Genomic DNA, 54,676 nt, shown 5'->3' on the forward strand with positions numbered 1-54,676 from the left:
TCCGCTTCAAAAACAGTTCCGCACATGAGCCCAAAACAGCAAAGGAGAAACGCAAGAGCTTGACCATCAAGACCGACACGAACGATACCTAAAAGGCGGGTCACTTCTCAGTGCAAATCCCGGGTCAACTCTCAGCGCAAATCAACAGATCGTCATCGAAGGGCGGCTCGCCGTTTCTACCGGGGCCGGCACAGTCACGGCCGGTCCAGGTGAGATTGTCTACATGCCCAAGGGAGAGGCCGTTACGATCACGACGGAAGGCGAGGGGGCTCTCACGGCGTATGTAACCTATCCGCATTGGGCCGAACATCACGAATAGAGCCGGCCAACATGAGGGCTTAATAATGAAACGGGTTCTTTTGATCGGCATCCATCCTGACGCGGTCGACACATCCGATCCATCCCTGCCGGCTGGGCTTACCAATGAGAAAATTGCCGCGGGCATCAGGCTGACCCTCTCCGACATGCAGGGTAGGGGCTGGGACGCCGGCTTCTGCGCTCTACGGCCTGCGACGGCTCAGGCAGATGTCGAAGCCTCACTCGCCCAGCACTGGGATTGCGTGGTGATTGGCGGGGGTATCCGCATTCCACCGAGCAATCTTAAGTTATTTGAACTCGTCGTCAACACAGTCATCCGGGTTGCGCCGGGCACCGCCATCGCATTCAATACGTCGCCTGAAAACAGCGCCGACGCGGCCGAGCGATGGCTGAGGTGACTGGGACCAGTCGATGGCAGTCTGAAAAGCAAAAAAACGACTGTCGCCGACTAAAACCATTCGCTTCGTCAACGCCCATTGATACAGATGGCGCTTGTCAATCAGGGAGGATAGCGACATTACCAGCGTCAACAATGCAGATCATAATCCACGCCGCGTGACCGACATGGATGTCCTCATCGGAATGCGTTTTCGTGTCGCCCGAGTTTCCGCTGGATTGAGTCAAACGGTCGTCGCCGACCATCTGGGGATTACATTCCAACAGGTACAGAAATATGAACGTGGTGCAAACCGCATTGCGGCCACGACGCTCAACAAAGTCGCTGCCCTCTTCGGGGTTTCGATCCTTTATTTCTTGGAAGAAGAATCGGGGGAAGTTGCGTCCGCGGAGGTGCCGCTGCGGCCAAAGTCGACAGACTTGGCCATGACCAAACGGGGCCAACGGCTACTGAGATTTTTCGCGGCGTCGCCGGACAAGGTTCAGACCGCGGTCTTCAAGTTGCTTCAAGCCACTGGAGGCGACGAAGGAGAAAGCGACGACTGACTGGTGGATGGATTGATTTGTTACCGGAGAGGTCGAAGTTGGCCTCGCCGGGCGAAGTCGCCCAGATTGACAACATCCACCATCCTGTCGGCCTCCTCGGCTTCCAGCGTGTCCAATAAGACACCGTGAAAATCGACCGGCCAGCCTGTGAATATGTCGATGATTGACCAGTACTGGTCGTCAGCGTTCTTGGAGACCTGGTATCGAAGATGGGGCATAGCTTGATGGTAGCGCGCGGACGGATGTAGGCAAGCCCCGGAGGCCACATCCATGGGATGCCGTCACTGCAAAGTCTGATGGACCGCGGGGTCTCTCATGGCTACGTGTTTGGTAGACAGCGGGGCTTCTTCGCTTGCCCACACCAACATCGCCAGCGCGGCGACCCCGAGATAGCCAAGTTTGCTAGTTATGGCGCTCCGCGCAGCCTGAGCACGGATGCAGCCGGTCCTAGTTATCGAGTTCATGTAATCGCGCTCGCTCCAGGTTCGTCCGGGGAAGCTACGCCTTTCTTCGAGTCGGTCCAATCCCCAGATCTGGGCTGGAGGGATATGGTCACCTGTGCGCGGTGTCTAGGAAATACGTGCGCGGTCTCGGTCGGTTTGCACTCCCAGATTCCAGAATTTCGAACATCTGGTAAGCTCCTGATTCTGCAGGAAAAACCAAAGTGCAGAGCCGTCAACGTTACCAAGTTTGAGACGATACTCCCTAAGGATCGGGCGCAAATTCCTTCGAAGTTCGAATGATTGCTTGTTCGGGCAGCCGAACAGTTTTTCGCCGCCGCGCGACATATCGGACAACAAAGATGGTAGTTTCAGCGTGACCCAATGCTCGCTGTCGTCTGTGGGTCGGCGAGATCGTGGCCAAAAGGGTTTGCAGCCACTTGAAGGGTCAGGATCGCAGCGGACAAAGAAACCAAACGGGATGCCATGCTGAACCTTGGATAGAGAAACGCGAACGCACTACCTATCGCGCCAGCGGACGATATCTTCCAAGTGTCAATCATTCGTAAAAAGATGAGACAAGGTCGGCGGACGTTCAGTCGCTGCTTGACGCAAAAAGGGGTTGGCATCCTACTCGCCTGATTTCAGCCCCTGAGGTAACATCAGTCGACCCGCGGGAGGCGAGATGACCTTTAGACAGAAGCTGATGACGTTGGCCGTTGCCCCGCTGATAGTCGTGACGATAGCCGTTACGATGTTCCTGACTTGGCAGTCCACACGCCTTGCAAAATCGAATATCGAAGCGTTTCAACAAAGCATGCTGAGCTCAAAGCAAGCTGAGATCGCAAACCTGACAAACGTTGCCCTGTCCTCGATCAACTCGATCTACTCCACTGCGGCACCGGATGACGTGGAAGCCAAGGCACGCGTATCGGAAATACTCATGTCTCTCGACTACGGCAAGGACGGCTATTTCTTTGTGTATGACTTCGATGGCAACAGCGTCGTCCATCCCCGGCAGCTCTTCAGAAACGGCAAGAACTGGATGAGCCTCGTCGATCCCGATGGGGATCGGGTCATCAGCGAACTGATTAAGACAGCGCGGGGCGGTGGCGGTTATCATCGATACAAATGGCAACAACCATCGACGGGCGCGCTGTCCGACAAGATTTCGTATGTGGTCGCGTTGCCCAAATGGAATTGGATACTCGGAACGGGAGCTTACCTGGACGACGTGGCAGCACAGGCCAGAGCTGCCAACTTGGCGATCCAGGATCGAACCCGGCAAAGTTTCGTCCTTGTTGCATTGTTCGCGTTGCCTGCTGTGTTCATCGTGTTCGCCACCTGCATTTTCGTGACTTTCGACCAGCGAAAGCTTGCAAACGCGGTGCAAAAGCAGCTGACGCAACGGGTGATCGAGACCCAGGAAAGGGAGAGGTCGAGGCTCGCCCGCGAGCTGCATGATGGCATTTCTCAGGAATTGCTGGGCGTCCGTTACGCGATGGAACTGGCAGGCAGGCGGGCTGTCGAGGTTTCGCCCGAGCTGAACCGCGCGATCGAGGAAACGATCTCGACGCTTAATACCACGATCCGTGAGATCAGAAACATATCCCACGACCTTCGGCCTCGCGCCCTTGATGACATCGGCCTCGTTGCCGCGATCAAGAACCTTTCCGAGAAGTTTTCTGCTCGTTCGGGAGTCGCGATCTCGCTGGATGCGGACGGCTTTGTCGATGATCTTGTTCCCGATGCGCGCACGGCACTGTTCAGGGTGACCCAGGAAGCGTTGAGCAACGTCGAGCGACACGCCGGCGCAAGCCGTGTGTCGCTCCGCTTGTGGAACGAGCGTGGACGGACCCGCATGCATATTTCCGACGATGGACGCGGCGTCGATTTCAGTCGAGCCCGACAGGCAAGGGGGCTTGGGATGGAAAACATGCGCGAGCGGATAGGGCACTTCGGCGGCGTTCTGTTGATCGACGGAGATGAAAATGGGACGCGCCTGCTTCTTATGTTGCCTAGATCCGCCAGCCAGCCGGTCGCTGACAGCGGGGCAGCAGCGTGACTGGGCCAATATCGGTTATCCTGATCGACAACCACCCCGTCGTCGCCGAGGGTCTTCGCGGAGTGCTGAACACTTACTCCGGGATCGAGGTGGTTGGCGTGGCGTTCGACGTTGAGACGGCCTTGCCCCTGGTTGCCGAGAAACGGCCGACCGTTGTTCTGCTGGACATCAACATGCCCACGATTAGCGGGATTGACGCCATCTCAATGGTGAAGGCTCGCCACCATGCTGCCCATGTCGTGATGCTGTCGATGCACGACACCCGCGAGTACATCTCGTCGTCGATCCTCCGCGGAGCCTCCGGTTACATCCTCAAGGACGTCCCAACGGCAGAGATCGTAGAGGCGATCGAAGCAGTCGCCCGCGGCGAGACTTACTTCTCGCCTGCTATTCGCGAAACCTTGCTTACTCAGGGGAGAGAGCCGCAGCCGGAAAAGATTACGCAACGCGAACATGAGGTCGCCACTCTCATCGCAAGCGGCAAAAGCAACCGGGACATTTCAGGCGTGCTCGGGATTTCCGAGGCCACCGTCGAGACCCACCGAAAAAACCTCAAGCGTAAACTCGGAGTTTCGTCCACGGCAGAATTGGTTCGTTTCGTCCTAGAACATCCCGAGCGCCTGGTTACGCTACCCAGTAGTGGGTAGACGCCGACCAGAATGGCAGATCGGCCTCTTGCGATCTGACCGCTCCAAGGGCTAGCCCATGACATGCGCATGGGGGAGGACCTGTGCCTGGGGAGGAAATCGCGTTGCGTGCGGCCTTATGCCGATACGCTGACAATCGGTGCCTCTCCGGCCAAAGCTGATTTGGGCCGGTTTCCGAGAGGATCGATGACGTGGACACGAAACCCACCAGTAAAGCAGCGCTCTGGCTGCTGGTAATTCCGTATATTGGGCTCCTATGGGTGCCCTTCTACAATTTCAGTGAGCCGTCGCTTTTCGGCTTTCCGTTTTTTTACTGGTACCAGCTCGCGTGGGTGCCGATCACCGCTTTCCTCATCTGGATCGCCTATCGGAGCGTGCGCCATGACGACTGAGATCGACACCACGGCGCTGGCCGTCTTCATCTTCTTCTTCATCCTGGTCACTGTCATGGGCTTCGTCGCAGCCCGTTGGCGCAAGCCCGAAACACTTGCCCATATCGACGAATGGGGTCTTGGCGGCCGCTCGTTCGGCACCTGGATCACCTGGTTCCTGGTCGGCGGCGACTTCTACACGGCCTACACCGTGATCGCGGTGCCGGCGCTCGTTTACACGGTCGGTGCTTATGGCTTCTTCGCATTGCCTTACACGATCATCGTCTACCCCTTCGTCTTCATGGTCATGCCGGTTCTCTGGAAACGTGCCAAGGACTTCGGCTATGTGACCGCAGGTGACGTCGTGCACGGCCAGTATGGCTCGCGAGGCCTTGAGCTTGCGGTCGCAGCCACTGGCGTTATTGCGACGATGCCTTACATCGCTCTTCAGCTGGTTGGCATGACCGCTGTCCTCAAGGGGCTTGGCCTTCACGGCGAGCTTCCGCTGGCGATCGCCTTCATTGTGCTGGCGCTCTACACATATTCTGCAGGCCTGCGCGCTCCGGCGTTGATCGCTTTCGTCAAGGACATCATGATTTACATCGTGGTGATCGCGGCCGTGGCGCTCATCCCCTCGAAGCTCGGAGGCTATGGCAATGTTTTCGCTTCGGCGGACGCCGCCTTCCAGGCAAAGGGCTCCGGCACCCTGCTGCTCGGTGGCAACCAATATGTCGCCTACGCGACGCTGGCGCTCGGTTCCGCGCTCGCCGCCTTCATGTATCCCCACACGCTGACCGGCATCTTCGCCTCCAACAGTGGCAATACGATCCGAAAGAACGCCGTGCTGCTGCCCGCCTATACCCTGCTGCTCGGACTGTTGGCCCTGCTCGGCTATATGGGACACGCAGCCGGTCTCAAGCTTGACAGCGCCAATGACGTCGTCCCGGCTCTGTTCAAAACCCTCTTTACGGGATGGTTCTCCGGTTTCGCCTTTGCGGCGATCGCCATCGGCGCGCTCGTACCGGCGGCTGTCATGAGTATCGGGGCGGCCAACCTCTTCACGCGCAATTTCTGGAAGGCCTACGTCAACCCCCATGTCAGCGATGCGGGTGAGGCGAAGGTCGCTAAGATCACCTCGCTGGTCGTCAAGATCGGTGCTCTGCTTGTAATTTTGTTCCTGCCAACGCAGTTTGCTCTCGACCTGCAACTGCTCGGCGGCATCTGGATATTGCAGACCCTCCCGGCGCTGGTCTTCGGCCTTTACACGAACTGGTTCCGTGCCCCGGCCTTGCTTGCAGGTTGGTTTGTCGGGTTCTTCGGGGGGACTTATCTGGTTTGGGACGCGGGGTGGAAGCCTCTCCACTTGGTCGCGATCGGGGACGTCAGCTTTACGATGTACACGGGCCTGCTCGCTCTTGCCGCCAATATCCTGATCGCCGTCGTTCTGAACCTTTTGACTGCCAAGCGTTCAGTCTCGACCGCGCACTGAAGTTTGGCGATTTCTGACAATGGTGAAGGCGCGCTGGTAAACGGCGTGCCTTCATCGCCACCGCTTCGCCCAGCATGCGCGGGTGTCTGCTAGCCCAGCATTCTGGATAGGGCCTTCGCTGCTATCTTGAACACTGTTCCGAGATGGTCGGCAACCGTGGCCCGGCGGCCTAAGGTCGGCAGAGGTTCGGTCTCCTCGTAAAACCGAACCTCCCCGTGGTCGCCTTCTCAGCGAAGCGCAACGCCGGCCTTTTAGGCACGCGAGATTCAGTCGTCAACGGCCGTCAGGGCGATTTTCGGGATACGCAATTCGGTGATGGAGGAACCTATCAGTGCCTAGACGATTAAAGTCCAAACAGGAAAGCCAATGCCCCGCGAACAACTCGACGCCGATCTATTCCGAGCAGCTTGGGTTGCCGGTATCAACGCTGTAACAGACGATGCAGTCGAGAGCCTGCAGTATTTGGCTATGATGGCCAGGCCGTCGATAGCGCGCTACCAAGCGTCTAACGGCGATCTCAGGCGCGATATGGACGCCCTCCTCGAAATCGGATTAGCGAAAGTCCAGCGGAGCGGGGAACTCCCGGGCTGACCGTACAGACCCTGCAGCAACCCTATTGGCAACGCCGGGGAATTCTTGGGAAATTGACGGTACATGAGGGAAACGCCCACAACTAGAACCTATCTCGGGTTGATGCGTTTCGTGGCCAAATCACTAAAAGCGAAAAATATGATTCAGCGCGATATCACCGCACGCCCGAGTTTCGATCTCCATACCGGCGACGAACACTTCATCGACGGCCTTACTCGTTTTACGGACCCGAAACTTCAGATCACAATCCCTTCGCCGATCTCATATCACAAATCGATCACGTCGAGCAGGATCAGGGCAGAAAAACTGATTTAGGATCAATACGGCGGGACTTGCCCAAGTCCTAGACTCTGGCCCCGCCTCACAGTTGCTATCCGGTCAGACGCCGGGGAAGTCCATGTGAGGCGCGTGGCCGATCAAAAACGGACGCTCGACGCTGGCTATTCCACAACAAAATCCAATAGCCAAAAGTTCACCTGACACCGTGCTTATCTCGAAACTTCGTTTTAGCCACTCCATCATGTATGCGTTGAAGAGGTTCATTATGACCACACAGTGAGTGGTGCAGTTCCCGGAACGCTTGGCGGGGGGCGCACTGATCGCTTATGACGATGCCAACGCCCTTGAACTCTCTCAAGATTGCAGCGCCACTGTCCGAAAGACCAAATTACCTTTTGGCAGATTTCCGAGATTTATCTGTCCTTCTCCGCAGGAGAAGAATCGTCTCACGGCTGGATGCCAGCTGCCGACGGCGTCGTGACCGATGATGGGAAGTACCGACTTCAACGAGAGCAGAAGTGAGGGGCGGACTAATTTGTCGCCGGGTGGCCAGTATCAATCGAAAGCTGCTCGCGGCAGTCTCAGACATCAGCAAAAATCTTTCACGGTCTGGCCACATCAGGTCTCACTCCTGGCGACGCGCCCGGAAGACCTCTTGGATGCTACGTAGGAGCTTTCATCCCAGCGAACGAACCCTTCGTAGCGTTCTCCCGCCGTGCCGCATCCGGTCGAGCAACCGCGTGGTGTTACCATCCGGATGGCAAAGGCAACGAAGCGATGATCGGCGAGATCATAGCAATTCTGGCCCGGCCTGAAACCTGAACGCGTCGCACGCTAACTCCGTACTTGATGAAATCGGCTAGCCGCTAACGACCGATAACCTTGCGCACGATCTTGATCAGGGTTTCGGGATCGAAAGGCTTTGTCAACCACCCGTCGCTCCGGCCGCCTTGGCCTGTGTCTTCACATCGCCATCGGATTCCGTCGACAGGAAGATTATCGGGACGCCCGCTCCGATTGGCTGTTTCCGGATTGCTTCGATCATCTGCAAGCCGTCCATGCCGGGCATGTTTAGATCGGTGATGATCAGGTCGAAGGCGTCCTGTTGCGCTGCGGCTAGACCTTCAGCGCCGTCGCTGGCCTCGACGACGGAGTAGCCTGCGTTGGAAAGTGTGACATTGATCGTAAGGCGAATGCTAGCAGAGTCGTCAACTGTTAAAATGCGTGCGAGGGTCATTCAGTCTCCAGGGTGCGTGAAGGTGAGGGTGGCAAAATCGGGGAAAACCTCTAACTATTTGTTGTACCCCGATCCTGATATCAGGGATCGACCCAGAAATGGCGTAGAGCCCGAAGCTTAATCCTTCTCAGCCCGAAAACGGGCATCGGTACCGTAAAAGCCGCGCATCGCAAGCGCTCACATCGGAGACATGCCAGTGTCCTCTATGCTGCCATCTACTCAGTCCGCGACGTAGATCAGGACAGGCAGCCTTTAGAATGGCAAAAAACAGGGGCTAGAGCCTTTAAGGTAGCGCGCCGCTTACAAAGGTCCGCAGAGGCGTTTGCGCGATTGCTCAAATTGGTTCCTTACTTCGAAACTCGACGCCCAACGTGGCATCTACCCGTTTTCGCACGTCGAATGTTGACATGCCTGAGGCCATCAGCTTGCTGAACTCGTCTCTCATCCGGATATGGGCCTCAGGATATTTCCGAAGGGCCGTAGGAAGCGGGTTGTCGCTCCGAAACGCCTCCTTGGCGGCCGCGCCGCCGAAGCGGTCGGCTGCCAGTTTCCCCATTCACCTGCGCTACCTCGGTGACGACCACTTTCACGATCTATCTCAGCGGCGGTTCGGGGCTGCAGTTGTGCATGAAGCCGACACCTCCGGAAACTTTGGTAAAGCGGCGCTGTCGATAGGAGTAGTCGCGGATCATGCATCGAACACGAGCTGGCAACCCGACAGCTTGCCTTCCTTCATGTATAGCATGCTCGACACGTCCAGAGTTCCCGCGATCCTATCCAGCATGGTATGGAGTTGAGACGATTGCGCTTGTGCGGGAAGTCCCGCCAGCGTTGTGATCGCGATCGGCAATGCAGGAATGGGAAAAGCCCCTTACCGTCAAGGCCGCTCAGGCGTCTTGAGGTCCAGCATCGCGGTATCACGAACAAGCCGCGCCAACTCCCGCTCATCGTGGATGCCGAATTCGAACCAGTCGACCAGCATCTTCGCTGTGACCTGACCTTCGTCGCTGCCCTTGTCACAAGAACGCTCCGCGCACCAATCGGACAGGATGCGATCCAGTACCAGCATCGTTTCTGCAGTCAACGGCTCTCTCGGCCAATCGGTCGTCGCCATGTCATTCCCCCAGCTTTCCGTAACCGTATCGACTATAGCGCAGTGGCAACACTCGCTGTCAAATGGGGAGGATTTCGGGGGCCGGTTGCGATGGCTCGAACTGCGGCGGGAGCCAATGACCACCGTTTCGCCGCCGGGACAAAACCGATCTCGTCCAGCGTCGATCCAAACGGGAACGGTTCTTGCACCGTTTCCATTCGGTAAAGGTGATGGAGCGCAGGTGTCATGAATCGGTACAGCTCGCAAGAGTTTTCGACGCTGATGTTGGTGCTGGAGGATCGCGAGGCGTACAAGATCAGGACGCTCGACGACGTGGCCACAGTGCTGCTTAACCTATGGCCTGACGAGGACGGTGAAGACTACGTCATCGCGATCAAGGCGTGTCTAGACGCTAAGCTCGGTGAGGTTGCCCCTGAACTCGCGAGGCGGGCGCTCATCAAAGCCGCGGAAGAGGTCGGCGTGGGAGTAATCACGATCGTGCATTGATGGGCGAAGGAGCAGTTCGACGTTAACTTGTTCGGGGTCATGGACGTTGTTCGCGAAACCCTTCCACATTTTCGCGAAAACCGTTCAAGCCTCTCCATCAACGTAAGCTCGGGCGCTGGCGTCGTCGGCCTTCCTATGATTTCTTATAAAACGCTTCAAAGTTTGCCTTGGAGGGATTCTCAAAATCGCTATTTCTACGAACTCGCGGCTCTCCTCATCGGGGTCAAGATCGTTGAGCCGGGTGGGGTGCTAGTTCGGCCAGCGCAGCGGCAAAGAGTTCTCTTCAACGCTGGCGCCTTCGCTCGATGCGGTAGCGTCTGGCCGGTGGAAGATCGGCGCTTTGGTGAGCTTCGCCGGACTCTTGCCACTCGCGCCATCTGGGTCGTTCCGAACACGGAACCTCAGTGCTCTTACTGGCTCAGCGGACCGAACAATTCCACCCACCGCCTCGACATCGGCCGCGCGCCAGCTGGAAGCGGCCGGGTTTGATCTGACCTTGAAGGTGGTGAAGGGCGTCGGACACATGATTTTGGTGGAAGAGGCGGAAACGGCGTTGCGGTTCCTTGGCCAGCTCGCGATAGCGCTCCTCGGTGTCTGCCGCCTGAAAGGCCGTCAGATACCTTTCGTTCGCCTTTCATCACGGCGAGAATTGTCCGCCTTGCCTATCCTACCTCAGGATGCCTCCAGCTAACCGGCGAACGTCTCCTCTTCGCACCCCTCCGATTTCTGATTAGCTGTTCGTCGTCAGGCAGGACTTTGAGGTGTGCATCGCGAGCGGCAGCGACGAAGGCCTTCCGGGCCTGCGCCGGCTCAAGCTCGCCTTGTAGCGATCGCAAGCCGGCGGCGAATGCGTGCCGCCATGACATGTCGTTGACTCGACGCGGCCATTTCTCAGAAGTCAGAATGCCCAAAAGTCCTGAAATCGTGGATGCGGTCGTAAAATGCTGGTTGCCGGGCAGGGCAACGGCGATCTCCTTGATCGACGTCACAAGGATGCCGTCCATCGCTCACCTTGCCTTTCCTGACTTCAATTCTGCCGCAACTGATTTGCGAAGTGCATCCATGATGTTGACGACGTTGGACTTGGCCGAAGCATCCGGCTCGCCCCTTGCCGTCTTGTTGGAGGGCTTCATCGCTTTCTTCTTCTTGGAAATAAGCTTGAGAAGGCTATCCTGTATGGGGTCGCTGGCCATGTCAGGTGACCAATGCGCGGATTTCTTCTTGATGAGTTGCTGCACGAGTGGAATCAAATCGGGATCGGCCTCGTTGTCGATGTCCTCGAAGTAGGATTCTTCCGGGCGAACTTCATCGCCGAACCGCAACGACCAAAGGACGATGCCTTCTTCCCGGGGCTCGAGGATCACGGCCCGCTCACGTCGCCCGATAACAAGCTTCGATATTCCGACGACCTTGTCGGCTTTCATTGCGTCGCGGATGACGGCAAAAGCCTCGTTGCCCACCGAATTGTCCGGCATAAGGTCGTGCGGCTCCTCGAGATAGACGGAAGCAATGCTCTCCGCGGGAACGAACTTTTCTACGTCGATCGTCTTGACGGTCTCGAGTGCCACCGCGTCAAGGTCTTCGTCGGTGAGTATGACGTAATCATTTTCACCCCGAGCGTATCCTTTGGCATCGTTCCCGTCCTTGACCGGCTTGCCAGTGACGGAGTCGATATATTGCGAGACTACCCTGTTTCCGGTGAGCCTGTTTAGCGTGTGGAATCGCACCTTCTCCGACTCCGAGGTCGCCGGGGTCATGTTCACCGGGCAGGTGACCAGCGAGAGCTTCAAATACCCTTTCCAGTAGGAGCGAAGTGCCATTTTCTAGCTCCTAACTTGCTTTGCGCTGCGGAACAGCCTTGGAGGAGGCGGCCTTTTCGGCTGCTCCGCGCGCGGCGCGCTGCCTGCCAGTGCCAGCATTGGCATTGGCCGCAGTGCGTTTCGGTTTATGAGAGGCGGTCTTCATTAGCCCCGCACTCTCGCGTAGGGCGGCAAGCAGGACGCTCGGCTTGGAAACCTCGACGCTCTTGCGCTTCGGCAGCGCCTTACCTTCGATCTTTGCCTTCACCAGCTCGGCAAGCGCCGCCTCGTAGCGGTCTTCGAATGACGCCGGATCGAACTCGCCCCGCTTTGTGCCAATAATGTGCTTGGCGAGCGCTAGCATCTCGCCCTCGATGTTCAGCTTCGGCATTTCCTCGAATGCCTTCCTGGAAGATCGGACCTCGTAGTCGTAGTTCAGCGTGGTTGCCACTAGACCGTTGCCTTGCGGCCGGATGAGGACGGTTCGCATCCGCCGAAACAGCACGGCCCTCGCGATAGCGGCGACCTTCGACTTCCTCATCCCGTCTCTGAGGGCCGCGAAGGCCTCAGCGCCCATCTCCGGCGTCAGATAATAGGGCTTGTCGAAATAAATATCGTCGACTTCCGAGCTCGGGATGAAGGCTTGAACATCCAGCGTCTTATTGCTCTCGAGGATGGTTGCGGCCACTTCCTCCGGGTCTATGATGATGAACTGGCCGTTCTCAATCTCGAACCCCTTAGTCTGGTCTTCGCGCTCGACACGTTCTTCGGTCTCGCTGTCGATGAAGACGCGGTTGACCCGGTTGCCCGTAACCTTGTTGATGGAATTGAAGGTGACGCGCTCTGACGTGCTGGCCGCGGTATAGAGGGCGACGCCACAGCTCACTTCGCCGAACTTGAGAAATCCCTTCCACTGCGCTCTATGTCCCGATGCCATACGCCATACTCCGAATCACTAATACGTGACTCAAAGACGTGCGAGCGTGATTCGTTCCGACTCAAAACGAATCATTTTTCAATGGCTTATGGAATCTTCTTAGGAAATTGATTCACGCCGAAATGCTGGGGCGTCGGTCTCGTGTAACGACGGCAAGAGCAGCTGCTGGCCCGTACGCAAGGTACGGCCGCTCCACCGGTAAGCGAGGGAGCCGGTACCGCTGCCGGCGCCCAGGAGCCGAGACCAACCTATTGGTTTTTGACGCAGGTCCGTCTTCGTCCTCCTGTCCACTCCTATGCTCAATTCCGAGCATTAGCGCCTCCTCCACCGGCGCTATTTTCCTGGATTTATTGACGCGCGGCAGCATGAGATCCACGCGTCAGTTGAAATCGGCGCTTCTTCGCTCGTGTCGCCGACAAACGAACAATGCAGCGCCCCCATCCTCGATCCGGTATCGAACTTAGCAGCTGCGCGCTGCCGATCGAAAGTCGTGCGCCAACGCTGGTATGCAAAGGATCGGAAGCAAAACGCCCGGCATAATTTTCTTTCCCCGATCAAGTGACGCGCCTAGAATGTGGTCTTAGGAGAATTTCGGTGTACAATATTTCGCATTTCCCACCAGGCACGACCGACGGAAAATGGCCCTTAGAGCGTCGTGCTGTTCTCGACTGGCTCGTAAACGAGACCTATTCCCAGCGATTTCTTGACAATCTTCTCGTCGATTTGTGCGAGCGTCTGGTTGCTGGCGGTGTTCCGGTCGCTAGGTCTTCGCTTCACCTCAGGATCCAGCACCCGCAGTGGCAAGGTGCGAGGATCCTGTGGCTGCCGGGTGTACAAAACGCCCATATCGACACGTTCGACTACGACGTTGATACTACCGAGATGTTCCTTCGTAGACCGGCCACGGAAATTTACAATGGAGCATCTGAAGTTCGGCAACGCCTCGACCGGCATGACGATGGCATGGGCCAGTTTCAACTCTTCGATGAGCTTCGTCGAGAAGGGTTCACCGACTATGTCGCTTGGCCGATCGATCACACATTGGGCAAACGCCATGTCATAACTTTCGCGACCAGGCAAGTTGGCGGGTTCTCTGAACACGAGGTGAACTACCTGCGGGATCTGTTACCCGCGCTCGCCTTGGTCAGCGAAATCCGGATGAAAAACGCTATGGCTCGCACCTTGTTGGAGACTTACGTGGGCCCACATGCGAGCGCCGAAATTCTTGCGGGTGCCACGACGCGCGGCAGCGGCAAGACCGTGAGCGCCGCGATCATGATTTGCGACCTCCGCGATTTCACGGCGCTATCCGATCTTTGGCCGCGCGATGAAGTTATCGAAATTCTCAATGGCTATTTCGATGCCTTATGCGAACCCATAGAAGCCAGAGGCGGCGAAATCTTGAAATTCATGGGCGACGGACTCCTTGCTATCTTTCCACTGGATAATCCGAACGCCTGCGCAGACCTCCTGCAATCCATCGAAGACGGTCGCAGGCGCATGGACGACTTAAACCTCAAGCTAGCAGGTAGGGGGAAAACGCCACTAAGGTATGGAATCGGCGTTCACGTTGGCGATGTCATGTATGGGAACATCGGTTCTCGAAAGCGGCTGGATTTCACAGCGATTGGTCCTGCAGTCAATGTCGCCTCCCGGTTAGAGGAGCTTACGAAATTGCTCGAGCGGCCCGTCCTTCTATCTTCCGATTTCGTGCATTCAGCTAGCCTGAACGAAACATTTGTGGAGCTCGGGTCGCATTCCCTTAGGGGCCTCGCGTCGCCGGTAAGGGTGTATGGAATTGCCGATCCATCAACCGCCTGACATTTTGCTCAGGACAGGCGCTCGCACCTCCTGATTAGCGCTTAGCTGCCGACTATGTCCCAAGGTTCCTAAAAGCCGGCATTATATAGGTTGCTTCCGCGCGAACCGAATTGAACAAATGCGCCAGTTGCTCGTCAGTGTTCTCCGCGAGTATTCCGGTACGGACAAGCGCGGAATCAAAGCCGGACGTTTTCGCGCCGAGGATGTCGTGCTCGATGCTGTCACCAATGCAGACAACGCGGCGTCGATCGTTAATGCCGGCGATGCGTACAGCATGCTCGTAGATCTCGGGATGTGGCTTGCCAAGCCACGTCACCGTTCCGCCCAATGCCTCGTAAAGCCGGGCTATGCTCCCTGCTCCTGCGAGGGTAGCTCCATTGTGGAGCTTGTGGATGTCGGGATTGGTACAAACGCAGGGAATGTGTTTCTCGGCAGCGGGACGCAGCATTTCGCGGTAATCATCCATCGCGATGCGCTCAGACTCGCTGCCCGAAATTATGATGAGCTGAGCATCCAATGCGTGTTCGGTGGAGACGAGGCCAAGACGGTCGGCAAGATTTCGATCTCCACCGCTTGAAATCGTGAGGCAGGTCGAACCGCGAACAATCGTCGATCCGGGGGAGGAAAGCACCTCGTAAGCGACATCGCCCGAGGTTACAAAAAAGTCGAAGCTGTCCGCCGCAAAACCTAGCTTGACCAGGCGTTCGGAGTTGTATTCGCCGTTTCTTCCCGAATTAGAAAGGATGACTATCATCTTGCCTGCGGTAGCCAATCGAGACAACGCCTCGATAGCTCCTTCGTAGGGACCGGTGTCGTCTCTTAGTACTCCGAACTGGTCGACAAAAAAGACATCGTATCGGTCCGATAGCTGTTCCAGGGTGATCGGTAGCGGTTCACGCATTTTCGTCGTCCAGGTGGGATAGAACCATCGCGGCGGTACCTGTCGCGGCTTCGACTGACTTGGCTGGCAATATATCGATGCCCAGCGCTTTTTCCCTCATTCTTGTCCAAGCCGGATTTTTCGCCCCGCCGCCAACGGTTCTGAGGCTTGCCAAAATAGGAGAACCGAGTTCGCGCAGCCGTTCGTAACCGAGCCGTTCGATCTCCGTCATCCCCTCCAGGAGAGCCTGAAAGAACATGCCTTCGTCAGCGGGTCGAGGAGTGAGGCGCGGCAAGTAGTGCGGGTCGTTGAAAGGAAATCGCTCACCGGGGCGCAGAAGCGGATAGAAATCCAGACCCAACCATCGTTCAGGATCGATCGTGCGTGTCAGCTCGTCCAGGCGCTCGTCTCCAATCATAGCGCGCAAGACATTGCCACCGCTATTCGACGCGCCGCCAACCAGCCAGAAGTCACCAACACGATGGGAATAGATGCCGTATTGCGGGGCGTTGATCGGTTTGTCAGACGCAAGTTTGAGTACAATCGTAGAGCCAAGGGCAGTCACGGCGTCGCCAATACTTGACGCGCCTGTCGCTAGATATGACGCGCACCCGTCCGTCGTTCCCGCGTGAAACTTGGCCGATTCCCGTACTCCAAGCTGGCGCAGATAGCCTTCGACCGATGCGATTGGCCTGCCTGCACGATGAACGGCGGGGAGTTTACAAATATCCATATCGGCGGCCTCAAGCCAAGCCGGCCAAGATTCTCGGTCCAGGTCGTATCCCGTCTTGAGCGCGTTGTTTTCGTCGCTGATCCGACCGGGGCACCCGAGCTTCATCAAAATCCAGTCGGCTTGGTGCACCACGGTTGCGACAGCCGGAGCTTTCGAAAGGTGGACGGCGCGTGCAAGACCGGAATTCGCACCGGTCGCGGTTGCGCCTGGTGGTGCGTTTGCAGCGATCCGCTCAACCACCGCAATGTCGGGGCAGGGCTCATTGTACATGAGCACCGATCCGTTGGGCTCGTTCGAAGCGTCGAGTGCCAGCACGGTCCCGGAGGTGCCATCGACGGCCACACCTTTTAGAGAGGTGAAATCCACCTTCTGGGCTAAGGCTTGTAACGCCTCCTGCACCCGGATCCACCATGCCTGTGGTTGGCGAAGTTCGTCTGGCGATCTGAAGGGTGATGAAGCGAAGGCTACTTGATTGCCGTCTCCGTCGATGGCAGAGGCGCGAGCGCCCGAAGTGCCGATGTCGATGCCGAGTGCAACGGCCTGGCTCGAGTTTTTGGTCACGCAGGCTGCCTCACGGAGCCGCGGTCGAGTGCTTGGCGATACTGCTCGGCCTCCCAATGAGTGAGCTCATGCTCGTCACTCTTGGAAAGATAGGCCACGGCTTTGCCCTCCGGAATTCGGCTGACGACTTCGGCGAGGCACCGGGCCATGACTTCACCACCGGCGGTAAGGGCGCTGGAGAGCAGGACGCCCTTACCGGGAACCAGGATCATTTTGGGAATATTGCGTCCTTCTCGTGTCAACGCGGCCTCATAGTCCGTCGCGCTTTTCCCGTCTTCAAGCACACCAATTTCGGTGCCGAGAAATATCACGTGATCAGGATAGAGGGAGCCGCCAAGCGCGGCCGATCGGTTGGTCTCCGACAGAGCGATCGAGTGACTTCTAATGTCTTGAGCAGGGTGAAAGTTCGATCCTTGCGCCATCGTCGTCAGCGCTTCGATATCCAACCCACCAGATTGACGTGGCTCAGACGTCAGAGCATCCGTCACCCTTTTTATTCTCGCCGCCACGTCTTCGACCGAGTCGCCGCAGACGATTATGCCATGATTGAAAAGAATGAGAACATCGGGCTTCGACGCTGCGGCTTTCTCGATTTCGCGTGCGAGCGGCGTCCCCGGACGCCGGTAGGGTATCATGCCCCACTTGAGGTCCGTGAGAAGGCTCATTCGTGCACTGAGTTCTTCTTCGCGATCCTCTAGAACAGAAAGTGCTATCGCGTTCACGCAGTGATAGTGCGCGACCACCCGACTGCCGAGTGCAGCGTGGAAACTCGTTTCAATCGATGGTCGTAAACCGGTGGAGTTCAGCTCGGAAACGATGAAATCGGTGGATTTCTCCGCGCGCGGATCGCTATCGCGCAAGGCTCTCACCAGCGGATCGACGACGACGGGAACCATTATGTCTTGATCTTCGGCTTTGGAGAGCCACGTGCCGGAGGCCTTCACCCACATAACGCCGTCCTGCTTGATGGACGTGTTCCCGCCCGCGCCTTGGGTTTTGAGGATGTCATTTCCAATCTCGCGCGACAAGCGAAGGAAGGATTTGAAAGGCGCTGTACCCCTCAAGTCGGTTTTTGACACGTCTCTTTCCTCCCAAGTTGAAACATGCTCGCTCCGGCATCTGCTTTTTTGAGCAAACTTTTTCGTGATCCTATTTATATGATTGAACGTCGTCAACCGTGAAGAAATGTAAGCTTCGGTATTGCGATGTAAGCGACGCTGTGATTATTGTTCCTCATTGACGCTGAGGGAGAAGCGTCACGGAGGATTGAATTGAACGATTCCGATCGACATCGTCTTATCACGGAGCTACTTCGCGAGAGGCCGTTTGCGTCTGTCCGAGATTTGCAGGAGCGCCTTGGCGTTTCTCCGGCGACGATCCGCCGTGACATCGACAAGCTGGATGAGACCGGCGTCGCTCGAAAAGTTTATGGTGGGATATCGGCGAATGAATCGTCAGCTTCGGCACGGTTGTCGGCGCGGCCCTACGATGAGAACCGGGACATCGCAGTCGATGCCAAGCGGGCGATTGCGGAGAAGGCTGCGAGCCTCGTTCGTGACGGCGACTCGATCATCGTCCATGCGGGATCGACTTGCTATCAACTCGGCTTGCAGTTGGCGCGCCGAAATGTCCGGCTCTATACCAATTCAATGCCGCTCGCGGCCTACCTTGGCGAGCACGGCACCTGCAATCTGACACTGGCGGGCGGAGTTCTGTACCGCGAACCTGGCATTGTCCATGACGCGTCGGCTGGAGCGCCTGACTTCTTTGCCTCCCGGTTCTTTCTCGGTACGCAAGGCATTGGCAGCGAAGGTCTTCTGGAATCGCATCCCCTCCTGACCAAGGCCATCGGCGAGCTCAGCAGCTGCGCCGACGAGATCGTGCTTCTGGCCGACAGTAGGAAGCTTTCGATCCAGCCACGCAACATCGTCCTCCCCCTTTCAAGGATTGGTACGATCGTTATCGATGATGGACTTTCCGACGCCGGAGCGAAGATGCTTGAAGATGCCGGCGTCACGATCATGATCGCCACTCTCGGAGGACAGTGATGACGGCTTCGAGATCAGTTGCGGTATTCGATCTTGGCAAAACGAACTCCAAGCTCTTTATTTTCGGGGAGGATGGGTCAGTGCTGTCGGAAGATCGCACAAAACCCCTTTGGATCGAGCATGCAGGCCTTCGCGTGCTCGATGACGATGCTCTTTTCAGCTGGATGAAGATAACGCTATCGAAGGCGATTGAAGACCATGGCGTCGGGCACGTCATGTTCTCGGGCCACGGGTGCACATTTGCACTCGTGGAACAGGGTCGTCTCGTTCACCCGATCCTCGACTATGAGCAAGAACCTCCACAGCCGCTTGCAGGTCGCATTGACATGCTAGTCCCACCATTTAACGAAACCTACTCTCCTCGGTTGCCCCTTGGGTTCAATTACGGACGACACATGCTTTGGTTGGAGGCTAGGAACCCGGACGACTTCCGGCGCGTTGAAGCCATCCTGCCTTATCCGCAATTCTGGTCCTGGAAGTTTTCCAGCAAAATGGTCTCCGAAGTTTCCTACGTCGGATGCCATTCCCACCTGTGGGCACCGCTGAAGGACGACTTCAGCAGTCTGGTCGATAGTCGAGGCTGGCGAGAAAAAATGCCGAGTTTCGAGCGGGCAGGGACGGCGCTCGGCGAATGGGACGCTCTTGAAAGAGGCGACTCTGCCGGCTCAATAGTGGTCCACAATGGCGTCCACGACAGCAACTCCGCTCTTTATTACTACCGCTCTATCGGCTTTGATGATTTCACGCTGGTATCGACCGGCACTTGGGTGGTCATATTCAATTCCGCTTGTCCTCTAGAAGCGCTTGATGAACATCGAGACATGCTCGCCAACGTCACTGTAGACGGCAAGCCTACCCCAACGATCAGGTTCATGGGCGGCAGGGAGTATGATCTTGCCAGCGGAGGTTGGAACAGGAGCGTGAGTATCGATGCGCTCTCCCGGGTTATCGCCAAGGGAGTATTTGCACTGCCATCGTTTGCACCTGGCGGCCCGATGCAAGGTTGCGAGGGACGATTTGTCGGCCCTGAGATCGACGGTGAAGAACGTGCAGCCGCCGCGCTACTCTACGTCGCACTAATGACCAATTTCTCACTCGATCTGATCCGGTCGACTAACCCGATCGTTATCGACGGCGGCCTTGTAAAAACAGGTCTGTATGCCGGGCTTCTCGCGCAACTGCGGCCTTCCCAAGCCATTTTCACCAGCGCGACTGCCGAAGGCAGCGCGTTCGGTGCGGCTGCACTGGTCTTCGAAACGATGAGTAAAAAGCCGTTCGCAAACAAGACGAAGATGGCTGAACCGCTGCAACTTTTCGGGCTTGAGGCTTATGCCGACACGTGGCGCGCTTTGGTGGAAATCGAAGGACCCGATATGGCGACGCCCAAGAAGGAGCTTCACGCATGAGCGCAACCGACACCAAAACTCTTGGGCCTGTGCTGGAGATGAGGAACATCAGCAAGACCTTCGCAAGCACGAAGGCGCTGACGAATGTTTCGCTCACCGTATATCCAGGTGAGGTTCACGCTCTCATGGGGGAAAACGGCGCCGGCAAGTCGACGTTGATGAAAGTGCTTTCCGGCGCGTATACGGCTGACCCCGGCGGCGCGGTTCTGGTGGACGGTAAGCCCATCGTTGCTGGAGATCCGATCAAGGCCAAGGCCAACGGTATCTCTGTCATTTACCAGGAGCTTTCGCTCGCACCCAATCTTACGGTTGCCCAAAATATGTTTCTTGGGGCCGAGCCCTCTCGCTACGGCGTTGTCGACAAGGCCGCCGCCCGCGCAAAGGTTGCGCCGATCCTCAAGCAGTTGGGTATTTCCTTTGGTCCGTCTCAACTCGTCGCGACGCTATCTCTTGGCGAGCGGCAGATGGTGGAAATTGCCCGTGCTTTGACGACGAATGCCAAAATCATTGTCATGGACGAGCCGACGACTTCCCTAACCTCGAGGGAAACGGAGCGGCTATTCCAAGTCATCGGCGGGCTGAAGGCACGCGGCATCGCCATCATTTATATCAGCCATCGAATGGAAGAAATCTACGCACTCGCCGATCGCGTCAGCGTCCTGCGGGACAGCGCGTATGTCGGAACGCTAGAGCGCGAGAATCTCTCGGCTGAAAAGCTCGTTTCCATGATGGTGGGCCGGGACCTATCCTCGTTTTACAAGAAGGAGCACGGCGCTCCACAGCAAGCCGCCAAGACCATTCTGTCGGTTAAGGGCTTGGGCGACGGCCGCCGCGTGCATGATTGCTCATTCGACGCGAAGGCAGGCGAAGTGCTTGGCATCGCCGGCCTTGTCGGTTCGGGACGCACTGAGCTTGCACGCCTCATCTTTGGAGCCGATCGCAAGGCGACAGGCACGGTCACGCTCGAAGGTGTTGAACTCGCAATCGGCGGTCCGCGGGACGCAATGGATGCGGGTATTGTCTATCTGACGGAAGACCGGAAAGGTCTCGGCCTTTTCCTTGACATGACGATAACCGAAAACATCAATATCGGTGTCATTGGCAAGGATGCTGGCCGCGGAGGCATCTTGAATTTTGCCGCTGCGAAGGAACGTGCTGCTCGTGCAATAAAATCGCTTTCGATCCGCACACTGAGCGCAAGCGTGAACGTCGGAGCGCTTTCCGGCGGCAATCAGCAAAAGGCGCTGATCGCGCGGTTGTTGGAAACCAAACCAAAGGTCATTATTTTCGACGAGCCTACACGTGGTGTCGACGTCGGTGCCAAATCCGAAATCTACCGGATCATCGACGAACTGGCACAGACCGGGATCGCCATCGTCGTGATCTCCAGCGACTTGCCTGAAATCCTTGGCATCGCTGACCGCGTCCTCGTTATGCGCGAGGGCCGCATCGCTGGAGAGGTTTTGGCGACGCGGGACCAGCCAATCAGCCAGGAAGCTATCATGGCCTTCTCCACCGGTTCGGTATCCAAAGTTGCCTGAGACCAAAAGCAAAAAGACGGGATGAGAATATGACCGCAACACCCACTGAACAGACGAATGCGAACAAGGCAAAGTTTCGATCGACATTGACCGCGCTCGGTATGCTGCCGGTGCTCGTGATCTTGGCGATCGGCTTTCATCTGTTGAGCGGACGGTTTCTCAGCGTCAACAACCTGTCCATCGTCACGCAGCAAGCTTCGATCAATACAGTGCTTGCAGCCGGTATGACGTTCGTCATCCTCACTGGCGGCATCGACTTGTCCGTCGGATCGATCCTGGCGGCGTCGGCGATGGTCGGCGTCATCGTTTCGCTTTGGCCCGATATCGGTATGCTGGGCATTCCCGCCGCCATCGGTGTGGGACTTGCCTGCGGCGTCGTCAACGGTGTCATTATCTCGTTTCTCAAGCTTCCACCGTTCATCGTGACGCTCGGGTCGCTGACCGCCATGCGCGGCATTGCGCGCCTTCTCGGCAATGACACAACCGTGTTCAACGCCGATCTTCCGTTCGACTTCATCGGTAACGGTTCGCTGCTCGGCATTCCCTGGCTGGCGATCATCGCCCTCGCAACCATCGTCATCTCCTGGTTCATTCTCAAGCGGACAGTGCTTGGCACCTGGATTTATGCCGTGGGGGGCAATGTCGAAGCTGCTCGGCTCACCGGGATCAAAGTTCCGCTAGTTCTGCTTTTTGTGTATTCGATGTCAGGCCTGCTGTCGGGCGTAGGCGGCGTTATGTCGGCTGCACGCCTCTATGCCGCAAATGGCCTGCAGCTCGGACAAGCCTATGAGCTCGATGCCATCGCCGCGGTCATCCTCGGCGGAACCAGCTTTGTCGGCGGTGTCGGGTCGATCTGGGGGACGCTGATCGGAGCACTGATCATCGCTGTGCTCTCCAACGGCCTCATCCTCGTCGGTGTCTCGGACATTTGGCAGTACATCATCAAGGGACTTGTCATCATCGTTGCCGTGGCACTTGACCGCTACAGGCTGAAAGGACTTAGCCGCACATGACGTGCGGCTTGAGGGACCGGGGTTACCGGATCACGGGCGCAGGGAGCGCCATTATGGAGGAAAGTATGCGTTTGTTCTCTAAACTGCTCATGGGCACTGCCATCGCGGCCGCGATTACGATGCCGGCATCGGCAAAGGATCTCCAAAAGATCGGCATCTCCGTCGGTCTGCTTGGCAATCCGTTCTTCGTGGCAACGATCAAGGGTATCGAAGACCGCGCAAAGGAGATCAATCCAAATGTTCAGGTCACCTCGGTTTCCGCTGACTATGACCTCAACAAACAGGTTTCGCAGATGGACAGCTTCGTTGCGGCCGGCGTTGACATCATCATGCTGAACGCTGTTGACGCCAAGGCGATTGCCCCCGCTGTCAAGAAGGCCCAGGCAGCCGGCGTTATTGTCGCCGCCTTCGACGTGTCCGCGCCGGGCGCTGATGTCACGGTCATGACCAACAATATCAAGGCCGGTGAAGAGGCTTGTGGTTATATTGTCGATCAGCTCAAGGGCAAGGGTGACGTTGTAATCATTAATGGTCCGGCCTCCTCGTCGATCATCGATCGCGTCCAGGGCTGCAAGAACGTGCTTGCAAAAAGCCCTGATATTAAAATTCTGTCGGACGATCAGAACGCTCAGGGCTCACGCGATGGCGGTCTTGCGGTCATGCAGGGTCTCCTCACCCGGTTCGACAAGATTGACGCGGTCTTTGCGATCAACGACCCGACAGCTATCGGTGCGGAGCTTGCAGCCAAGCAGCTGAACCGCAACGAATTCTTCTTCACCGCCGTGGACGGCGCACCTGACATCGAGAAGTCGCTCGCAAGCGGTAACTCGATGATCAAAGCATCTGCATCGCAGGATCCGTATACGATGGCCGGTGACTCGCTAAAGATGGCAGTCGATGTACTGAACGGCAAAAAGCCCGCCCAAGACACCGTACTTCTCGATCCGCAGCTCATCACTGCTGACAACATCAAGGACTACAAGGGCTGGACAGCAGCCCGCTAACCCGTCCCTCAGACGATCCGCCGATGCTCGACATCGGCGGATCGTCACGAATTCATGAACGAACAGGAATTGTTTCGATGGCTAAAATAGGCGTTCATTCTTTTGTCTGGAGTGCCGGGTCCTCTAAAGACGAGCTGGAGCAGACGCTCGTTCGCTCTCATGAATTGGGTTTCAAGCTCGTTGAGTTCTCGTATCTCGACCCGGAGCAGGTTGATGTCAAATGGCTGGCTTCTCGCATCAAAGAACTAGACCTTGACGTAGCTGTCAGCATGGGGCTTCCACTTGATGGCGACATATCCAGCGAAGAGCCGTCTGTCGTCGCAAACGGCGAAGCAATCCTTGACCGCGCCGTCGCACTCGTAAGTGAACTTGGTGGATCCAAGCTCGCCGGGATTCTGAGCTCAGCTCATGGAAAACAGGAACAGGCGCTAACACAGCGGGGCTGGGACACAAGCGTGACGACGTTATCTCGTGTAGCCGAGCGTGCCAGCCGGTCGGGGGTGACGTTGAACCTGGAAATCGTCAATCGCTTCGAAAGCAATATGCTAAACACCGCAGCGCAAGGATTGGCGTACATCGCTGACACCGGCGCGTCGAATGTTCTGCTGCATCTCGACACATTCCATATGAACATTGAGGAAGCCGACGTTGGGCTCGCGATTCGTAATGCAGCCGACAAGATCGGCTACATGCACATTGGCGAAAGCCATCGTGGGTATCTTGGGACAGGCAACATCGATTTTCCGGCAATTTTCGATGCGCTCGTGGCAATCGGTTGGGACGACTACGTAACGTTCGAGTCCTTTTCAACCAGCATCGTGGATAGAGATCTCTCGTTGAAGACTGCAATCTGGAGAAATCTTTGGGACGACAATGTAGCACTTTCGAAGCATGCACGATCCTTCATCCAACTCGGGCTTGAGACAGCAAAATTGAAAGCGCAGTTGGTTAAAGCGAAACATTTGTCCTGGAAATAGCGGCGAATTGGGCTGCGACCAAGCAACGGGCGACGTATATGTCGTCGTCGCGGGTGAGGTGGGTGGTGCCAACCGAACCGCCGCGGCACTGCGAGGGCGATGAACCCCAGGACCGCACCGGACGAAACTGCGGTCGTGACCGTTTGGGCAGCTTCGGTAGCCTGCTGCTTTGCTTGGGAAACAGCACCTCTATATGCTGCTCGTGGTTCTGCGCCTTGGCGATCGCGTCGGCGGCTGGATTGCTAGCTTCCGTGGCCTTGGTCTGGTCGCCCGTAAACGCTGCGCGGACCGATGCCACAGCAGCGTCGCGGATGTCGCGTTCCATGCCAGCCATCGGATCGGTCGCCGTGGCAAGGGCAGGGACGGCGGTCGTCGCCGCAGCAAATCCCTTGTCCGAATGTGCCATAGATGACAGCGTCCCGTGCGCTTGAAGTGTCGCCTCCAAGAAGCGGCACAAATGATCGCAAGTGTGACCTGGCTGGTCCTGTAACGCCGCCCATCTCCAGGACCGAAGCGAAGATATCGACTGTCGACGTTAAAGCTTCTATCCTGCCCTCATGGCATTTCAAATGGGGATGCCAGACCATCAACGGGATGTTGGCGTGGCTATCGAAGTGCGGAAACTGCTTGCCATAACCGCCACGCTCGCCGAGGTCGTGCCCATTGGTCGGTGGTGACAATAAAAGCCGTGTCGTCCCACATGCTTTCTTCATCCAGTCTCTGAAGTAATATCCCGAACCATTTGTCAGTCATCGTCAACTTCTGGCGAGTCATACAGGACGGCGATGCCATCAATGCCTGGCGCGGCCACATTGGTTAGCAGCCGAACTTGTAGGAAACCGTGCCTGGCCCTAATTCAATTCAGGAACGCGGCGACCGCGCTCGAAGATTGGGTTCGAGTGCGATGAGAACAGCTATGATCGGCAGGTGCTTCGGATGGCGGATGGCCCAGATATCAAAACAGACCATTGTCCGCGTGATCGACCTCGAGACTAGTGGCAACGGTCCGCATGACGTGTGCGAAATCGGCTGGCAGGATGTGATACAAACGGACGACGGTCGCTGGCAGCTCGATCTCGAGCGCGGTTCGCTCCTGGTCAATCCAGGCCGTCCGATTTCCGCCGAAACGATGGCCGTCCACCATATCCGTGATAGCGATGTGGCGGGCGCGCCTCTATGGAAGGAAGTCGCAGCTTCGGTGCTTCAGCCCACCCGACCGGTTGTCGCGTTGGCTGCCCACCGCGCCAGTTTCGAGCAGCGTTACTGCACCCCACGCCTGACGGGCGGCGCGCAATGGATATGCACGTGGAAATGCGCGATGAGGTTATGGCCGCATCTGCAACGATTTTCGAACCAGATGCTTCGCTACCAGCGAATGCCTGAAGGCCTTATCCACCAGCTAGGACTTCCAGCTCATCGGGCTATGCCGGACGCCTACGTCACCGCGCACCATCTTCGCGACATGCTCAACGTGTCGTCAATTGAACGGCTGCTCGCGTGGAGTGCTGAGCCGGGACTTCTGCCCCGGGTGCCATCCGGACCTGACCGCGGTAAGTCTTGGGATTTGATAGACTCTAAGGTCGTCGAGCAGTTCTTGATGGATCGTGATCGAGATGTCCGATTTACCGCCGAAACCGAGATGGTTAGGCGAGGAGCAGCATCGGTAGCTGACGTCGATAGCGAGCCGAGCCAAGGCAGTTTGCTGTAGTAAATGAGCTGCCACGGCGCGGTATCAACAATGCAAAGCCAGGTTGACCTGTCTAGGATCGAGCCGTCTTCGGGGCCTAGCCTCTAGGCCGAGACGCCGTCCGGAAAATGATCCGCCTCCCACGCCTCGTCTTGGGCGGCAGAGTAGTCCTCCTGTTCCTGCCTCAACTTCTCAAGGCGTGATCGCTGCTCTTGGACGAGCGCGATCATCGCCTTCACCTCCGTCCGCTTCTTGTGGTTTGGCTCGACCTTCGTCAGCTCTTCGCTGTCGAGAACTCGCGACGCTTTCGAGTAGACGTCGTTCACCGCGAGCCTCCGAAACTGACCGCGCCGCTCGCGGAGGAGGCGAACTGATGGGCGGCCTCGGATCTCGATGCGAACTTCGTGATCCAGGTGGCGTTTGTCGAAGCGGCTCAAGCGGCCGGGATGAACGTGTTGCCCGACGACCTCCCTCGATTAAAGATGGCGATCTGACAGAGAGGTGCTCCGCAGGGGTAGGGCGGGGCGCGCGAAGATGCAGCAGGTCGATGCGGCGAAGATTTTTTCGTTTTATAGAAAAATATCACGTAAGATTCTCTATATAGAAATTGACAGAAACACGAGTGTTCGATAAAAAGAAATATTATATGATATTTTCGGCTTATCGAATGAGTATCAAGACTGAGATCGGAAGACAGGTATCGAGTTTTCGCAGGAAGCGAGGGCTGCGTATCCACGATCTTGCACAGAGAACAGGAAAGAACCCCGCTCGTATCAGCGAGCTCGAAAATGGTAAGTCCAATAGCACGGTAGACTTCCTCAACGAGATCGGAGCAGCATTGGGGCTAACGCTGATGTTCGTGCCAAATGACAGACTTGCCGATGTGCAAGCAATAATTGGTATTCGTGACCGTCAGATAGCACCGGCCTACGACCTGCCGACTGTTTTCGATGAAGTATTCATCGACGACAGCGAAACCGGCGAGGAAGGCCTCGATGCTGATCGTTAACCGGGCCGGGTTGATAGGGATCACGTTCGCGGTAGCGCCAGGGAAGGAGCTGCGAGTTGGATCATTGATACGTGAGCCATCAGGGACGGTTAGATTCTTCGTTGACGATGGTTACATCGCTCTTGGCAAGGAGCGTCCGCTTGTCAGTGTCTCATGGCGAGGTGCAAATGAGGAAGAAACCGTCGCTCGCTTGAGGGCGACGGGAGATAAGGTAATGTTTGGTGGCTCGTTACCTTCCTTCTTTCAAAACCTTCTGCCAGAAGGTGCGCTCCGGGAGCTCGTCGAGAAGGAATTCGGTGCTGGAGCGTTTGACAATTTCGATGTGTTGGCAAAACTAGGCGAGGACTTGCCCGGCGCGCTGATTGCTCGCCTCGAGGCAGGCAGTCCAGCGCTTGCGGCGCGAGTAGACAAGCAACCGGCGACCAAACCTGCTCCTTCTGAAGAGATCAGATTCTCTCTTGCAGGTGTGCAGCTGAAATTCTCAGCGACAAATCGGGCTGCGTTGACAATCCCTGCGAAATCCGGAGACGGCCATCTCATACTCAAGACCCCATCTCCCCAGCACGCATTTCTTCCAGAAGCGGAGTGGACCGCGCTTAGACTTGCTGCAGCCGTCGGCGTGCGCGTCGCGAACGCGGATTTGATTGCACAGGAGAAGATAGACGGAATCCCTGCCGAGTATCTGTTAAAAGGCCAGCACTCCCTTTCCCTCGAGAGATTTGACCGGGGACCAGAGGGCCAACGAATACAGTCCGAAGACTTTGCCCAGATTGTCGGCGCGATGGGGGATCAGAAATACACCAAGGCCAATGAGGCAACCGTCATGAACATCGTTCAGCGGTTTTGCTACGACGGCAGGGGTGAGCTTCTAGAGAGCGTACGGCGTATCGTGGTCAATTTGCTGCTTGGAAACGGCGACGCTCACTTGAAAAACTGGTCATTCTTGTATCCCCGGAGCGGAGAAATAACTCTGACGCCCGCCTATGATATAGTGCCGACATTCCTTTATGGTGATGCGAAGATGGCCCTGGAATTTGGAGGGACGAAAGATCCAAATCTAGTCGGATTACGCAGGTTCGAGCGGGCGGCGGGTGCGCTCAAGGTCGCACCAAAGGTGATAATTGATCAAGTCATCGATACCGTTCGAAAAGCGGTTCACTCTTGGCCACCGATAATCGACGAAGCGCCCTTACCCTCTGAAATGAAGGGCAAACTTCTTTCTCGCTTGTCCACACTCTCCCTCGTGCGAGAAGTTGTTTCAGCATAGCTAAAACCTCGATGATCAGACGAGGTGATGATTTGCGCTGAAAGCTGACGCCGGACTGCGGCAGACTTCTCAGTGCAAATCCCGGGTCAGCTTTCAGCGCAAACGCATGGCCCGCCCTTTTTGCAAGTAGATTTTTTAGAACCCTGAACAGTCTTCTTCAACGTATTCGGTCTCACGGTCATGCAGTGGCCAAGATGGATATCCGCACGTCCGGAGCCTCAATAATCAACACGGCTTCAAGCCATTTGCACTGCTGGGCTTTCCGTACGCCGGTCAACTGTCAGGCCATCTATGGTCCTTCTCGCAAACATCATGGGCTGCAGATAAACGCAGCCGATCTTCTTACGCTGTGATGGCGCCCCACGCGCGATCGAATGGACGTTCCTTTCGCAATACGGCCCAGGCAATGCGGGCGAGCTTGTTTGCCATCGCCACGATTACGACGTTGCGGTGCAGGCCGGGCTGACGCGAGCGTCCGCTTCCTTTGCGCGAACGCGGTGCGGCGAAGTTCTAGTCCGCTACGAAATGGAGCGCCTCCAGCTGGTGCCCATGGCGAATGTGCAGGTAATGTCGCTGCGGCGCGTACAAGGAGCGCCCTGCGGCCTCCGCTGTCGCCCAATGAATACGGCAGTTGTTGGGGATAGATCGGTGCACTTAGCTACGAGGTAGGCCCGGCGGGAGTGCATTCCAATGCAAAAGACCCACCGTGAGGGTTTCGCGGCGGGTCCTGGGCCTGCCTGCCCTGGGGCGAGACCGGCGGCTGCGGTGCTGCCAAAAATTAAGTAAGCATGCTATCGAACTCACGGCAATTCTACGGTGGGATTACCCGGCACCTCGTGCCATTCCCACAGGTGGCTTGCCCAGACAATGCCCCCCGCTCCCGGCGTTGCTGTGCAAAGCAAGGTGAACCATATGAACAGTTGCTGCTGGACATGTGTACAACAAACCGTATCGATCTCGGCTATGCCAACGGTAGCGGGGTGAGAGAGCGCATAGCGGATCAGGCCAGCGGCAACCACAAAAGACGCACCGATCAAACAGAATGCCAAACGCAAAATCGTCATGTTTCCTCCTGCATGCCACGACGTCACAATCGCGCAAAATTCGGTGCAGCACATCTTGGCTATCAGGGGGATAACGGCGTGATCGTAGCGAGAAGCGGTTACAGGCATCCCATTCGGCTTAAGTCGTATGCCCCGGTTGTATTCTCGTCAGGCACGGCAAAACTGACAAGATAAGCGGTGGGGGAGCGTCGATGTTCATGCTGACTGTCGGAGTACCAATTGCATTTGCTGTCGTCCTGATTATTGCAGGGTTGCTGAAGCTGCTCGAACATGCGGTTGCGGGACCGAACGGCGGCTCCGGCAAAGCCGATCCCTAAATGGCGCCTGTGGATGGTGTTCAGCTCGATCTACTGCCAAGAGGGTCACGGTCGATGCCGATCGATAGCGTCAGCAATACCCGGTTTAGCAATTTCAAAGCGGTCATCGGCATGCGATCGATGGACAGTTCGTTTCCCGCCGCTATGCTTTTAATCTGCAGACCTGATCCCGCTACCTTGATCATCGATGAAGGCTTAACCCGATTTAACAGGATGCGGTGACGATAGGCTCGTTGAACGGTCCTCGTTACGGCATGTTGCGTTGCCGTTGCTCCCCGCCCGATGCTCGCCGCCGCTTTCGCGTTGGGCGGGGTGAAGATCCCCGGAGCCGCCGCTTCCTGCATATCGAATAGTCTTTCAACATTCGCGGATCTGCCGAACAACCAGAGAATTCGCCTTCGCCAATCTCTGGTTGACAGTGCTGAACGCTCCCAGCAACGTTTCAATCGGCCATGCGAGATTTTGACCCGAGGATGGTTTCATATCAAGCGCGACGGTCTTGGCACAGCATCTTGCCCCGGATGGCAGCCCCCCCGCATCAGTCTCAAGCGAATTCGCCAAGGCCTCTCACGGACATCCCTGTCATCGGCTGCCGCAACGAAAATTAGCAAGAAAGAATATAGGGAGTGACAAATGTGAGAACGTGTTGCGAACGCGAAATACAATCTGCGAGATTGCAAGTGTTGGTCATTTGCCGGACGATTGCGCGTGTCTGCCGCCCCGTTGGTTCTGGACGAAAATCTCTTCCAGAACCGAAAGCATCTTGAGAACGCGAGGATCGCGTGTTGCGTAGTAAATGGTCTGGGCGCTCCGTCTCGTGGAGACCAATTTGTCGTGCCGAAGCTTGGAGAGGTGCTGGGAGAGCGCTGATTGCGAAAGCTCAACATACTGCTCAAGATTGCCCACGGATGTTTCGCCCCTCGACAACGCCAGCAAGATCTTTAGCCGGTTGGGATTGGCCATAGCTGAAAGAAGGGCGGCTTTCTTTTCAGCCAATCTCTCGTGTTCGTCGCTCAAACTGTACGCCTTCCGTAAGGTGATGTACCGCAATTACGGCTAGCGTTAATCTACCGGCCGCAAAAACGGAAGCAACCAAAGATCATTGTTTTGGTCCGCGGTTCGTGCTGAGAGGTATTCGCTTAACGATGCCAAGCACTTGGGCTTGACGTTGATGAGCTGAACATCTTGAAGGCGCAACGCTGGCGTGGACGAGAACCCGCACCGGTGCGTCGAAATCCAGACAGCAATGTCGGTCAACGAACTGAATGACCGTCGATACTTCACCGCTGTCGTCGCCCATGGCGGTTATTCGGCAGCCAGCCGCAGCCTTGGCATTGCAAGGTCGAAACTCAGTATTCGCATCCAGAAACTTGAGGATGAGTTGAGCGCGCGGCTGATAGAGCGCTCAACGCGCAATTTTCACGTAACGGAGATCGGAAGAGCTTTATATGAACCCTGCGTCGCGATCCTGCAGGCCGCCGAGGACGCGAGAAATGCAGTCATCAGCGCGCAGGAGCGGCCGCAGGGGCTTGCCCGGCTGGGATGTCCGACGCCATTCGTTGAGCTCGTCGTCACCCGGACGGTTTAAAATTTTCTCAAGCGCTATCCGGATGTTTCCGTTGAGGTGGTCGGAACTGAGCACAATAGTGACCTTGTCGGTGCGGGGATCGATCTTGAAATCCGTTCGAGCCGCACGCGTGAAACGCAATCCAGCATCGTCATGCGGCGTTTGCGCAAGACGTCCTCGGTCCTAGTAGCCAACCCGGACGATAACCCGCTGTTGATATTAAGCTTCAAGGTAAACGCTAGGACGCAGCCAGTATGGCGAGGTGTCTGATGTCACGTCAGGGAGAAGCGCGGCTTGCGGAATGCGGGTCCGACCAAGTAGATCGCTCCTGCAATTAGGGAAAGATGGCAAAGTGGCACCAGATGCCAGATCGACCATCCCCCGTATACGACAGCTACCACCACGAACCCTGCCGAGACGAATGGCGCGATATCGATGCCAGAAATACCGCCGTGACGGTAACGGCGAAGATCGAATGGACGACTTGGTAGAGCCCGGCGCGCATGACCCGTTTCGATACAATAGTTTGCTCCCGATCTATTGCCTCATATTGGGGTAAAAGGCCGGATTATCGCGCGAAACCATACCGGCCCGCATTCACACCAAGATGACATGGCGTATTGCATCCTTACGCTCGTACAAGAGAGGTGTCTCAAAACGGCACGGCTTTCACCCGAATTTAAACCTATTGCGGAATGCTTGTGGAGCGGAGAATGCCGCGCTTGGATCGACTCAGCTGCGCGTTCCAAGTTGCGTCGCCGCCTCGCGGCAGGAGCCCGCTGACCCCCGCTTGACGCGCGGCGGGCTCCGCATTTGATGCGTGTCTCAAAGCGCAATGCCGGCGTGAGTAGTTTGTCAGCTCCTCTTTTCAGACGCTAGGTTCAGGTGCGCCTCCTTACCAGACATAATCTTTCGCCATCGACATTTTCACCTGACCGTGCGCAACCGGTCGATCGATGCGTCCGCTGTGAAAGAGACCGGAAGGAACGAGGTCGCCTCCGGACAAGATTCGCTTGCTAGTCATTCTGCCGTCCAAGCGGCTCGATTGACTCTGCGCGTTGGACATCCGACAACATCTTCGCCTTTAAAGGGAGAAAACCGATGGCCGACGAAATTACCCAGAACCCTGCTGCCGACACGGCGGGTGTTGCTCCGATTGCATCTGCTCCTGAAAAGAAGAAACGTGCTCCCCGTACGCCTAAAGTTGCGCCCACTACTGCTCCTGTCGCAGCTGCCACGACCGGAAGAGGGCGCAAGAGCGCCGCCGTAAAGGCTGACGAGACCAAGCCAGATGCCCAGCCTGTGGTACGTCGTAGAGGCAAAGCCAAGGTGGAGGGTCCAAAGGTTGACGGGCGCAAGCGCGCTGCGGCCCAGACTGCTGCGACGGTCGTGATTTCTTCCGCCGCCGATGAGATGACCGAACTCCTGAAGCTCGAAGACGAGAACAAGCGCCTGCGCAAGCAGCTCGGTGACAAGCTCCGCGCCGAAAATGTCGACCTTCGCAAGAAGCTCGGCGTTAAGTAATTACCAGCGACGGCGGTTGCTCAGGCTGCCGTCGATCCTAGATCCCTAAGGTCTGGCAACCGGGTTCGCGCCGCGGCCCCGGCTGCACTATGTTCGGGATATGTCACATGAAATCACCATGGAAACTTCTGGGCCAGTTCATCTCGCGCCGCGATGCGAACAGGGAGATCGGCGAAGAGGATCCCGTCCTGCATGAGGATCCTGCCGACAAGACGGTGCCGGTTCCTGCGTCGCCACAGACCCTGGTCGACCTTCAGTCCCCCTCGACCAACAGCAGCATGGACGAGGGTCGTTCTGCGGGGAATACGCCAGCTGTTGGTGATGGGACAGAGACTGGCAAGACGCCATTGGCAGTAATCGCTGGCGAGACAACGCCCCCGCCCCCGGTCAGGCAGCCAAAGCAAAATGCTCGTGCGCCAGGCGGAGGGGCTCAACAGCCGCAAGCCAATACCGCCGAAACGGGCGCGCCGCCTGCAAATAAATCGAAAACGCCGCCGGTTTCCCCGCCAGCGAAGCGGTCCAAGTTACGGCCTCGCGTTGGACCGTTGAAAGCTGAGCCGGCTTTGGGTTCCGAAGCTGCCGAGCTGGATGACGAGATCAGGCAATTGAGGCGCCAGTTGGCTGGCAAGTTGCGCGCGCAGAACGAACAGCTTAAGGCGATGCATGCGCGTTTTACACGCGGCTGATGGACCCGAATACGTAACATAGGAATGACATGAGAAGACAACAGCGAGCCTTCGTTGTCGAAGTAAGGCAATCGCGCCGCCGAACCCGTGGCGCAAAAGCCTCCATCTGGAGCGGCACTGCCCTTGAGGCGCTGACGCGCGAAACTGAAGCGGACAGGGGCGAGGAGCCGGCGCCTGCTATTTCAGCCAAGACCTTGCCCCAAGCGGTTCCATCCGATCATCGCGACAGGTCCGTGTCTTCGGAAGGCAATGCAAAGCAAGCATTGAGTTTACCAGCTGAAGAAGAGGCACGAGAGACACAGCGTGAGGCTTTAGCGCATGGCACCGCTCAAACCGATAGTGCCGGCCTGGATGAGGTTGTCCATACCGTTGCTGCCGCTAGACAGCCCGGCAAGCCAGAACGTGTTTCGCGATCGCCGGTCCGGCAGCGACGAGCAAAACAGGTTGCCGTTCTGCGTGCGGACGAACTTTCCGAACTCGAAGCAGAGAACTATCGCCTGCGGCAGATGCTGCATGCGCGGCTGATTACGGAAAACGCAGAGCTTCGGGGAAGGCTTGCGCGGTTCAACACCTGAAATTCGCTTGATATCTAAGGCCCTGACCGGTTCGGCCAAACGAAGCAGGTCTTGCAAATAGAGCTGAGAAAAGCCAATYGATTGGCGGATGTGCGTGAAAAGCGGCCTTCTCTGTCGTCTCAGCCGGCAATCGCGCGTGACAGGTCGGCGCCGATTGTGGAATGAAGGGCCTCAAGGCCCGCTCACTCTGTCTGATATGATGGCGGCCGGCCCTTGAAAGCTGCCCGGTCGGGTCGCATTTTAAGAGAAGCATTTCCAATCGCTTCCAAGCGAGGCACACTGCAGAAGCCGGTCGTGATTCCGTGCTGCGTGCGACCGATGCAAGTCACTTCTCGAACTTTACGAGGTGGGTGTTGACGCAGTTTTTCGAGACAACGCAGGGCATCATGGTGATCGGAGCAATCATCGGAGCGGGCGGTTTTGCGGCCGGTTCGATCGTGCCGAGCGCGTTACGATGGGCGAGTGGCGGTCGTAGACGCGTCGAGAAGGCGGCCGCGCGCAGGTCCGCGATGCTGACCGTCCTTGCTTTGGACGATTTCGTTGGCGCCGCTTACGCCGCAGCCAACGACGAGCCAGAGTTTAACCCCGTCAACGAGGGTGAATTCGTCTTTCACACTCCAGACCCCATTCTGGTTCTGCCGCCGGCTCAAGATATCATGTTGCTCGGAGACGAGTTTTTCAACGAGACCCTGTGGCTTTCCAACCGCGTCGCCAACCTTGGGAATGCGCTGGACAGTCTCGATCTCTCGAGCCCCGGTTTCGACAGCTTCTTTGAACGTCGCCAGGAAGGATATGCGGTTTTAGCCGCAAAGGCGATGGACCTTATCGAGCGGATGTGCGCTGAATTTGAACTCCATCTTCCGGAGAAGCCTGACTATTATCAGCAGCGCGAGGGGTTGGCATCGGTCGTGCAGGCGGCCGGCGAACGGCGATCGCGAGCTAAACCAATTTCCGGCCCCCTTCCGGCCAACGGTTCCAATGTGACGGAGCTCTTCCCCAAGACAGGCGGCGAGGGCTGGACGCCGGGTGTCGGCGGCTAGAGGAACGACATTCCGGTAACGTTGCAAAGCGCCATCTTGGCATGCTGCGAGTGTTCATCTGCCGGCAAATCCTCTTCAGCTGGCCGCAAAAGAGCGCCAACTCTGAGATTGATTTCCGTTGCCTGTGGCCCGAGTTAGAAAACAATTTTACGTGCTCATGATAGAGGACGCCAGCTATCACGCGGGTTTCGTTCGATAGGTTGGGACAGAGCTACTGTGACGCATGTAAAAGGCAGCGTCCATCATGGCGGATGCCTCGACGAGATGGAAGCTTGTTCATTTGTCCGCACAAGCATTGCCATAGCAGCGACGGCAACGTATCCGGGCTTGCTGGTCGAGGAGCTACGGCCGCATGTGCGTCGGTGCAGCCAGTCCTCGTTGGGTCTTGTTAGCTCCAGGGTCTGGCGCTGAAACTACGCATTTGGACGGACCAATCCCCCGATCGGGGCTACGCATCATTGAACAGAGCTCTGGCGGTTTGCTTGTTTGATGGTGGCGCTGGGTTGGATCGATCTGTTGTCTTTCTGGCCCTTATCGGTTCGCAGGTGCCCTCGGTCTGCCGGAGGAGCAAGACGGCCTCAGCGCTAATCTCTCGTCTTCGAGTTTCCCTGAGTACCAATCGCCGCTTCCTGTCCAACGGTGCCGGGCTGCACTGCATGTCTTTGTCGGCTGACGGTTTACTCTCGACGAAATCTCTCAAAAGGACGAATGGCGAGTTCGTCCCCAATTCCAAACCGGCCACCTTCAAGCAAAAAAAGCTTCGAGGCTAACAGACGCTCGTTCTATTTATGTTCTTGAAACTCATGCCCGTCTATGTTTGAAAAGCACTCCCATTTCCCTAAGGTGGCGCCATGGACACAGGACAATCGATTCGACCGCCGCAGAAGCAATCGGGCGCGTATTTCACGCCGGATGATATTGCGGCCGCCCTCGTGCGTTGGGCGCTGCGTCATGACGACGATCGGCTGCTAGATCCATCCTGCGGCGATGGCAACTTCCTTGTCCACCACCGCAATTCCGTCGGCATCGAGCAGGACTTCGTATCAGCGCGCTCTGCCATGGACCGCGCTCCCTGGTCGCTCGTGCACGAGGGCGATTTCTTCACCTGGGCGGCGGAGACGTCGGAACGCTTCGAGTGTGCAGCCGGCAATCCGCCATTCATCCGCTACCAGACCTTCAAGGGCGACATGCGCAAACGCGCTCTCGCCCACTGCTTATCGCATGGCGCACGCTTCAGCGGCCTGACATCATCATGGGCGCCGTTCTTGGTGTCGACAGCTACGCTTTTGAAGGCCGGCGGCCGTCTGGCTTTTGTCGTGCCGGCCGAGATCGGCCACGCTCCTTATGCTGCGCCGCTAATCGAGTATCTCGTCGCCTCGTTCCGGCAGGTGAAAATCGTCGCCGTGCGCCAGAAGCTCTTCCCGCAACTGTCCGAAGATTGCTGGCTTCTCTATGCCGACGGCTTCGGCGAAAAGACCGATCGCATCGAGCTGTCAGTTGTAGATCAATACAGACCGGCCGCACAACCGCCCGCGGCAACTACCTTTGTCAACGTCGGAGAGTGGCGTTCTATCTGGAATAGCAGATTGCGGCCGTACCTGATTTCGGAAGAGGTAAGAGGGATTTATCAGGTAGCCGCGGCGGACCCGGACAGCCGTCGGTTTTCGGAATTCGCAGCCGTTGGGATCGGCTATGTTAGCGGCGACAACGACTTCTTCCACCTGAAACCGTCCCTGGCTGAGAAACTTGGGATCCCAACACAGTTCCTCAAGCCCTCGGTGCGCAACGCGCGCTCGCTCCCGAAAGACGCTATCACCCAATCTACGGTGACGGACTGGCAGGCCAATGACCAGGCAATGCTGCTGCTCAAAATCAGCCGCGGACAGGAAGTGCCGGCCACAGTCAGGCGCTATCTCAATAGCAATCCTGGTCGGGAAGCCCGGCAAGCCTATAAATGCCGGGTGAGGGACCCCTGGTATTCGGTTCCCGATGTCCAGGAGCCCGATTACATCCTTCAGTACATGTCGGGCCGCGCAGCGAGCCTTGTCAAAAACGACGCAGGTGTTACCTGCACAAACAGTGTCCACGCTGTGAGGCTGCGCGACCGTAAGCTCGCAGCGAAACTCCTCCCCTCGTGGGAAACGCCTTTCGTCCGGTTGAGCTGCGAGATCGAAGGCCACGCGCTTGGAGGTGGAATGCTGAAGCTGGAGCCGCGTGAAGCCGGCAACATCCTCTTTCCGGCTGGTCGCGTGGTAGGCAAGAAGTCCTCCGAGGCAATATTGGACTCCATCCAGACGCTTCAGCGCTGGAGACACTATGCCGACTGAAATCGAAGGTAATGTCTGCCGTTGGACGACCGAAGCAGACGCGCTCAGGGAATTCGCGGAATTCTCAGGCAAGACGCAAAGTGCTAGCCACATCAAGCCTCTGCATTGGTATGTTGCCTGCCGGCTGGTGATCGAGGGAGGCTTCGATCCAGTCGACATCACGCCGCGACCGCCATTTCGGGTAGAGCGCAAATCTGGCCGCGTGCCCATTCTCCACTATGATCCATCCGTCGCCGGCGGCGGCGAACGAACTGTGCTCGGCGGCCTGAAAACCAAGAACGTCGATGTTGTCGTGACCAGGGAAGGGATCGGCCCCGTACTCGCTGTCTCCTGCAAGGGCGTAACCGGTGCGTTCCGTAACCTGACCAATCGCATGGAAGAGACGATCGGCGAATGCACCAACTTGCATATCACCTATCCGGCTCTCGTCCTCGGCTATCTCGTCCTGCTGCGGGCAAACCGACAAACGGAACGCGCGCTCGATATCGCTGCCGAAGCTGTTGACGACGTCAGCAATGCGACTGCCCCCGCGAAGGCCCTGGCGGCCAACGACATTGCGATTGCAATCGGCGGCGAGCCGGTGGCCGGGATCGTCCGCTTCCACAATGCGCTGCGCGAGCTCGTCGGGCGCCGTGGGATCCGTGACGATGTCAGCCGCTATGAAGCAATCGGTTTCGGCCTGGTCGAAATGGAAGGCCCCACCAAGAACAAGCTTTTCGAACCTTTCCCCCCTGAAACCAGCCCGCTTGCAACGACCAGTTTCTTCGAGACACTCTATCTCCGTTACGACGAGCGCTTCGTTACCAGCGCGCCAGATCTGAGCCGCGTGACACGTAGGCTCGAGTGGGATATCAGTTCGCCGGCTTTTATTCAGATCAACAATCAGATATACGGCGCCAGAATAGCTGGGTAGCAGTGCCCAGCGTCGCTAAGCCGTGTCGGTAACGGACCTTGTTCAAGATCGGGTTCTACCGCTTGATCCCAGCCACTTGTGATGTATTACGACGACATTTGGCGAACGTGATTTACCCGCTCATTTTGGGAAGATCGACAGGATGTAGGGTCAACGCCTGAAATTCAGGCATTGGCCGAGTGAGAGACGCACTTCTCTTCCTTTTCGCGGGCCACTCCGCACGGAACGAATTTCCTTCCTTGCCGTTCATGACGGAATCAAGTCGCAGACGGAGCACAAAGATGTCACGCAACAAAGACAACGGCATCGACCTGAAGGCAAGCCGAGCAAAGAAGTCTGCGCGTCAATTCGCGCATGGTGGCAATCCAGCGCATAAAATCCTGCCGGAGCAGGCGGTCAAAAACGACGTGCCGCCGCCTGCAATGGATGACTATACGATGGATGATCCAGGCGATGGAAGGCCGATCGTGACGAMAATACCATCCTCATGAAAAAATCAGGCAGACGCCGTACCCTTTCACTGCTTGGCGCGTTCTCTCCCGGCAATTGAGGAAACACCCATGACCGAAAATTCGGCATCACAGCCCAGCGACTTCTCCAACTTACGGAAACACGAGCCGCGTCAAAGCTTCGCGCAAACGGCACGAAATTTCCTGACAGCGGAACAGCGTAGACGCGAGGCAAAGAAAGAACGCCACGCGCTGGCACTGGAACAGGCTCAAAACCAGGGTCGTCAACTCTAGCGTGGTCGTGCTGTCTCGACCTACATTCCCGGTGCGGCCGACATATTGAGACGGCCGGCGGTCGATCACCACAGCTCCGGAGCGAGGTTACAGTGAAGATTCGGACTGCAGAGGCTGAAGACGCTCTTCCTATGAGTGAAATGCTCAAGCAGCTGGTTGCTGCCGGAAAGCGGACGGCAAGAGCAGACGTCGAATTCGTTCGCGAGCATTATATCGACAATCCGGCTGGCATCCGCTGTTCCCTGGCCGAGGACGACAACGGAAACCTACTCGGCTTTCAATCGCTGATCCGAGCGACTGATGATAATCCCTATGACACGCCAGTTGGATGGGGCATCGTCGGCACGCATGTCTCTCCAGACGCAGCCAGGACTGGTGTCGGGCGCGAGCTGTTCGAGACGACCCGACAGGCGGCCATCGAAGCGGGGCTTGAGAAAATCGAGGCCTTTATCGGAATAGCCAACGACATTGCACAGGCGTACTACGAGCGGATGGGTTTTCGAACGTATCGGACAACCGAAACGACGGTCTGCAAGTGCTGGTCACTAGATGGTTCTGGTCCCTGACCTCGCATTGCGCGCTGGCGGTTCGAAGACAGAATCCCGTTCCTGCTCTGCATCACGCATCGATCATCACGGCGGATCTCAAAACTTCGCCCCTATCCTACGCGGTAGACCACGAAGGAACGTCCCGTAAGTGGCCGGCGATTGATCGCAACAGCTGGCATCTCGCATTGCGGATGCATGACTTCGATGGGGTCGTCGAGCGCTTAATTGCTTTCGATATCACCGAGGACCTCGATGGCGATCCCGAGCGCATGCTTTTCTCCAGTAGTTGGGTCGCTGGTTTTCCGTAAAATAATTTATGCGATCGTCAAAGGCAGTTGAATGGCGCCCTGACATCCGCCGTTACGAAGAAGCCTCAAAGCGGCCCAACACCCCGGAATAGCTGCCGGCGGGCCGCTCAGTTATCAAAGTATGTGGATTTCCCGTGCAAGCACCGATGCGGAAATCGTCGATCAGAGAATTTACAGTAGCGGGCTGGGCTTGCCCTCTCTTTCGCAATTATTGAGTTCATTTGAAATGTCGCGCGCGTCTGTTTTTCTTAGTTTGATGAAGTCGCGGCCGTTGGAAGCCGCTGGAAGACCGCTCAAGCGATCCACCACCGTCCAGCCGTCCTCGCCCGGGATTGCCTGGTATCGATCCTCTCTGACATGGGTGCGGCTATCGACCGATCTGGCATCCTTATAGGACATGAGAAATCACAGTAGCGATCACGATGAGAAGTCCCATGCCAATTCCCGCCGTCCATAGTATCCCCTTCACCCTGGGATTGGTGCGGATGTGCGTGTTTATGTCAGGCTTTGGCGGCTCCGCGGCAGCCGGCGTGTCAAGGTAGCGTGTCATGCTCTTCTCCATATTCATGCAGTAACGACGGCGAGAGCGGTCTGTTCCCACCGATTGACTCGACAGGAAGGCGACGCGACGCAGACAAGGATGGATGAAATGCGATGCGGCACTCACACGTGCTGGCGTAGAAGGCTTATTCACCTGGAACCTCAACTCAGACACGGTGTTACGGGCATGCTCCACTTGCAGCGCTTTTTGCCTTTCATGCCCTTAGTGCTGAGCGGGGCCAACCATATTGTGCTATCTCGGTGAGCGACAAGCCTGAGGTCGCGCGCGCCATTCATGAAGCAATAGTCAAGGGGTAGGTATATGGCAGCCAGATTTGCGTCTCTGCATTTGGGCGATGCTTTCGTGACAGTGTTGGTACGCCGTCGCACTATTCCGAGATCGTAGCCCGACCGTGCCCGGAACGACCAAAGCGGCCGCGCTTTTTTGGAACTGTAAAAGGCGCTTTAATTAGCGTCTGTCGTCTTCCGGATCTTCAGCGATAATGCCATTCACCTTCATCAAGCGAGCCACCATTGCCCCAGGCACAGCTTCGCTTGAAGGCAGCGTGAAGCCGCGACATCAGGCGTGTGAGGAAAAAACGTCTCATTCACGCGTGCCATCTGCCAAATGTCACATATCAGTGCCAAGTACCGAACGGCGGCTCGTCGTCGAAGTTGCCATTGCTCGCAGCGTCATAGGCGTTAATGCTTCGACCGCCACCGCGGGTGCCAAATGCAGTCAGTTGCACCATTACCTCCTTGGCGTGAACGATGGCCTCTTCCTCGCTGAATGCGTGCCCGTCAGCGACCTTGATCGACACCAACTCCCCGTCGTCGCCAAGAAAGTCTACGCGCCACCCTGTCTTTTCGTGAGCGACTTTGGTTTCAAGAAGATGCATGGGATGAGGCCGCCTTCCTACCTCGGAGATCGGCATCGACGCTCTTCCTCAGAGCATCCATTATGTTGAGGACGTTATCCTTCGGAGCGGCATCCGAACGTTTGCCTCTGGCCGCCTTCTTCGGCTTCATCGCCTTCTTCTTCTCGGCTATCAGATTCAGCAGGCTCGTCTGTATTGGATCGCTGACCATGTCGGGCGACCAGTGTGCCGATTTCTGCTTTATCAGTTTCTGTACCAGCGGGATCAGGTCGGGATCGGCTTCGTCCTCGATGTCCTCGAAATAGCTCTCCTCCGGGCGCACTTCGTCGCCGAAACGGAGTGACCACAGGACAATGCCTTCCTCGCGGGGTTCGAGGATAACAGCGCGCTCGCGGCGTCCTATCACGAGTTTCGAGACGCCGACGACGTTGTCCGACTTCATGGCATCTCTGATAACCGCGAAGGCCTCGTTGCCGACGGCGTTATCGGGGGTAAGATAGTGAGGCTTCTCCAGATAAACCCACTCGATCGAATCCGCAGGGACGAATTTCTCGATGTCGATGGTCTTAACGGTGTCGAGAGCGACGCGGTCGAGATCGTCGTCCGTGAGGATCAGGTAGTCATTCTCACCACAAGCATAGCCTTTGGCCTCTGCGCCTTGCTTCAGTGCCTTTCCGGTCACGGAGTCTACGTACTGAGAAACAACCCGGTTTCCAGTGTCTTTGTTGAGAGTGTGGAAGCGGACCTTTTCGGACTCGGACGTCGCCGGGGTCATCGCGACCGGGCAGGTGACGAGCGAGAGCTTGAGGTAGCCTTTCCAATAATATTTGGGTGCCATCGATCGATCTCCCTAGCTTGCCTTGCGCTGCGGAGCGGCCTTGGAGGAGGCGGCCTTCGCGGCCACCCCGCGCGCGGCGCGCTGTCGACCAGTGCCCTGATTGGCATTGGCCGCAGTGCGTTTCGGTTTAGACTGGGTTGGAGCCCCAGACTTCAGCAGGCCAGCACTTTCGCGGAGCGCGGCCAACAGGTCGTTTGGCTTCGAGACTTCAATTTTCTTCGCCTTCGGCAGCGCCTTGCCTTCGATTTTGGCTTTCACCAATTCGGCGAGGGCGGCTTCATAGCGGTCATCGAACGTTGCCGGATCGAACGTGCCCTTCTTCGTGCTGATGATGTGCTTGGCGAGATCGAGCATTTCACCCTCGATCTGCAGCTTGGGAACTTCCTCGAACGCCTTCTTCGAGGATCGGACCTCGTAGTCGTAGTTCATGGTGGTTGCGATCAGACCCTTGCCATGGGGGCGGATCAACACCGAGCGCACCCGGCGGAACAAAACAGCTCTGGCGATGGCTGCGACGTTCGACTTCTTCATGCCGTCGCGAAGGGCCACGAACGCGTCGGCCCCCATCTTGTCCGGAGTCAGGTAATAAGGCTTGTCGAAATACACATCGTCGACCTCGGCGCAGGGTATGAAAGCATCGATCTCCAGCGCCTTGTTACTTTCCGGGATCGTTGCCGCAACTTCCTCGGGATCAATGATAATGTACTGCCCGTTCTCGATCTCGAAGCCTTTGGTCTGAGATTCCCGCTCGACTCGTTCTTCGGTCTCGCTGTCGACGAACACGCGGTTGACGCGGTTACCCGTCGCCGTGTTGATGGTGTTAAAAGTGATGCGCTCGCTTGTGGACGCAGCCGTGTACAGCGCGACGCCGCAGCTCACTTCGCCAAATTTGAGGAAGCCCTTCCATTGGGCGCGGTGTGCCGATGCCATACGCTTTACTCCGAATCACTTGGTTCGTGACTCAAAGACGTGCAAGCCTGATTCGTTCCGACTCGAAACGAATCATTTTTCAATGACTTACGGAATCGTGCTCAGACTTTGATTCCAGTACGAAGCTCGGCGAGTGGAGTTCGACTTCAGGTCGTAGACAGTGGAAGATGGCCGTTTCGCCAGGGCGCGGAAGCGGCGGGAGCATCGAGTGCTCGCCGCCGCGCTCTCCGAGGTCCGCCGCCTGCTCTCAAGGAAAGCGTTGGCGACCATAGTCCTATCGAGACTTAAACGGAATCCCGTTTCGGCCAATGGAAAGCCCTCTGTTACCATTTAGTCGCACGCGATTTATCCACACCATGGCGGCGAAAGGCGAGAGCGCCCTGAGATCAATCAGTTAGCCTGTGGATACCCTGTGGATAGACAGTGGAAAGGATGTGGGGAGAGCTTGCCCCATCGAAAGCAGGAAGAAGGCGTCACTTGCGAGGCATTTGCGAATCCGCTCAGATACTGTTCTCGGACGATGGCCCCGCCGCAACGTCGCTATGGTCTCAGTCGCCTTCACCGATGTAGGTGAGGACGGGACTGCCGCCTGCCGGCACCTCTCGGACAAGCCTCATCTTCTCCAAATCAGAAATGACACCCCGAGAGAGACGACGGTCTCCGACCAGCCACGTACTGCCGACTTTCCGTTGGTGACGAAACCGTCGGATCGCAGTGACTGCATCGCGCTGCGTCTTCGTCAACGCAGCCTCGACTGCCCTTCCTTTCTGTATAGTCATGGTCGAACTCCTTGACCCGCGAGCTAGGCAGCGATGCGCCTGGCGGCCTTGTCGACGAGCTTCCGATTGTCTCCGTGCTCCTCGATGATCGTCTGTGCGTCCTCGACGGGGATCCTGTGTTTCTTCGCTAGCGTGATTGCGTCGTAAGGTTTTTCGGACGCAGGTGCGCCCTTGGCGTCAGTCATGATGTTCTCCTGTGCTTCTGTGGTGATGCAGCGCTATCAATGGCCCTCTCGAAGGGACTGCTGCCGCTTGGATGAGATATGGTGGTTCTGCGGACGGAATTCCATAGCCGCCCCTCATCGGTAACACTCTTGAGTCAGCTCGAACGGCATTGGCGCGGGAATGTTCAACGGCTCGTTGATGTGTTCTCGTCGCCGACCGGATATTCTTGGAGATCGCCTAGAGCGGGAACAATCCCAGCGTGTCCAGTGTTTACGGTAGCTGGGCCGCGAATGCTGTCATTTTAGGTCCGGGTCGAAGTCATTTGATTCGTAGAAACTCGGAGAAAACGCATGAGTACCCTTTTGATTATTGTCGTGTTAATCCTCGTGCTAGGCGGCGGCGGCGGCTACTATGCTCACGGCCGTTATGGAGGCCGCGGGCTCGGCGGCGTCCTCGGTCTGATTGTCGTCGTCTTGATCGTTCTCTGGCTGTTGGGTGGGCTCCATGGAGGCGCCGTAGCTCCTGTGTGACATACGCGGCGGAGGGGGGGCCGACTGTCCTCAGAAAAAATATGAAACCGTGGGTCTCCTACCCACGGTTTTTTTTGCAAACGTAAGCCACGGAAAGCGCCGTAACAGTTATAACTTCGTGTGGAAACGGTGGGAACACCTGCATAGGAGGGAAATCCGTCGATGGTGACACCATCGACGGAATATTTTGCCCACGGATTACGCGAACGGGCCGCGGCCCATCAGGAGGACATCCTCTTCATCGTCGCGCTGGCGACCGCCAAGAGCTGCAGCGGCACTAGCAATAAAGGCACCGATGAGAAGTGAGATCGATCCGACAAGCGCCGTCGTAGCTGCGGCCTTTCTTGCCTTGTCAGCAGCAGTCTGCGCGGCAACCTTAGCGTCGTCGATTTGCTTGAGGACCGCGTCTACCCGAGTACGGGCGTCCGCCTCTGACAATCCGCTCCGAGCGGCAACGATGCTCGCGATGTAGGTCCTGTCGCCTTCCGGAATCTCGCCCTTCGCGGCGTCGTTCAACAGAATTCTCGAAATCTCGGCCGAAGCCGCGCCGTCGTCCCTTGAAGCATTCGTGCTGACGCGCTCAGGCCGCAGAAGGGCATCTGTGAAATAGGAAGTCGCGAGATCGGGTTGTGTCGAAGTGGTGGACGCCGCTGTAGCCGCTCCAGCCGCCGTTGCCGCAGCACCTGCAGCACTTGCGCCCGCGCCTGCCAGCGAGGTTAGAGACGAAGCCAGAAAACCCACCACGAAAACCGTCGATATGGCCCAGCTGATGAAGCCGTGGGCAGTGTCTCGGAAGAAGACTTCGTCAGTATGGATGGCTGCCCATTTCGTCCGGAGCCGTCCAGTCAAGTAACCGCCAAGCGCCGAAGAGAGCCATTGAACGACGACAAGCCAGATCGCGGCTGTAATACCTACGGTGGCCGCGGAGCTGCTCTCCCCAGACCAGGGCGAGACCATCGTCAGGCCAACACCAGAGCCAAGAAGTAAGAGAATGAGCGTGACGCCGATGGCCGCGAAAGCGCCCCCCAAAATCGGGCCCCATGAGATGGCGGATCTGGAGGATTCGACGGGAATACCTCCCTGTGATTCCAAAAGAGACATCTTTGACCCCTATCTTACAAAAAGAGCGAGAAGGATTATGATCGGTAGAGGAACACCGAGAAGCCAGAGTAGAATGCCGCGACCCATGATGAAAACTCCTTTTGAAATGAATATCTTGCGAGCATGAAACGAGGGAGTTGCACAATGGTTCCAGAGCTTTATTCGGGTTGAGTTGAAGCCGGGACTTGGCTTGCTAGTACATTAAAACCTCGCCGCCTTATCACGATCAGTTTGTAACGACGTCAGCCGTCCGTTGGGTTGCCACCTTGCGTGACCATATCGCTTGCGGCGGGGCGCGCCAGTGGGGCTCACGCAGCAACCAAGCCGATCTGAACTGTTTGATTAAGCAGCTGTAGAGGCGATCAACTCAAGTAACTTGAACCCGAAGCTGGCTTGGCGACAAAACGCTTCCGGACATGTCTACGTCGGTAAAATGAGTGCCGATTTCGTCGTTCCTCACAAAACCAAGGCTTGTCGGCATTCCCCGCTGGTTCCAAAGGCTCCCAATGATATTTCAACCGACGCTCCGTCAGTGACCCTAGATTGATAGGCCCGGTAAATTGAATGTCATTCTATTGTTCTGGCATAAGTGTCACGATCTGAATATAAGGACACTTCACACCGATTTGAGGCACGTCCATGTTATCCGATATAAACACCAAGAGGCACGGTATTGAGAAGATCCTCGCACGGCTCCTAGAACAGTCTAGGGGCGCGGCGGCGCTGCCGAAGAAGACGTCTCACCAATCTGCACTATCAACTCATTTGAACCGGCTTTCTGGCCTAATAAACGGACATGTGTCCGATGACGTGATTCAAGAAAAATCAAATGCCAGATCGGTGTCGGACTTGGTTGAAATGCTAAATCGTCTAGCAGCCAAATCGAGCTGAACGATAGTTTGGACACAACGTCCATGCGTCTTGAAGTTGTTCGACGTAGCATTAGCTTCTCCTTAACAATTCAAGGGGAGCAGCAATGTCCATTGGAGTTGGCCGAGTATTCTCGACTGAAGTGGGCGTAGAATCGCCGGGCGAGCCGGGCATCTACACTTGGGATATACGGTCTAATCTCGTGTTTGCTGACGGCGCTGTCGCTCGTCTTTTTGGTGTCGACCCAGGTGACGCCAAACACGGCTTACCCCTTGATTCCTACCTTGACAAAGTTCATCCCGAGGACCGGCCAGCACTGGCAAAAGCGATAACAGATACGATCGTGGCGGACATCCCGCAGCAGCAAGTTTACCGGGTTCGTAGTTTTGAACACACCTATCAAGCCGTCGCGGCCTTCGGCAGAGCGTTTCATACGCGAGACGGTACACTGGTGGCATATTCAGGCATGGTGATCATCGCAGAGAATGAACAGCAGGATGCCAATCACTGAAGCCGCCAACCCTTGAACTATAGGGTCGGGGAGCAAGCACCTGGCTTTGGATCAAGGCCAGTTGGCGATGGTGGATTACTGGGCGTTGCTGCTATCGGTCTCCAACGGGCGTCCTGACACCGCCCGTCCTTCCGCTTGCTAGCGGCCTTGCGACCCGCTCCATGGCTGCGCTCTGAGGACGGCAGGCTTCAGTCTCAGACGGATGCACAGAGGCTCGCGTCGGGGCTTCGAATTCGAATGATCAGTCATACGGCCACTCTTAAATCAATGACCGTCCAATTTAAGGTGAAATGCCGTCTATCTTTAATCTAACAAACGTCCGATCTTGACTAACATCACTTTTGGCCCCCCGGATCCTCTTCAGATCGATGCGGATGCCGGCATCATCGGGCTTGATCGGCGTTCCTCCGGCATGTCGGAGGGTGCATTATCCTCGGCTTTGTCAGCATCTTCGGCGTCCACCTCCGAGCGCTGCGCGACCGGGCCCCGGATCCTCAGCTTAAAACACGCTCTCACCCTCGAACTTGCCGGTCCGCCAGGCGTGGATCGCGTCATCGAACAGCTGCGGGAACACGTCGCTCGTCGGATTTTCATATCACTTCGCGATGCGGAAGATCTTGGCGACATCGCGGCGCCCATCGGGCGGACTACCTTGCGAAATCACCAAAGATCAGACACGCCCAATTTGCTCCAGCGGACTACAGCGGTCGGGCGACAGGTTCACCTAATCGCCCAGTTTGATCGGGCGGCCGTAAAGACACGGCACACCGGAATGGCACATCGATATTCTGAAGGTGAAAAGCCGGAATTTTAATTGACGATGGAGGACGCTCCAGGCGGAGCTGGAACGTCCGAATTTGTTCAGTTAGAATTCCTACACTTGGCGCATGCCCCCGTCGACACACAGCTCAGCGCCGGCGATATAGCTCGCCTCGTCGCTCAGCAAGAACAGCGTTGCCGCTGCAATTTCAGCTGGACGTGCCATCCGTCTCAAGGGTATGGGCGCGATCAAGGCCTCGCGGACGTCCTCAGGCACCGCTGCCATCATCTCAGTATCAGTAGGCCCAGGAGCGACGACATTTACCCGTATACCCCTGCTGGCCAGTTCGGCCGTCCATGTCCTCGCATAGGATCGAAGCGCAGCTTTTGTCGCGGCGTACGTGCCGTAGGCCGGGATGCCAGCGACATCCGCGATTGAACCTATGAGCACGGCTGAGCTCCCTTCTTGCATTGCCGGCAAAGCTGCCTGTAAAGCGAAAACCGTCCCTCGTACGTTGACGTCGAAGTGACGGTCGAAATGTTCAACCGTTTCCTCGCTAATTTGGGCGGGCTCTGAAATTCCGGCGTTTAGGACGAGCGCATCGATACGTCCATTCGCCTGCTGAACTTGGGCCACGACGTTTACCATGTCTTCTGGAGAACTTGCGTTTGCCGCGATGCCCACTACCTTATCGCCGATTTCGGCGGCAGCCTTTTCGACATCTTCAATCCGACGGCTAGTGATGAAGACACTCGCTCCCTCGGCAGCCAGCCGGTTCGCGATCGCCAAACCAATTCCCTTTGCGCCGCCTACGACGAGCGCGACTTTGTCCTGCATACGGGCCATTATACGTCCTGCCTTCCTATTGATGGTCCGAAGATGATATACGTCGTAAATCTGATATCAATTACGCACCTTGAGTAGCTTAGATATGGACCAGTATACCGACCTCGAAACCCTTTCTCAGTGCGCTCTCAACAACATGACCGTTGTGCGTCCTGTTCTCGACAAGATCGCCGACAAGTGGACAATCTTGATCCTCACTGTGATCTGCCCGAAACCTTCGCGTTTCAACGAGATCAAACGGCGTCTGAACGGAATCACCCACAAGGCGCTTGCCGATGCATTGAAGCGGCTCGAGCGGAACGGCCTTGTGACAAGGACCGTATTGTCAACGCAACCGATCGGCGTCGAGTATGCGATTACGCCGCTTGGCCATTCGCTCCGCGAGCCGTTCGAAGCGCTTTGCGCATGGTCGCTCGAAAATGGGCCTCACATCGAGGCTGCGTCTGTACGCTACGACAAGGCGGCCAAGGGCTAAGCCACCTCGGCCGTTGAGATAGGCCGTCGGGTGTCGCCCAAGTGGCCATGGGAGTGGCTGCTCAAAACCCTACCGCGGATAGCGCGGAAGGGTACGGAGCTTTGCCAACTTTCTCGGTCGAACTCATCGAGTGGACATATACTGTCGCGCAATTCCAGCAACTCGCGCCCCGTATAGACGTGCGGTTTCAAGATCGCCGACCGACATCTCCTCGGGGGGCGCGTCGGCGTCAGATTGCGCCATCGGGCCGATATACGATCCCATCCGATTTACATCGTCTCGTAGCGACGCCTTGATGTTTGATGGCTTGATAGCCAGGCTGACCCAGGAACCACCGTGTTGCCCCGCCAGAAGAACGAAGTATTGCAGCGTGTTTAGCTTGTCACCGTTGAGGCTGGCGCTGTTCGTGAATCCACCGAAAATCTTGTCTTGCCATTTTGCGGAGAACCATGGCTTCGAAGATGCATCGGCGAATCTCTTAAACTGCCAGCTTGGTCCGCCCATGTAGGTCGGTGCGCCGAAAATGATGGCATCGGCCGCATCGAGCGCCGCCCATCCGTGTTCCGACAAGTTACCCTCGGCATCAATGGCGTGGAGCGCTGCTCCGGCTCCCTTGGCGACCGCCTCAGCCATGCGGTGGGTATGGCCGTAGCCAGAATGATAAACGACGACGATACTTGAAGGTGAGTGGATGGTCATGCCTGGCTCCTTTAGCCGTGCTTTTGCGCCTCGCCGACGGAAGTCGGCGCGGTTTCGAAGTGTTTCTGTTTGATGGTGGTTGAGGTTAAAGGCTTGTCGCCGAGGTTATGAGACCTGGACAGTAATCGCGATCATGAGCAGAAGTAGGAAGACTGCCGGCGCCAGGGTGTGACGGAAGTCACGTGCTCGGACGACAGCGAAGATTGCGGCGATCATAATGCATGATCCTAGCGCAGCGCCGATCGCAAATGTCGGACGGAGGACGAGGAGAATGGCTGTCGTGAATTCCAGCAAAGCGGTAACCCAGCACCACCACCATGGAAATCCGTACCGGACGAATTCATCGCGGATTGTCTTAAGGGCGGTGGCGTTGACGATGCTGCCCACGAGAAATGCCGCAGCGGCCGCGAGTGTCGCCGCATCGCCCGGTGAAAACGATATGAGGTAGGACATTTGGAAAGACCCTTCGGTTTAATCGCCCAGTTACTATAGCGATGAACTTAAATCTAGCGATGCTAGATTGTCAACCATTGCCCTGATTAATTAGGGTCACTAAAGTCTCTCGTGCATGGATCGAGGGCGAAAGAATGGGTATCAGCGAGCGAAAAGAGCGTGAGAGACTGGAACGGGAACAGCGGATCGTCGCCGCGGCGCGAACGCTAGCGCAACGTGATGGTTGGGCTTCCGTCACCGTACGACGCCTTGCACAAGAGATCGAATACAGTCAGCCGGTCCTGTACGCCCATTTTGAAAATCGCGACGCGATCGTCGGCGCGGTCGCGCTCGAGGGCTTTGCGGAGTTAGGCCCGACGTTGCGGGCCTCTGTCCGCGACGGCGCACCTCCGATAGACGCCCTCCGAGACGTTGCGACGGCCTATCTCGTATTCGCTTTCGAAAGGCCAGCTCTGTACGAAGCCATGTTCGTCCTGCCGAGTGGCCTTCGATTCGCCAAGTCCGATACGCCCAAAGTGCTGCGAGATACATTTGGCGCTATGATGGTCGTCGTGGAACCGTTTTGCTCTGACCCCGAGGTCGCGACAGAATATTTCTGGGCAGCTTTACACGGATTGGCAGAGCTTGAACGCCACGGTCGAATAAGGGCCTCGCACCGCGCCGAGCGGGTGAGGCTCATTGTTGCAATGTTTGCGACAGGTGACTGACCTTAACCCGCGGCTCCCGAGCGGAGCGAGGCGGGGAGCCTAACAGCTCGGCTATCGCCAAGAGGAGCTGTCATTCCCATACCCACGGCCAAACACATAACCAACCACGAATGCCAGTGCGCCCACGCCGAGAAAAAGACTGGTGGCTGTGTGCGGGTGATCGACCGCGCCCGCCGCGACGGCGCTCGTCTCCCGCTTCACGGCATCCAATGCGTCACTGGCGACCTTACGGACGCCGGTAGCAGGTTCTGACGGAGCCCCAGTGAATCCAACCTTTAGGTCTTCAGACATTTCAGTTCCTCCATGTTCGTGTCATGCAGGAACAGTTTGGCCGCCAGGATGTTCCCCGCTGTCAGTCGCTGGGTGTTCGTCGAGATTGGGAGCGGGCGGCGGCCCGTCCTTTGCCGAATGCCACCATAGAGCTGGACGTGCCCCGAACTCGGGCGGCGGACAACCCACATCCTTAGCCTCGCAGACTGTGATAGCCGCGCTTGTTCTTCGACGCCCAATTTTGACCAGCTGCTTGCGCCAGTCGCTTTCCGCGCAAGAACCACCAAGCTGATGCGCGGTCAAGCGCCTAGGCATCAATGTATTCCATGATCGCCCTCAGCTTGCCGTCCTCGACGGTAACGTCGAAAACCCAGATCAGCGAACGATTTGCTTGTGGAAATGAGTGGCAAAGAACATATCAGGAATCGCAGCGGCCACTTAATGAACGACTGGGGGTCGTACAGCGCCTGACGGTGCTCTCAATTTCGTTCTAGAGAGAAAGCCCCAGCAAAAACCGGAGCCTGCAATAGGGGATAGAGCGCTGACTGAAAGACGCAGTTCCAAGAGCATCGCAGCGCTCATGCCTAGCTTCGTTCCCTTACCGCCGGGTGATCTCCGGGCATCCGCGACGGTTGGCAAACTGCATGCGCTCCGGGCCGCGACGGGTATACCCCTGAATGACGATGCTTCGGGGCGTGACGCGCAGGATCTGCGCACGACGAAGGCCCTCACCACGGGCAATGTCAAGCGCGTCGTCCGGATCGCATCCTCGGTCTCGTCTGCGATCATATCGGTCATCGTCACGATTAGGGTCATAAATCCCGACACCGCCAGGTCCGACTCGCAATTCCATGTCCTGTGCCCCGGCGATAACCGGAGCAACCGTCAGGCCGCTCATTGCAGCGAGCCCGATCAGTATAAACTTGATGGTTCTGTGCATTTCGATGTTCTCCGTTTGATCATCTGAAACATTGGGAGAGAGTAATTGTTCCAGTGGGCAGGCGCAGCAGCGGCTGGAGCGCGAGCTTTCAGACATGAGGGCGAGGGCAGGCGGCCCATGTCGCCTCCTTAAGCATTGCTCTTTGTACGGTAAAAGACAGTCGGTTGTTCTGTATTTTCAAGTCATTAGGTTCCCTTGCATCGAGTCGGATTCACTCCGAACGCTGTGGGGATGAGAATGCCGACTGACGAGCGTCAATACCGGAACGAATTGCTAAAAAGCCTCGACACAAGCGACCTCACGCTTCTCGCTCCCCATCTCGAATTCGTGACGCTGGACATTCCCTATCAGATCGAAAAAGCCCACGCGCCGGTCGATTACGTCGTCTTTTTGGAATCAGGACTGGCGTCGATCGTCGCCAGACTACCGGGCGGGCGGGATATAGACGTGGGGATTGCCGGGCGTGAAGGCATGACCGGTGCTGCGATTGTGCTTGGTGGCGAGCAATCGCCGAATACGACCTTCATGCAGGTATCAGGTACTGGGTATCGTATCACATCCACAAAGCTACAGGAGGTTATCGATACCAGTGCAACGCTGCGCGGTAAACTGCTTGCCTACATTCAGGCATTTCTGGCGCAAATGTCCTCGACCGTCCTTGCCAACGCCCATGCCAAGCTTGAGGAGCGTCTCGCGCGCTGGCTTCTCATGGTTCACGACAGGATGGATGGCAACGCGATTTCGCTAACCCATGAATTTCTGGCGATCATGCTCGGCGTGCGGCGCCCCGGGGTTACGGTTGCGGTTCATATCCTGGAGGGCAAGGGGTTCATCCGCGCTAATCGCGGCAAGATTATTGTCGTCAACCGGCTTGGCCTGATGGACGAAGCCAAAGGCTCCTACGGAGCAGCGGAGGATGAATATCATCGGCTCATGGGTGTGAAAATTCGCAAGACGTCCTAGCGTCCCCAATCATTTCTGAAGATACCATGCCGGAGACGAAAGCCCGGGCGACAAAATCAGTAACTCTCGTCTTCACCGGGCTGCACGTCCACCGCCGGCCCGGTTTTCTCCGGAAGTCGTCCAGGGCCGATGCGCGGCGCCAATCCTATGTCCTCAAGCATCTGGGCCTTTTCAGCTTGCGAGAATTCCTCCATGGCGCTGATAAGCTCTTTACGCCCGCCGCGGCGATAGATTTCAGTCAGCTCACTTAACTTCATGTGTATCTCGCAAATGGGTTCTGTTCGCGCGCTATAATCAACCCTGGAGGCAAATGTTCCGTGATGGCGTGCGGATTACCTCCACGCCCGTCCGATGTTCCATCAAAGCATTTCGCGGGCGAAGAAAGCTGCAACGGTCGAAATCGGGATCGTGATGATGCTGATCAACCCCCAGAGCGCGAACCCTGAACTTGGTCCGTTGAAACAGAAGGCGTTCAGAAGCGCGTTCCAACGAATTATCCAGGGCAACGATAGTCCAATCGAAATTCCAATCAGCCATACCATCACATGTCCTCCTCCAGGAGCCCGATGACAAAGGGCCGAGGAGAGGAATTCGTTCCAGCATCGCGCGAGCGAATGATCTAAAAAGCTCGCCACGACATACAGGTACGTCCCACGAAATGCTCCCGGGTGGTCCGCCAGGTCGCATCAGCGCGGATAATTAATCACAAAAGATGAACGGCGTCGCGTGACGCAAGCGTGACAACAGCACCAAAACAGGTTCCTGCTCACTCCTCGTCTTGCAGATATTCAACCTCTTGCTCGACGTTGATGAAGAACTCATCGATCATCCACATCCCAGCGAAGGTGAAGAGCATGATGGCGACGATCCAAGATAATCGTAGGCGAGACGGCAGCGTTTCCATTGTCTGAGCATGCTAAAGGTCGCACTTTCTCACAATTTGCCAATATGGATTACGCCTGCACAGCTACACTGCAGGATGATTATCTCTCCCGTTCAAATGACGGCGAGCCGTTTTCGCTTTTCCGCGAAAAACGACTCTCCGCGCTGGGGGCCAGTCGCGAGAGTAGCTCGCGGATCTCCGGTGGTTGGACGGCTGGAACACGGACTGCGACCAACAGGCGGGTGGTTCGAAAGATGGGGTATT

The 54,676-nt window shown here is 56.9% G+C and carries 58 protein-coding genes and 5 pseudogenes; 34 read left to right on the top strand and 29 right to left on the bottom strand.

All coding sequences use genetic code 11. From position 1 onward, the window contains the following. Positions 1–148: 148 nt before the first annotated feature. The 7 genes and pseudogenes from AC1DJO_RS19580 to mctP form a co-directional block, all read left to right on the top strand. A pseudogene (locus AC1DJO_RS19580) lies at positions 149–319 on the top strand (ethanolamine utilization protein); the annotation flags it as partial. A 25-nt stretch (positions 320–344) separates the two neighbouring features. Further along, the gene (locus tag AC1DJO_RS19585; protein ID WP_112444293.1) at positions 345–716 is read left to right on the top strand and encodes a hypothetical protein; all 372 of its coding nucleotides are present in this window, start codon (positions 345–347) and stop codon (positions 714–716) included. Positions 717–810: 94 nt separating this feature from the next. Next, entirely contained in the window at positions 811–1,260 is a 450-nt protein-coding gene (locus tag AC1DJO_RS19590; protein ID WP_148194365.1) for a helix-turn-helix domain-containing protein, read from the top strand. A 1,125-nt stretch (positions 1,261–2,385) separates the two neighbouring features. After that, on the top strand, positions 2,386–3,765 hold the full coding sequence (gene mctS / locus AC1DJO_RS19595) for a two-component system sensor histidine kinase MctS (RefSeq protein WP_477972557.1): 1,380 nt from the start codon (positions 2,386–2,388) through the stop codon (positions 3,763–3,765). After that, entirely contained in the window at positions 3,762–4,412 is a 651-nt protein-coding gene (gene mctR, locus AC1DJO_RS19600; protein ID WP_477972559.1) for a two-component system response regulator MctR, read from the top strand. The genes mctS and mctR overlap by 4 nt, the downstream gene beginning before the upstream one ends. Before the next feature lie 191 nt (positions 4,413–4,603). Next, entirely contained in the window at positions 4,604–4,804 is a 201-nt protein-coding gene (locus AC1DJO_RS19605; RefSeq protein WP_112444283.1) for a DUF3311 domain-containing protein, read from the top strand. After that, positions 4,794–6,272, top strand: a complete 1,479-nt coding sequence (gene mctP, locus AC1DJO_RS19610) for a monocarboxylate uptake permease MctP (protein WP_477972561.1) — start codon at positions 4,794–4,796, stop codon at positions 6,270–6,272. The genes AC1DJO_RS19605 and mctP overlap by 11 nt, the downstream gene beginning before the upstream one ends. A gap of 1,736 nt (positions 6,273–8,008) precedes the next feature. On the opposite strand, the pseudogene AC1DJO_RS19615 reads toward mctP, so the two are convergent. Together AC1DJO_RS19615 and AC1DJO_RS19620 are read right to left on the bottom strand one after the other, a co-directional pair. Beyond that, positions 8,009–8,379, bottom strand: a pseudogene (locus AC1DJO_RS19615) (response regulator). 877 nt (positions 8,380–9,256) lie between these two features. Continuing rightward, positions 9,257–9,493, bottom strand: a complete 237-nt coding sequence (locus AC1DJO_RS19620; protein ID WP_112444268.1) for a hypothetical protein — start codon at positions 9,491–9,493, stop codon at positions 9,257–9,259. 225 nt (positions 9,494–9,718) lie between these two features. Here AC1DJO_RS19620 and AC1DJO_RS19625 point away from each other — a divergent pair, with 225 nt between their 5' ends. Beyond that, positions 9,719–9,979, top strand: a complete 261-nt coding sequence (locus tag AC1DJO_RS19625) for a DUF982 domain-containing protein (RefSeq protein WP_112444266.1) — start codon at positions 9,719–9,721, stop codon at positions 9,977–9,979. Positions 9,980–10,641: 662 nt separating this feature from the next. On the opposite strand, the gene AC1DJO_RS19630 is transcribed toward AC1DJO_RS19625, so the two are convergent. Genes AC1DJO_RS19630 through ku (AC1DJO_RS19640) form a run of 3 tightly spaced genes read right to left on the bottom strand, consistent with a single transcriptional unit; the run spans position 10,642 to position 12,715 of the window. Continuing rightward, positions 10,642–10,983, bottom strand: coding sequence for a DUF982 domain-containing protein (locus AC1DJO_RS19630; RefSeq protein ID WP_112444265.1), 342 nt, complete (start codon positions 10,981–10,983; stop codon positions 10,642–10,644). Between the two features lie 3 nt (positions 10,984–10,986). Next, a complete protein-coding gene (gene ku, locus AC1DJO_RS19635) occupies positions 10,987–11,799 on the bottom strand; it encodes a non-homologous end joining protein Ku (protein WP_112444263.1) in 813 nt (270 codons plus the stop codon). 10 nt (positions 11,800–11,809) lie between these two features. After that, positions 11,810–12,715, bottom strand: coding sequence for a non-homologous end joining protein Ku (ku, locus tag AC1DJO_RS19640; RefSeq protein ID WP_112444261.1), 906 nt, complete (start codon positions 12,713–12,715; stop codon positions 11,810–11,812). 594 nt (positions 12,716–13,309) lie between these two features. Here ku (AC1DJO_RS19640) and AC1DJO_RS19645 point away from each other — a divergent pair. Next, entirely contained in the window at positions 13,310–14,536 is a 1,227-nt protein-coding gene (locus tag AC1DJO_RS19645) for an adenylate/guanylate cyclase domain-containing protein (protein WP_112389167.1), read from the top strand. A 52-nt stretch (positions 14,537–14,588) separates the two neighbouring features. On the opposite strand, the gene AC1DJO_RS19650 is transcribed toward AC1DJO_RS19645, so the two are convergent. The 3 genes from AC1DJO_RS19650 to AC1DJO_RS19660 are packed head-to-tail and all read right to left on the bottom strand — an operon-like array spanning position 14,589 to position 17,789. Beyond that, positions 14,589–15,437: a TIGR01459 family HAD-type hydrolase gene (locus AC1DJO_RS19650; protein WP_112389166.1), complete on the bottom strand. Its 849-nt coding sequence runs from the start codon at positions 15,435–15,437 to the stop codon at positions 14,589–14,591. Next, the gene (locus AC1DJO_RS19655) at positions 15,430–16,710 is read right to left on the bottom strand and encodes a xylulokinase (RefSeq protein WP_112389165.1); all 1,281 of its coding nucleotides are present in this window, start codon (positions 16,708–16,710) and stop codon (positions 15,430–15,432) included. Before AC1DJO_RS19655 ends, AC1DJO_RS19650 begins: the two co-directional genes overlap by 8 nt. After that, positions 16,707–17,789 carry a class II aldolase/adducin family protein gene (locus AC1DJO_RS19660; protein WP_477972565.1) on the bottom strand — a complete coding sequence of 361 codons (1,083 nt, stop codon included), beginning with the start codon at positions 17,787–17,789 and terminating at the stop codon, positions 16,707–16,709. Before AC1DJO_RS19660 ends, AC1DJO_RS19655 begins: the two co-directional genes overlap by 4 nt. Before the next feature lie 192 nt (positions 17,790–17,981). Between AC1DJO_RS19660 and AC1DJO_RS19665 the strand changes: the two genes are divergently transcribed. From AC1DJO_RS19665 to AC1DJO_RS19690, 6 genes are all read left to right on the top strand, one after another. After that, positions 17,982–18,758: a DeoR/GlpR family DNA-binding transcription regulator gene (locus AC1DJO_RS19665; RefSeq protein ID WP_112389163.1), complete on the top strand. Its 777-nt coding sequence runs from the start codon at positions 17,982–17,984 to the stop codon at positions 18,756–18,758. Beyond that, a complete protein-coding gene (locus AC1DJO_RS19670) occupies positions 18,758–20,164 on the top strand; it encodes an acetate and sugar kinases/Hsc70/actin family protein (protein WP_112389162.1) in 1,407 nt (468 codons plus the stop codon). Before AC1DJO_RS19665 ends, AC1DJO_RS19670 begins: the two co-directional genes overlap by 1 nt. Beyond that, on the top strand, positions 20,161–21,705 hold the full coding sequence (locus AC1DJO_RS19675) for a sugar ABC transporter ATP-binding protein (RefSeq protein ID WP_112389161.1): 1,545 nt from the start codon (positions 20,161–20,163) through the stop codon (positions 21,703–21,705). Before AC1DJO_RS19670 ends, AC1DJO_RS19675 begins: the two co-directional genes overlap by 4 nt. Before the next feature lie 29 nt (positions 21,706–21,734). After that, complete coding sequence (locus tag AC1DJO_RS19680; protein ID WP_112389160.1) at positions 21,735–22,718, top strand: ABC transporter permease subunit; 984 nt, start codon at positions 21,735–21,737, stop codon at positions 22,716–22,718. Positions 22,719–22,783: 65 nt separating this feature from the next. Next, positions 22,784–23,722 carry an ABC transporter substrate-binding protein gene (locus tag AC1DJO_RS19685; RefSeq protein ID WP_112389159.1) on the top strand — a complete coding sequence of 313 codons (939 nt, stop codon included), beginning with the start codon at positions 22,784–22,786 and terminating at the stop codon, positions 23,720–23,722. Positions 23,723–23,799: 77 nt separating this feature from the next. Beyond that, positions 23,800–24,699: a sugar phosphate isomerase/epimerase family protein gene (locus tag AC1DJO_RS19690; RefSeq protein WP_112389158.1), complete on the top strand. Its 900-nt coding sequence runs from the start codon at positions 23,800–23,802 to the stop codon at positions 24,697–24,699. On the opposite strand, the gene AC1DJO_RS19695 is transcribed toward AC1DJO_RS19690, so the two are convergent. Beyond that, positions 24,671–25,105 (bottom strand): hypothetical protein, encoded by a 435-nt coding sequence (locus AC1DJO_RS19695; RefSeq protein ID WP_442208363.1) that lies wholly within the window; start codon positions 25,103–25,105, stop codon positions 24,671–24,673. The genes AC1DJO_RS19690 and AC1DJO_RS19695 overlap by 29 nt on opposite strands. A gap of 55 nt (positions 25,106–25,160) precedes the next feature. After that, positions 25,161–25,412 (bottom strand): annotated as a pseudogene (locus AC1DJO_RS19700) (hypothetical protein); the annotation flags it as partial. 230 nt (positions 25,413–25,642) lie between these two features. Here AC1DJO_RS19700 and AC1DJO_RS19705 point away from each other — a divergent pair. After that, the gene (locus AC1DJO_RS19705) at positions 25,643–26,407 is read left to right on the top strand and encodes a 3'-5' exonuclease (RefSeq protein ID WP_112444335.1); all 765 of its coding nucleotides are present in this window, start codon (positions 25,643–25,645) and stop codon (positions 26,405–26,407) included. A gap of 83 nt (positions 26,408–26,490) precedes the next feature. Here AC1DJO_RS19705 and AC1DJO_RS19710 read toward each other — a convergent pair whose 3' ends face one another. Continuing rightward, positions 26,491–26,712, bottom strand: coding sequence for a hypothetical protein (locus AC1DJO_RS19710; RefSeq protein WP_162698710.1), 222 nt, complete (start codon positions 26,710–26,712; stop codon positions 26,491–26,493). Positions 26,713–27,053: 341 nt separating this feature from the next. Here AC1DJO_RS19710 and AC1DJO_RS19715 point away from each other — a divergent pair, with 341 nt between their 5' ends. Continuing rightward, positions 27,054–27,395 (top strand): helix-turn-helix domain-containing protein, encoded by a 342-nt coding sequence (locus AC1DJO_RS19715; protein ID WP_162698711.1) that lies wholly within the window; start codon positions 27,054–27,056, stop codon positions 27,393–27,395. Further along, positions 27,382–28,662 carry a type II toxin-antitoxin system HipA family toxin gene (locus tag AC1DJO_RS19720; RefSeq protein WP_162698712.1) on the top strand — a complete coding sequence of 427 codons (1,281 nt, stop codon included), beginning with the start codon at positions 27,382–27,384 and terminating at the stop codon, positions 28,660–28,662. Before AC1DJO_RS19715 ends, AC1DJO_RS19720 begins: the two co-directional genes overlap by 14 nt. A gap of 342 nt (positions 28,663–29,004) precedes the next feature. On the opposite strand, the pseudogene AC1DJO_RS19725 reads toward AC1DJO_RS19720, so the two are convergent. Both AC1DJO_RS19725 and AC1DJO_RS19730 read right to left on the bottom strand, forming a co-directional pair. Beyond that, positions 29,005–29,118 (bottom strand): annotated as a pseudogene (locus AC1DJO_RS19725) (IS110 family transposase); the annotation flags it as partial. A gap of 344 nt (positions 29,119–29,462) precedes the next feature. After that, positions 29,463–29,726, bottom strand: coding sequence for a hypothetical protein (locus AC1DJO_RS19730; protein WP_477972568.1), 264 nt, complete (start codon positions 29,724–29,726; stop codon positions 29,463–29,465). A 191-nt stretch (positions 29,727–29,917) separates the two neighbouring features. Between AC1DJO_RS19730 and AC1DJO_RS19735 the strand changes: the two genes are divergently transcribed. Continuing rightward, positions 29,918–30,043, top strand: a complete 126-nt coding sequence (locus tag AC1DJO_RS19735; protein WP_442208228.1) for a hypothetical protein — start codon at positions 29,918–29,920, stop codon at positions 30,041–30,043. A gap of 20 nt (positions 30,044–30,063) precedes the next feature. On the opposite strand, the gene AC1DJO_RS19740 is transcribed toward AC1DJO_RS19735, so the two are convergent. Both AC1DJO_RS19740 and AC1DJO_RS19745 read right to left on the bottom strand, forming a co-directional pair. Continuing rightward, positions 30,064–30,426, bottom strand: a complete 363-nt coding sequence (locus tag AC1DJO_RS19740) for a hypothetical protein (protein WP_477972570.1) — start codon at positions 30,424–30,426, stop codon at positions 30,064–30,066. A gap of 304 nt (positions 30,427–30,730) precedes the next feature. Next, positions 30,731–31,006 carry an ArsR/SmtB family transcription factor gene (locus AC1DJO_RS19745; RefSeq protein WP_112390520.1) on the bottom strand — a complete coding sequence of 92 codons (276 nt, stop codon included), beginning with the start codon at positions 31,004–31,006 and terminating at the stop codon, positions 30,731–30,733. Positions 31,007–31,247: 241 nt separating this feature from the next. Here AC1DJO_RS19745 and AC1DJO_RS19750 point away from each other — a divergent pair, with 241 nt between their 5' ends. From AC1DJO_RS19750 to AC1DJO_RS19795, 10 genes are all read left to right on the top strand, one after another. Continuing rightward, positions 31,248–31,631 (top strand): LysR family transcriptional regulator, encoded by a 384-nt coding sequence (locus AC1DJO_RS19750; protein WP_112538312.1) that lies wholly within the window; start codon positions 31,248–31,250, stop codon positions 31,629–31,631. Positions 31,632–32,711: 1,080 nt separating this feature from the next. Further along, positions 32,712–33,134 (top strand): hypothetical protein, encoded by a 423-nt coding sequence (locus AC1DJO_RS19755; protein ID WP_477972572.1) that lies wholly within the window; start codon positions 32,712–32,714, stop codon positions 33,132–33,134. Positions 33,135–33,241: 107 nt separating this feature from the next. Beyond that, the gene (locus AC1DJO_RS19760) at positions 33,242–33,820 is read left to right on the top strand and encodes a hypothetical protein (RefSeq protein ID WP_477972574.1); all 579 of its coding nucleotides are present in this window, start codon (positions 33,242–33,244) and stop codon (positions 33,818–33,820) included. Between the two features lie 29 nt (positions 33,821–33,849). Then, on the top strand, positions 33,850–34,395 hold the full coding sequence (locus AC1DJO_RS19765) for a hypothetical protein (RefSeq protein ID WP_162702748.1): 546 nt from the start codon (positions 33,850–33,852) through the stop codon (positions 34,393–34,395). Positions 34,396–34,748: 353 nt separating this feature from the next. After that, positions 34,749–35,435, top strand: a complete 687-nt coding sequence (locus tag AC1DJO_RS19770) for a hypothetical protein (protein ID WP_477972576.1) — start codon at positions 34,749–34,751, stop codon at positions 35,433–35,435. Positions 35,436–36,286: 851 nt separating this feature from the next. After that, positions 36,287–37,762: an N-6 DNA methylase gene (locus tag AC1DJO_RS19775; protein WP_477972578.1), complete on the top strand. Its 1,476-nt coding sequence runs from the start codon at positions 36,287–36,289 to the stop codon at positions 37,760–37,762. Continuing rightward, complete coding sequence (locus AC1DJO_RS19780) at positions 37,752–38,675, top strand: hypothetical protein (protein ID WP_477972580.1); 924 nt, start codon at positions 37,752–37,754, stop codon at positions 38,673–38,675. The genes AC1DJO_RS19775 and AC1DJO_RS19780 overlap by 11 nt, the downstream gene beginning before the upstream one ends. Positions 38,676–38,956: 281 nt before the next feature. Further along, positions 38,957–39,166, top strand: coding sequence for a hypothetical protein (locus tag AC1DJO_RS19785; protein WP_477972583.1), 210 nt, complete (start codon positions 38,957–38,959; stop codon positions 39,164–39,166). 69 nt (positions 39,167–39,235) lie between these two features. Then, entirely contained in the window at positions 39,236–39,418 is a 183-nt protein-coding gene (locus tag AC1DJO_RS19790; protein ID WP_310295758.1) for a hypothetical protein, read from the top strand. Between the two features lie 131 nt (positions 39,419–39,549). After that, positions 39,550–39,984: an N-acetyltransferase family protein gene (locus AC1DJO_RS19795; protein WP_477972585.1), complete on the top strand. Its 435-nt coding sequence runs from the start codon at positions 39,550–39,552 to the stop codon at positions 39,982–39,984. Between the two features lie 461 nt (positions 39,985–40,445). On the opposite strand, the gene AC1DJO_RS19800 is transcribed toward AC1DJO_RS19795, so the two are convergent. The 5 genes from AC1DJO_RS19800 to AC1DJO_RS19820 all read right to left on the bottom strand — a co-directional run bounded on the left by AC1DJO_RS19800 (position 40,446) and on the right by AC1DJO_RS19820 (position 44,424). Beyond that, complete coding sequence (locus tag AC1DJO_RS19800; RefSeq protein WP_112390481.1) at positions 40,446–40,673, bottom strand: hypothetical protein; 228 nt, start codon at positions 40,671–40,673, stop codon at positions 40,446–40,448. 779 nt (positions 40,674–41,452) lie between these two features. Next, a complete protein-coding gene (locus AC1DJO_RS19805) occupies positions 41,453–41,713 on the bottom strand; it encodes a hypothetical protein (protein ID WP_112390483.1) in 261 nt (86 codons plus the stop codon). Further along, complete coding sequence (gene ku, locus AC1DJO_RS19810) at positions 41,700–42,530, bottom strand: non-homologous end joining protein Ku (protein WP_477972587.1); 831 nt, start codon at positions 42,528–42,530, stop codon at positions 41,700–41,702. Before ku (AC1DJO_RS19810) ends, AC1DJO_RS19805 begins: the two co-directional genes overlap by 14 nt. Positions 42,531–42,542: 12 nt before the next feature. Then, positions 42,543–43,460, bottom strand: a complete 918-nt coding sequence (ku, locus tag AC1DJO_RS19815) for a non-homologous end joining protein Ku (RefSeq protein WP_477972589.1) — start codon at positions 43,458–43,460, stop codon at positions 42,543–42,545. 802 nt (positions 43,461–44,262) lie between these two features. Next, entirely contained in the window at positions 44,263–44,424 is a 162-nt protein-coding gene (locus tag AC1DJO_RS19820; protein WP_477972592.1) for a hypothetical protein, read from the bottom strand. A gap of 330 nt (positions 44,425–44,754) precedes the next feature. On the opposite strand from AC1DJO_RS19820, the gene AC1DJO_RS19825 reads away from it, so the two are divergent. Next, positions 44,755–44,934 carry a DUF3309 family protein gene (locus AC1DJO_RS19825; protein ID WP_112390487.1) on the top strand — a complete coding sequence of 60 codons (180 nt, stop codon included), beginning with the start codon at positions 44,755–44,757 and terminating at the stop codon, positions 44,932–44,934. A 198-nt stretch (positions 44,935–45,132) separates the two neighbouring features. Here AC1DJO_RS19825 and AC1DJO_RS19830 read toward each other — a convergent pair whose 3' ends face one another. Next, on the bottom strand, positions 45,133–46,035 hold the full coding sequence (locus AC1DJO_RS19830) for a hypothetical protein (RefSeq protein WP_310295776.1): 903 nt from the start codon (positions 46,033–46,035) through the stop codon (positions 45,133–45,135). 976 nt (positions 46,036–47,011) lie between these two features. Between AC1DJO_RS19830 and AC1DJO_RS19835 the strand changes: the two genes are divergently transcribed. After that, the gene (locus AC1DJO_RS19835; protein ID WP_477972594.1) at positions 47,012–47,416 is read left to right on the top strand and encodes a PAS domain-containing protein; all 405 of its coding nucleotides are present in this window, start codon (positions 47,012–47,014) and stop codon (positions 47,414–47,416) included. 499 nt (positions 47,417–47,915) lie between these two features. On the opposite strand, the pseudogene AC1DJO_RS19840 reads toward AC1DJO_RS19835, so the two are convergent. Together AC1DJO_RS19840 and AC1DJO_RS19845 are read right to left on the bottom strand one after the other, a co-directional pair. Beyond that, a pseudogene (locus AC1DJO_RS19840) lies at positions 47,916–47,999 on the bottom strand (conjugal transfer protein TraH); the annotation flags it as partial. A gap of 291 nt (positions 48,000–48,290) precedes the next feature. Next, complete coding sequence (locus AC1DJO_RS19845; protein ID WP_477972596.1) at positions 48,291–49,022, bottom strand: SDR family NAD(P)-dependent oxidoreductase; 732 nt, start codon at positions 49,020–49,022, stop codon at positions 48,291–48,293. 85 nt (positions 49,023–49,107) lie between these two features. Between AC1DJO_RS19845 and AC1DJO_RS19850 the strand changes: the two genes are divergently transcribed. Continuing rightward, positions 49,108–49,497 (top strand): winged helix-turn-helix transcriptional regulator, encoded by a 390-nt coding sequence (locus AC1DJO_RS19850; RefSeq protein ID WP_112390491.1) that lies wholly within the window; start codon positions 49,108–49,110, stop codon positions 49,495–49,497. Positions 49,498–49,620: 123 nt separating this feature from the next. Here the strand turns inward: AC1DJO_RS19850 and AC1DJO_RS19855 are convergent, their stop codons facing one another. Further along, the gene (locus tag AC1DJO_RS19855) at positions 49,621–50,196 is read right to left on the bottom strand and encodes a flavodoxin family protein (RefSeq protein ID WP_112538316.1); all 576 of its coding nucleotides are present in this window, start codon (positions 50,194–50,196) and stop codon (positions 49,621–49,623) included. Between the two features lie 105 nt (positions 50,197–50,301). After that, entirely contained in the window at positions 50,302–50,649 is a 348-nt protein-coding gene (locus AC1DJO_RS19860) for a DoxX family protein (RefSeq protein WP_112538317.1), read from the bottom strand. Between the two features lie 134 nt (positions 50,650–50,783). On the opposite strand from AC1DJO_RS19860, the gene AC1DJO_RS19865 reads away from it, so the two are divergent. After that, positions 50,784–51,356, top strand: a complete 573-nt coding sequence (locus tag AC1DJO_RS19865; protein ID WP_112390494.1) for a TetR/AcrR family transcriptional regulator — start codon at positions 50,784–50,786, stop codon at positions 51,354–51,356. A gap of 868 nt (positions 51,357–52,224) precedes the next feature. Here AC1DJO_RS19865 and AC1DJO_RS19870 read toward each other — a convergent pair. Beyond that, positions 52,225–52,566 (bottom strand): hypothetical protein, encoded by a 342-nt coding sequence (locus tag AC1DJO_RS19870; protein WP_112390497.1) that lies wholly within the window; start codon positions 52,564–52,566, stop codon positions 52,225–52,227. Between the two features lie 237 nt (positions 52,567–52,803). Here AC1DJO_RS19870 and AC1DJO_RS19875 point away from each other — a divergent pair, with 237 nt between their 5' ends. Beyond that, entirely contained in the window at positions 52,804–53,529 is a 726-nt protein-coding gene (locus tag AC1DJO_RS19875) for a Crp/Fnr family transcriptional regulator (protein WP_112390498.1), read from the top strand. A gap of 56 nt (positions 53,530–53,585) precedes the next feature. Here the strand turns inward: AC1DJO_RS19875 and AC1DJO_RS19880 are convergent, their stop codons facing one another. From AC1DJO_RS19880 to AC1DJO_RS19890, 3 genes are all read right to left on the bottom strand, one after another. Further along, positions 53,586–53,786 (bottom strand): hypothetical protein, encoded by a 201-nt coding sequence (locus AC1DJO_RS19880; RefSeq protein WP_112444226.1) that lies wholly within the window; start codon positions 53,784–53,786, stop codon positions 53,586–53,588. 102 nt (positions 53,787–53,888) lie between these two features. Next, positions 53,889–54,071, bottom strand: a complete 183-nt coding sequence (locus tag AC1DJO_RS19885; RefSeq protein ID WP_112598156.1) for a hypothetical protein — start codon at positions 54,069–54,071, stop codon at positions 53,889–53,891. Between the two features lie 224 nt (positions 54,072–54,295). Then, on the bottom strand, positions 54,296–54,433 hold the full coding sequence (locus AC1DJO_RS19890) for a hypothetical protein (RefSeq protein ID WP_162702750.1): 138 nt from the start codon (positions 54,431–54,433) through the stop codon (positions 54,296–54,298). Between the last annotated feature and the right edge of the window lie 243 nt (positions 54,434–54,676).

The sequence above is a fragment of the Rhizobium sp. 05N430 genome (assembly GCF_056396985.1).

What these genes read in the sequence shown, in the direction of transcription:
- AC1DJO_RS19585 (WP_112444293.1), top strand. Translation starts at nt 345, where the DNA reads ATGAAACGGGTTCTTTTGATCGGCATCCATCCTGACGCGGTCGACACA.
- mctS (WP_477972557.1), top strand. Translation starts at nt 2,386, where the DNA reads ATGACCTTTAGACAGAAGCTGATGACGTTGGCCGTTGCCCCGCTGATA.
- mctP (WP_477972561.1), top strand. Translation starts at nt 4,794, where the DNA reads ATGACGACTGAGATCGACACCACGGCGCTGGCCGTCTTCATCTTCTTC.
- AC1DJO_RS19620 (WP_112444268.1), bottom strand. Translation starts at nt 9,493, where the DNA reads ATGGCGACGACCGATTGGCCGAGAGAGCCGTTGACTGCAGAAACGATG.
- AC1DJO_RS19625 (WP_112444266.1), top strand. Translation starts at nt 9,719, where the DNA reads ATGAATCGGTACAGCTCGCAAGAGTTTTCGACGCTGATGTTGGTGCTG.
- AC1DJO_RS19630 (WP_112444265.1), bottom strand. Translation starts at nt 10,983, where the DNA reads ATGGACGGCATCCTTGTGACGTCGATCAAGGAGATCGCCGTTGCCCTG.
- ku (WP_112444263.1), bottom strand. Translation starts at nt 11,799, where the DNA reads ATGGCACTTCGCTCCTACTGGAAAGGGTATTTGAAGCTCTCGCTGGTC.
- ku (WP_112444261.1), bottom strand. Translation starts at nt 12,715, where the DNA reads ATGGCATCGGGACATAGAGCGCAGTGGAAGGGATTTCTCAAGTTCGGC.
- AC1DJO_RS19650 (WP_112389166.1), bottom strand. Translation starts at nt 15,437, where the DNA reads ATGCGTGAACCGCTACCGATCACCCTGGAACAGCTATCGGACCGATAC.
- AC1DJO_RS19670 (WP_112389162.1), top strand. Translation starts at nt 18,758, where the DNA reads ATGACGGCTTCGAGATCAGTTGCGGTATTCGATCTTGGCAAAACGAAC.
- AC1DJO_RS19675 (WP_112389161.1), top strand. Translation starts at nt 20,161, where the DNA reads ATGAGCGCAACCGACACCAAAACTCTTGGGCCTGTGCTGGAGATGAGG.
- AC1DJO_RS19680 (WP_112389160.1), top strand. Translation starts at nt 21,735, where the DNA reads ATGACCGCAACACCCACTGAACAGACGAATGCGAACAAGGCAAAGTTT.
- AC1DJO_RS19685 (WP_112389159.1), top strand. Translation starts at nt 22,784, where the DNA reads ATGCGTTTGTTCTCTAAACTGCTCATGGGCACTGCCATCGCGGCCGCG.
- AC1DJO_RS19690 (WP_112389158.1), top strand. Translation starts at nt 23,800, where the DNA reads ATGGCTAAAATAGGCGTTCATTCTTTTGTCTGGAGTGCCGGGTCCTCT.
- AC1DJO_RS19695 (WP_442208363.1), bottom strand. Translation starts at nt 25,105, where the DNA reads ATGGCACATTCGGACAAGGGATTTGCTGCGGCGACGACCGCCGTCCCT.
- AC1DJO_RS19705 (WP_112444335.1), top strand. Translation starts at nt 25,643, where the DNA reads ATGGCCCAGATATCAAAACAGACCATTGTCCGCGTGATCGACCTCGAG.
- AC1DJO_RS19715 (WP_162698711.1), top strand. Translation starts at nt 27,054, where the DNA reads ATGAGTATCAAGACTGAGATCGGAAGACAGGTATCGAGTTTTCGCAGG.
- AC1DJO_RS19720 (WP_162698712.1), top strand. Translation starts at nt 27,382, where the DNA reads ATGCTGATCGTTAACCGGGCCGGGTTGATAGGGATCACGTTCGCGGTA.
- AC1DJO_RS19730 (WP_477972568.1), bottom strand. Translation starts at nt 29,726, where the DNA reads ATGACGATTTTGCGTTTGGCATTCTGTTTGATCGGTGCGTCTTTTGTG.
- AC1DJO_RS19735 (WP_442208228.1), top strand. Translation starts at nt 29,918, where the DNA reads ATGTTCATGCTGACTGTCGGAGTACCAATTGCATTTGCTGTCGTCCTG.
- AC1DJO_RS19745 (WP_112390520.1), bottom strand. Translation starts at nt 31,006, where the DNA reads ATGGCCAATCCCAACCGGCTAAAGATCTTGCTGGCGTTGTCGAGGGGC.
- AC1DJO_RS19755 (WP_477972572.1), top strand. Translation starts at nt 32,712, where the DNA reads ATGGCCGACGAAATTACCCAGAACCCTGCTGCCGACACGGCGGGTGTT.
- AC1DJO_RS19760 (WP_477972574.1), top strand. Translation starts at nt 33,242, where the DNA reads ATGAAATCACCATGGAAACTTCTGGGCCAGTTCATCTCGCGCCGCGAT.
- AC1DJO_RS19765 (WP_162702748.1), top strand. Translation starts at nt 33,850, where the DNA reads ATGAGAAGACAACAGCGAGCCTTCGTTGTCGAAGTAAGGCAATCGCGC.
- AC1DJO_RS19775 (WP_477972578.1), top strand. Translation starts at nt 36,287, where the DNA reads ATGGACACAGGACAATCGATTCGACCGCCGCAGAAGCAATCGGGCGCG.
- AC1DJO_RS19780 (WP_477972580.1), top strand. Translation starts at nt 37,752, where the DNA reads ATGCCGACTGAAATCGAAGGTAATGTCTGCCGTTGGACGACCGAAGCA.
- AC1DJO_RS19790 (WP_310295758.1), top strand. Translation starts at nt 39,236, where the DNA reads ATGACCGAAAATTCGGCATCACAGCCCAGCGACTTCTCCAACTTACGG.
- AC1DJO_RS19795 (WP_477972585.1), top strand. Translation starts at nt 39,550, where the DNA reads ATGAGTGAAATGCTCAAGCAGCTGGTTGCTGCCGGAAAGCGGACGGCA.
- AC1DJO_RS19800 (WP_112390481.1), bottom strand. Translation starts at nt 40,673, where the DNA reads ATGTCCTATAAGGATGCCAGATCGGTCGATAGCCGCACCCATGTCAGA.
- AC1DJO_RS19805 (WP_112390483.1), bottom strand. Translation starts at nt 41,713, where the DNA reads ATGCATCTTCTTGAAACCAAAGTCGCTCACGAAAAGACAGGGTGGCGC.
- ku (WP_477972587.1), bottom strand. Translation starts at nt 42,530, where the DNA reads ATGGCACCCAAATATTATTGGAAAGGCTACCTCAAGCTCTCGCTCGTC.
- ku (WP_477972589.1), bottom strand. Translation starts at nt 43,460, where the DNA reads ATGGCATCGGCACACCGCGCCCAATGGAAGGGCTTCCTCAAATTTGGC.
- AC1DJO_RS19820 (WP_477972592.1), bottom strand. Translation starts at nt 44,424, where the DNA reads ATGACTGACGCCAAGGGCGCACCTGCGTCCGAAAAACCTTACGACGCA.
- AC1DJO_RS19825 (WP_112390487.1), top strand. Translation starts at nt 44,755, where the DNA reads ATGAGTACCCTTTTGATTATTGTCGTGTTAATCCTCGTGCTAGGCGGC.
- AC1DJO_RS19830 (WP_310295776.1), bottom strand. Translation starts at nt 46,035, where the DNA reads ATGTCTCTTTTGGAATCACAGGGAGGTATTCCCGTCGAATCCTCCAGA.
- AC1DJO_RS19835 (WP_477972594.1), top strand. Translation starts at nt 47,012, where the DNA reads ATGTCCATTGGAGTTGGCCGAGTATTCTCGACTGAAGTGGGCGTAGAA.
- AC1DJO_RS19845 (WP_477972596.1), bottom strand. Translation starts at nt 49,022, where the DNA reads ATGGCCCGTATGCAGGACAAAGTCGCGCTCGTCGTAGGCGGCGCAAAG.
- AC1DJO_RS19850 (WP_112390491.1), top strand. Translation starts at nt 49,108, where the DNA reads ATGGACCAGTATACCGACCTCGAAACCCTTTCTCAGTGCGCTCTCAAC.
- AC1DJO_RS19855 (WP_112538316.1), bottom strand. Translation starts at nt 50,196, where the DNA reads ATGACCATCCACTCACCTTCAAGTATCGTCGTCGTTTATCATTCTGGC.
- AC1DJO_RS19860 (WP_112538317.1), bottom strand. Translation starts at nt 50,649, where the DNA reads ATGTCCTACCTCATATCGTTTTCACCGGGCGATGCGGCGACACTCGCG.
- AC1DJO_RS19865 (WP_112390494.1), top strand. Translation starts at nt 50,784, where the DNA reads ATGGGTATCAGCGAGCGAAAAGAGCGTGAGAGACTGGAACGGGAACAG.
- AC1DJO_RS19870 (WP_112390497.1), bottom strand. Translation starts at nt 52,566, where the DNA reads ATGCACAGAACCATCAAGTTTATACTGATCGGGCTCGCTGCAATGAGC.
- AC1DJO_RS19875 (WP_112390498.1), top strand. Translation starts at nt 52,804, where the DNA reads ATGCCGACTGACGAGCGTCAATACCGGAACGAATTGCTAAAAAGCCTC.
- AC1DJO_RS19880 (WP_112444226.1), bottom strand. Translation starts at nt 53,786, where the DNA reads ATGAAGTTAAGTGAGCTGACTGAAATCTATCGCCGCGGCGGGCGTAAA.
- AC1DJO_RS19885 (WP_112598156.1), bottom strand. Translation starts at nt 54,071, where the DNA reads ATGGTATGGCTGATTGGAATTTCGATTGGACTATCGTTGCCCTGGATA.
- AC1DJO_RS19890 (WP_162702750.1), bottom strand. Translation starts at nt 54,433, where the DNA reads ATGGAAACGCTGCCGTCTCGCCTACGATTATCTTGGATCGTCGCCATC.